This window comes from Mycolicibacterium pallens, from assembly GCF_019456675.1.
Classification (GTDB): Bacteria; Actinomycetota; Actinomycetes; order Mycobacteriales; family Mycobacteriaceae; genus Mycobacterium; species Mycobacterium crocinum.
This window is the reverse complement of record NZ_CP080333.1, coordinates 5581562-5639232: the sequence shown is the minus strand read 5'-3', so window position 1 is coordinate 5639232 and position 57671 is coordinate 5581562. Positions and strand designations below refer to the sequence as shown.

The 57671-nt window shown below is 62.8% G+C and carries 56 protein-coding genes and 1 pseudogene (2 of these 57 running past the window's edge); 56 read left to right on the top strand and 1 reads right to left on the bottom strand.

Annotated elements, in window-relative coordinates; all coding sequences use genetic code 11:
* The 8 genes from hcaB (K0O64_RS27615) to K0O64_RS27580 form a co-directional block, all read left to right on the top strand.
* Nucleotides 1-349, top strand: the 3' portion of a protein-coding gene (hcaB, locus tag K0O64_RS27615; protein ID WP_011891556.1) for a 3-(cis-5,6-dihydroxycyclohexa-1,3-dien-1-yl)propanoate dehydrogenase. 455 nt of this gene lie to the left of the window's left edge; the window shows 349 of its 804 coding nt (coding positions 456-804); its start codon lies beyond the left edge, outside the window; its stop codon occupies nucleotides 347-349.
* A 28-nt stretch (nucleotides 350-377) separates the two neighbouring features.
* Nucleotides 378-578, top strand: a complete 201-nt coding sequence (locus K0O64_RS27610; RefSeq protein WP_013470352.1) for a ferredoxin — start codon at nucleotides 378-380, stop codon at nucleotides 576-578.
* Complete coding sequence (locus K0O64_RS27605; protein ID WP_071948722.1) at nucleotides 575-1816, top strand: NAD(P)/FAD-dependent oxidoreductase; 1242 nt, start codon at nucleotides 575-577, stop codon at nucleotides 1814-1816. Before K0O64_RS27610 ends, K0O64_RS27605 begins: the two co-directional genes overlap by 4 nt.
* A gap of 577 nt (nucleotides 1817-2393) precedes the next feature.
* On the top strand, nucleotides 2394-3479 hold the full coding sequence (locus tag K0O64_RS27600) for a cupin domain-containing protein (RefSeq protein WP_096313048.1): 1086 nt from the start codon (nucleotides 2394-2396) through the stop codon (nucleotides 3477-3479).
* Nucleotides 3480-3503: 24 nt separating this feature from the next.
* Nucleotides 3504-4502, top strand: coding sequence for a dihydrodipicolinate synthase family protein (locus tag K0O64_RS27595; RefSeq protein ID WP_011559036.1), 999 nt, complete (start codon nucleotides 3504-3506; stop codon nucleotides 4500-4502).
* A gap of 18 nt (nucleotides 4503-4520) precedes the next feature.
* The gene (locus tag K0O64_RS27590; RefSeq protein ID WP_096312500.1) at nucleotides 4521-5411 is read left to right on the top strand and encodes a VOC family protein; all 891 of its coding nucleotides are present in this window, start codon (nucleotides 4521-4523) and stop codon (nucleotides 5409-5411) included.
* A gap of 45 nt (nucleotides 5412-5456) precedes the next feature.
* Complete coding sequence (locus K0O64_RS27585) at nucleotides 5457-5843, top strand: SCP2 sterol-binding domain-containing protein (protein WP_011559038.1); 387 nt, start codon at nucleotides 5457-5459, stop codon at nucleotides 5841-5843.
* A gap of 315 nt (nucleotides 5844-6158) precedes the next feature.
* On the top strand, nucleotides 6159-7037 hold the full coding sequence (locus tag K0O64_RS27580; RefSeq protein WP_230986014.1) for a dihydrodipicolinate synthase family protein: 879 nt from the start codon (nucleotides 6159-6161) through the stop codon (nucleotides 7035-7037).
* 800 nt (nucleotides 7038-7837) lie between these two features.
* On the opposite strand, the pseudogene K0O64_RS27575 reads toward K0O64_RS27580, so the two are convergent.
* Nucleotides 7838-9164, bottom strand: a pseudogene (locus K0O64_RS27575) (IS256 family transposase).
* A gap of 302 nt (nucleotides 9165-9466) precedes the next feature.
* Here K0O64_RS27575 and K0O64_RS27570 point away from each other — a divergent pair.
* The 48 genes from K0O64_RS27570 to K0O64_RS27335 all read left to right on the top strand — a co-directional run.
* Complete coding sequence (locus K0O64_RS27570) at nucleotides 9467-9976, top strand: aromatic-ring-hydroxylating dioxygenase subunit beta (protein WP_011777800.1); 510 nt, start codon at nucleotides 9467-9469, stop codon at nucleotides 9974-9976.
* Between the two features lie 122 nt (nucleotides 9977-10098).
* On the top strand, nucleotides 10099-11871 hold the full coding sequence (locus tag K0O64_RS27565; RefSeq protein WP_220045873.1) for an FAD-binding protein: 1773 nt from the start codon (nucleotides 10099-10101) through the stop codon (nucleotides 11869-11871).
* Nucleotides 11868-12158, top strand: a complete 291-nt coding sequence (locus K0O64_RS27560) for a 4Fe-4S dicluster domain-containing protein (RefSeq protein WP_011767827.1) — start codon at nucleotides 11868-11870, stop codon at nucleotides 12156-12158. Before K0O64_RS27565 ends, K0O64_RS27560 begins: the two co-directional genes overlap by 4 nt.
* 195 nt (nucleotides 12159-12353) lie before the next feature.
* The gene (locus K0O64_RS27555) at nucleotides 12354-13814 is read left to right on the top strand and encodes an aldehyde dehydrogenase family protein (protein ID WP_011891543.1); all 1461 of its coding nucleotides are present in this window, start codon (nucleotides 12354-12356) and stop codon (nucleotides 13812-13814) included.
* A 557-nt stretch (nucleotides 13815-14371) separates the two neighbouring features.
* Nucleotides 14372-14881 carry an aromatic-ring-hydroxylating dioxygenase subunit beta gene (locus K0O64_RS27550; RefSeq protein WP_011777802.1) on the top strand — a complete coding sequence of 170 codons (510 nt, stop codon included), beginning with the start codon at nucleotides 14372-14374 and terminating at the stop codon, nucleotides 14879-14881.
* A gap of 62 nt (nucleotides 14882-14943) precedes the next feature.
* Complete coding sequence (locus K0O64_RS27545; RefSeq protein ID WP_096312497.1) at nucleotides 14944-16320, top strand: aromatic ring-hydroxylating dioxygenase subunit alpha; 1377 nt, start codon at nucleotides 14944-14946, stop codon at nucleotides 16318-16320.
* A 19-nt stretch (nucleotides 16321-16339) separates the two neighbouring features.
* On the top strand, nucleotides 16340-17167 hold the full coding sequence (locus tag K0O64_RS27540) for an SDR family NAD(P)-dependent oxidoreductase (RefSeq protein WP_011767831.1): 828 nt from the start codon (nucleotides 16340-16342) through the stop codon (nucleotides 17165-17167).
* A gap of 57 nt (nucleotides 17168-17224) precedes the next feature.
* The gene (locus K0O64_RS27535; RefSeq protein WP_011767832.1) at nucleotides 17225-18250 is read left to right on the top strand and encodes a 2,3-butanediol dehydrogenase; all 1026 of its coding nucleotides are present in this window, start codon (nucleotides 17225-17227) and stop codon (nucleotides 18248-18250) included.
* A complete protein-coding gene (locus tag K0O64_RS27530) occupies nucleotides 18247-19350 on the top strand; it encodes a beta propeller repeat protein (RefSeq protein WP_225933555.1) in 1104 nt (367 codons plus the stop codon). The genes K0O64_RS27535 and K0O64_RS27530 overlap by 4 nt, the downstream gene beginning before the upstream one ends.
* Nucleotides 19347-20528, top strand: a complete 1182-nt coding sequence (locus K0O64_RS27525; protein ID WP_011855459.1) for an aromatic ring-hydroxylating oxygenase subunit alpha — start codon at nucleotides 19347-19349, stop codon at nucleotides 20526-20528. Before K0O64_RS27530 ends, K0O64_RS27525 begins: the two co-directional genes overlap by 4 nt.
* Complete coding sequence (locus K0O64_RS27520; protein ID WP_011891540.1) at nucleotides 20522-21019, top strand: aromatic-ring-hydroxylating dioxygenase subunit beta; 498 nt, start codon at nucleotides 20522-20524, stop codon at nucleotides 21017-21019. The genes K0O64_RS27525 and K0O64_RS27520 overlap by 7 nt, the downstream gene beginning before the upstream one ends.
* 46 nt (nucleotides 21020-21065) lie before the next feature.
* Nucleotides 21066-21446 (top strand): SCP2 sterol-binding domain-containing protein, encoded by a 381-nt coding sequence (locus K0O64_RS27515; protein ID WP_225933554.1) that lies wholly within the window; start codon nucleotides 21066-21068, stop codon nucleotides 21444-21446.
* 2 nt (nucleotides 21447-21448) lie between these two features.
* The gene (locus tag K0O64_RS27510) at nucleotides 21449-21946 is read left to right on the top strand and encodes a dioxygenase family protein (RefSeq protein ID WP_096312496.1); all 498 of its coding nucleotides are present in this window, start codon (nucleotides 21449-21451) and stop codon (nucleotides 21944-21946) included.
* Nucleotides 21947-22097: 151 nt separating this feature from the next.
* On the top strand, nucleotides 22098-22907 hold the full coding sequence (locus K0O64_RS27505; protein ID WP_096312495.1) for an MlaE family ABC transporter permease: 810 nt from the start codon (nucleotides 22098-22100) through the stop codon (nucleotides 22905-22907).
* Nucleotides 22904-23761 carry an ABC transporter permease gene (locus K0O64_RS27500; RefSeq protein ID WP_071948736.1) on the top strand — a complete coding sequence of 286 codons (858 nt, stop codon included), beginning with the start codon at nucleotides 22904-22906 and terminating at the stop codon, nucleotides 23759-23761. Before K0O64_RS27505 ends, K0O64_RS27500 begins: the two co-directional genes overlap by 4 nt.
* Nucleotides 23762-23765: 4 nt before the next feature.
* The gene (locus K0O64_RS27495; RefSeq protein ID WP_071948737.1) at nucleotides 23766-25109 is read left to right on the top strand and encodes an MCE family protein; all 1344 of its coding nucleotides are present in this window, start codon (nucleotides 23766-23768) and stop codon (nucleotides 25107-25109) included.
* 57 nt (nucleotides 25110-25166) lie between these two features.
* A complete protein-coding gene (locus tag K0O64_RS27490) occupies nucleotides 25167-26195 on the top strand; it encodes a virulence factor Mce family protein (protein ID WP_096312494.1) in 1029 nt (342 codons plus the stop codon).
* On the top strand, nucleotides 26192-27520 hold the full coding sequence (locus K0O64_RS27485; protein WP_036348765.1) for an MCE family protein: 1329 nt from the start codon (nucleotides 26192-26194) through the stop codon (nucleotides 27518-27520). Before K0O64_RS27490 ends, K0O64_RS27485 begins: the two co-directional genes overlap by 4 nt.
* On the top strand, nucleotides 27517-28866 hold the full coding sequence (locus K0O64_RS27480) for an MCE family protein (protein ID WP_036348768.1): 1350 nt from the start codon (nucleotides 27517-27519) through the stop codon (nucleotides 28864-28866). The genes K0O64_RS27485 and K0O64_RS27480 overlap by 4 nt, the downstream gene beginning before the upstream one ends.
* Nucleotides 28863-30002: an MCE family protein gene (locus K0O64_RS27475; protein ID WP_036348772.1), complete on the top strand. Its 1140-nt coding sequence runs from the start codon at nucleotides 28863-28865 to the stop codon at nucleotides 30000-30002. The genes K0O64_RS27480 and K0O64_RS27475 overlap by 4 nt, the downstream gene beginning before the upstream one ends.
* Complete coding sequence (locus tag K0O64_RS27470) at nucleotides 30002-31462, top strand: MCE family protein (protein WP_036348775.1); 1461 nt, start codon at nucleotides 30002-30004, stop codon at nucleotides 31460-31462. The genes K0O64_RS27475 and K0O64_RS27470 overlap by 1 nt, the downstream gene beginning before the upstream one ends.
* On the top strand, nucleotides 31459-32136 hold the full coding sequence (locus K0O64_RS27465; protein WP_036348778.1) for an Rv1363c family protein: 678 nt from the start codon (nucleotides 31459-31461) through the stop codon (nucleotides 32134-32136). The genes K0O64_RS27470 and K0O64_RS27465 overlap by 4 nt, the downstream gene beginning before the upstream one ends.
* Complete coding sequence (locus tag K0O64_RS27460; protein WP_081845412.1) at nucleotides 32133-32717, top strand: hypothetical protein; 585 nt, start codon at nucleotides 32133-32135, stop codon at nucleotides 32715-32717. Before K0O64_RS27465 ends, K0O64_RS27460 begins: the two co-directional genes overlap by 4 nt.
* Nucleotides 32718-32796: 79 nt before the next feature.
* Nucleotides 32797-33921 carry an epoxide hydrolase family protein gene (locus tag K0O64_RS27455; protein ID WP_164520249.1) on the top strand — a complete coding sequence of 375 codons (1125 nt, stop codon included), beginning with the start codon at nucleotides 32797-32799 and terminating at the stop codon, nucleotides 33919-33921.
* A 162-nt stretch (nucleotides 33922-34083) separates the two neighbouring features.
* Nucleotides 34084-35517 carry an aldehyde dehydrogenase family protein gene (locus K0O64_RS27450; RefSeq protein ID WP_011559069.1) on the top strand — a complete coding sequence of 478 codons (1434 nt, stop codon included), beginning with the start codon at nucleotides 34084-34086 and terminating at the stop codon, nucleotides 35515-35517.
* A gap of 315 nt (nucleotides 35518-35832) precedes the next feature.
* Entirely contained in the window at nucleotides 35833-37293 is a 1461-nt protein-coding gene (locus K0O64_RS27445; RefSeq protein WP_220045872.1) for an MFS transporter, read from the top strand.
* Nucleotides 37283-37711, top strand: a complete 429-nt coding sequence (locus K0O64_RS27440; RefSeq protein WP_164520155.1) for a MarR family winged helix-turn-helix transcriptional regulator — start codon at nucleotides 37283-37285, stop codon at nucleotides 37709-37711. Before K0O64_RS27445 ends, K0O64_RS27440 begins: the two co-directional genes overlap by 11 nt.
* A 346-nt stretch (nucleotides 37712-38057) precedes the next feature.
* Complete coding sequence (locus K0O64_RS27435; protein ID WP_096312491.1) at nucleotides 38058-39392, top strand: Rieske 2Fe-2S domain-containing protein; 1335 nt, start codon at nucleotides 38058-38060, stop codon at nucleotides 39390-39392.
* The gene (locus tag K0O64_RS27430) at nucleotides 39389-39931 is read left to right on the top strand and encodes an aromatic-ring-hydroxylating dioxygenase subunit beta (protein ID WP_011559073.1); all 543 of its coding nucleotides are present in this window, start codon (nucleotides 39389-39391) and stop codon (nucleotides 39929-39931) included. The genes K0O64_RS27435 and K0O64_RS27430 overlap by 4 nt, the downstream gene beginning before the upstream one ends.
* A gap of 106 nt (nucleotides 39932-40037) precedes the next feature.
* Nucleotides 40038-41069 (top strand): 2,3-butanediol dehydrogenase, encoded by a 1032-nt coding sequence (locus tag K0O64_RS27425; protein ID WP_071948748.1) that lies wholly within the window; start codon nucleotides 40038-40040, stop codon nucleotides 41067-41069.
* 54 nt (nucleotides 41070-41123) lie between these two features.
* Nucleotides 41124-42377 (top strand): CaiB/BaiF CoA transferase family protein, encoded by a 1254-nt coding sequence (locus K0O64_RS27420; RefSeq protein WP_071948749.1) that lies wholly within the window; start codon nucleotides 41124-41126, stop codon nucleotides 42375-42377.
* Nucleotides 42374-43540 carry a thiolase C-terminal domain-containing protein gene (locus K0O64_RS27415; RefSeq protein ID WP_071948750.1) on the top strand — a complete coding sequence of 389 codons (1167 nt, stop codon included), beginning with the start codon at nucleotides 42374-42376 and terminating at the stop codon, nucleotides 43538-43540. The genes K0O64_RS27420 and K0O64_RS27415 overlap by 4 nt, the downstream gene beginning before the upstream one ends.
* A 36-nt stretch (nucleotides 43541-43576) precedes the next feature.
* Nucleotides 43577-44035, top strand: a complete 459-nt coding sequence (locus K0O64_RS30205) for a Zn-ribbon domain-containing OB-fold protein (protein WP_011559077.1) — start codon at nucleotides 43577-43579, stop codon at nucleotides 44033-44035.
* Complete coding sequence (locus tag K0O64_RS27405) at nucleotides 44022-45068, top strand: FAS1-like dehydratase domain-containing protein (protein WP_071948751.1); 1047 nt, start codon at nucleotides 44022-44024, stop codon at nucleotides 45066-45068. Before K0O64_RS30205 ends, K0O64_RS27405 begins: the two co-directional genes overlap by 14 nt.
* A 30-nt stretch (nucleotides 45069-45098) precedes the next feature.
* Nucleotides 45099-45296: a ferredoxin gene (locus K0O64_RS27400; protein ID WP_011562965.1), complete on the top strand. Its 198-nt coding sequence runs from the start codon at nucleotides 45099-45101 to the stop codon at nucleotides 45294-45296.
* Between the two features lie 247 nt (nucleotides 45297-45543).
* A complete protein-coding gene (locus tag K0O64_RS27395; protein WP_011559079.1) occupies nucleotides 45544-46959 on the top strand; it encodes an aromatic ring-hydroxylating oxygenase subunit alpha in 1416 nt (471 codons plus the stop codon).
* Nucleotides 46956-47510 carry a 3-phenylpropionate/cinnamic acid dioxygenase subunit beta gene (locus K0O64_RS27390; RefSeq protein WP_011559080.1) on the top strand — a complete coding sequence of 185 codons (555 nt, stop codon included), beginning with the start codon at nucleotides 46956-46958 and terminating at the stop codon, nucleotides 47508-47510. The genes K0O64_RS27395 and K0O64_RS27390 overlap by 4 nt, the downstream gene beginning before the upstream one ends.
* Nucleotides 47511-47609: 99 nt before the next feature.
* Nucleotides 47610-48053: a cupin domain-containing protein gene (locus K0O64_RS27385; RefSeq protein WP_011559081.1), complete on the top strand. Its 444-nt coding sequence runs from the start codon at nucleotides 47610-47612 to the stop codon at nucleotides 48051-48053.
* An 89-nt stretch (nucleotides 48054-48142) separates the two neighbouring features.
* A complete protein-coding gene (locus K0O64_RS27380; RefSeq protein ID WP_011559082.1) occupies nucleotides 48143-49021 on the top strand; it encodes an NAD(P)-dependent oxidoreductase in 879 nt (292 codons plus the stop codon).
* A gap of 165 nt (nucleotides 49022-49186) precedes the next feature.
* Nucleotides 49187-49705, top strand: coding sequence for a MarR family winged helix-turn-helix transcriptional regulator (locus K0O64_RS27375; RefSeq protein ID WP_036348802.1), 519 nt, complete (start codon nucleotides 49187-49189; stop codon nucleotides 49703-49705).
* A 451-nt stretch (nucleotides 49706-50156) separates the two neighbouring features.
* Nucleotides 50157-51056: an alpha/beta fold hydrolase gene (locus tag K0O64_RS27370; RefSeq protein ID WP_011559084.1), complete on the top strand. Its 900-nt coding sequence runs from the start codon at nucleotides 50157-50159 to the stop codon at nucleotides 51054-51056.
* The gene (locus K0O64_RS27365; protein ID WP_220045871.1) at nucleotides 51056-52372 is read left to right on the top strand and encodes an aromatic ring-hydroxylating oxygenase subunit alpha; all 1317 of its coding nucleotides are present in this window, start codon (nucleotides 51056-51058) and stop codon (nucleotides 52370-52372) included. The genes K0O64_RS27370 and K0O64_RS27365 overlap by 1 nt, the downstream gene beginning before the upstream one ends.
* A 2-nt stretch (nucleotides 52373-52374) precedes the next feature.
* A complete protein-coding gene (locus K0O64_RS27360; protein WP_071948753.1) occupies nucleotides 52375-52887 on the top strand; it encodes an aromatic-ring-hydroxylating dioxygenase subunit beta in 513 nt (170 codons plus the stop codon).
* A gap of 36 nt (nucleotides 52888-52923) precedes the next feature.
* Entirely contained in the window at nucleotides 52924-54153 is a 1230-nt protein-coding gene (locus tag K0O64_RS27355; protein WP_011559087.1) for a Gfo/Idh/MocA family protein, read from the top strand.
* A 19-nt stretch (nucleotides 54154-54172) separates the two neighbouring features.
* Complete coding sequence (locus K0O64_RS27350) at nucleotides 54173-55126, top strand: DODA-type extradiol aromatic ring-opening family dioxygenase (RefSeq protein ID WP_011891535.1); 954 nt, start codon at nucleotides 54173-54175, stop codon at nucleotides 55124-55126.
* A 533-nt stretch (nucleotides 55127-55659) separates the two neighbouring features.
* Entirely contained in the window at nucleotides 55660-56439 is a 780-nt protein-coding gene (phtC, locus tag K0O64_RS27345) for a 3,4-dihydroxyphthalate decarboxylase (RefSeq protein ID WP_011559089.1), read from the top strand.
* Nucleotides 56440-56675: 236 nt separating this feature from the next.
* A complete protein-coding gene (hcaB, locus tag K0O64_RS27340) occupies nucleotides 56676-57527 on the top strand; it encodes a 3-(cis-5,6-dihydroxycyclohexa-1,3-dien-1-yl)propanoate dehydrogenase (protein WP_013470377.1) in 852 nt (283 codons plus the stop codon).
* Nucleotides 57528-57539: 12 nt separating this feature from the next.
* Nucleotides 57540-57671, top strand: partial view of a VOC family protein gene (locus K0O64_RS27335; protein WP_220045870.1) — the start only. 759 nt of this gene lie beyond the right edge of the window; 132 of the gene's 891 nt are visible here — the first part of the coding sequence; its start codon is at nucleotides 57540-57542; its stop codon lies off the right edge, out of view.

Below are 57671 nucleotides of genomic sequence, written 5' to 3'. Positions count from 1 at the left end.
CGGCGGCCTGCTGTATGTGGCGTCGAAGTTCGCGGTGCGCGGCGTAGTCACTGCACTGGCTCACGAACTCGCGCCGAGGATCCGTGTGAACGGTGTCGCCCCCGGGGGGACGTTGAACACCGACCTGCGCGGACTCGACAGCCTCGACCTTGGCGCCCGCCGTCTGGATGCTGCACCAGATCGGGCCCGCGAATTGGCTGCTCGCACACCGCTGGGCGTGGCCCTATCGGGTGAAGACCACGCGTGGAGTTACGTCTTCCTCGCTTCTCACCGCTCCCGCGGGCTCACCGGCGAAACGATCCATCCCGACGGCGGTTTCAGCCTCGGACCCCCACCCCAGCGGAATTGAACCCGACGAACACAGGGAAGGAAAGCAGATGGGCGGAGTTATAAAGGCTAAGCGCGAGGTATGTCAGGGCTACGCGAACTGTGTCGTTGCGGCCCCGGATTACTTCGACATCGACGATCGGGGACTCGTGGAGGTCCGCAAGACGGAGGTTCCTTCCGCGGACAGGACCCGGGTCGAGGAGGCTGCGCGCAGCTGTCCGGTGGCAGCGTTGGAAGTCGTAGACGAATGACGTCACGGGTCGTCATCGTCGGCAGTTCTGTCGGCGGGGTCCGCACGGCCCAGGCGCTGCGCTCGCAAGGCTACGACGGCGACATCGTCCTGGTGGGCGAGGAAACTGCGCTGCCCTACGACAAACCGCCGCTATCCAAAGCGTTGCTTGCGGGTACGAGTGACATCGCGGCTGCGACGTTACTCACCAGAGACGCTGCCGCCGCCGACGCCATCGAGCTTCTCCTCGGCCGCCGCGCGATCGGAGTGGATGTCGCAGCGTGTCAGGTCGAGTTCGCCGATGATGAGCCCCTGCGTTATGACCACCTGGTGGTGGCCACCGGAGCCAGCGCGCGACCATCCCCGTGGGGCCACGGATCGGGCGTTCATGTGCTCCGCACTCTGGAGGACTGTCTGCGGCTAAGAGCCGACCTCGTTGCCGGTGCCCGCCTCGTGGTGATCGGGGCAGGATTTATTGGGGCCGAGGTCGCGTCAACCGCGCGGTCACTGGGGCTGCAAGTGACGGTTGTCGACCCGGTGCCGGTGCCGATGAGCCGGGTGCTGACCGAAGAGATCGGTGGGTGGTTCGTCGATTTGCACCGAGACCACGGAGTGCACACGCGATTCGGCGTCGGTGTCGAGAATATTGAGGGGGAGCGCGGCAACCTTAAGATCGGCCTCACGGACGGGACCGTCCTAGAAGCCGACACGGTGGTGGTGGGCATCGGCGCCGTTCCGAATGACGGCTGGCTGATGCCGTCGGGACTGGTCGTCGATGACGGCCTGGTCTGCGACGAGTTCTGCCGCGCCGTCACGTCACAAAACATCTACGCAGTCGGCGACGTGTCGCGTTGGTTTCATCGCGCCCGCGGCGTGACGATGCGCATCGAACACTGGACAAACGCGGTCGACCAGGCGTCTTGCGTCGCGCATAATATTTTGTATCCCGATGAATTGCGCTGCTACGAGCCCGTCGAGTACGTCTGGAGCGACCAGTACGACTGGAAGATCCAGTTTTGCGGCCAAACAACTCACCTAGGAGAGCCACTCGTCGTCGGAGATCGATTGTCCGACAATCGATTCACAGCGCTCTACCCCGATCGCGAGCAACGTTTGAGCGGCGCCGCGATCGTGAACTGGCCTCGAGCACTGATCGAGTGCAGGCGTGCACTGAAGGCCGGCAGCGATCTCGAAACTGTGCGGGAGAGGCTCGAAGTGTTGACGAACCCACCCGATACCGCCGCAACGCGATCGCCATAGTCGGGCCACAAGTGGTTGCGCGCCGCATTGCAAGTGGGACTGGTTTCCCACCGAACATGCTCGCTGCGGCTTCGCCGCGTTCTTAGCTCGGAATGTCGCGGCTTTCTACCGCGCGAGGTCCTCGGTGGCCGCGGCGCGGTATTCAGGTTTCGGCCACCGCCCCGGCTCGGTGGACAGGCCGATACCGCGCCTTGGGCGCCGGCATCACGGATGAGTTGCCGCGACCGCATCGCTCCCCTAGACGGAACTCGGCTCGAAACGGAGTGGCCGATCATCGAGGTTCGGGGCTGCGCCGCTGGCGACCGACCCACATCGGTGACCTCTGGGACCCTATCGACAACACAACCTGTCGCAGCCGACACGGCGCCACGAGTCATGAAGAAGACCTCGGAGGTTGTTGAGCGTTCCTAGCTCACTTGGAGGTCTTCTTGTTCTCACCTCGCCACGCCGTCACCAACGGCGATGGTCAGTACGGTGAGGTTAGTACGCGGCACTTCCTGGTGTTGACGCAATCGGCCGGTCCCGATAATCTCTAAGTAACAGAGTAGTGTTCTGCAAAACAGAGAAGGTAGGTCTCATGTCGACCGCTGAGATTTCAGGGCTTCACGAATTCGACGCCGAGCTCGAGGCTGCCAACCTACGTGGACAATGGATCTACGACGAAATGCTGGAGAGCGTCGTCGGCGGGCCCAAGCCTGCGGGTGTTCCCTTTCTGTGGCGATGGCAGGACGTTCACGCGAAGCTTCTGAAGTCGTGCGACGTGATGCCTGAAAGTTTGACGGCGCGACGCAATCTCTCGTTCATCAACCCGGATGCCCGAGGAACCACGCACACCATCAACATGGGTATGCAGATGCTCAAGCCCGGCGAGATTGCCTATGCGCACCGCCACACCATGGCGGCGCTCCGGTTCGCTATTCAAGGCGGCCCCGGCCTGGTGACTGTGGTGGATGGCGAGCCTTGTCAAATGGATACCTACGACCTGGTTCTGACCCCTCGCTGGACGTGGCATGACCATGAGAACGCCACCTCGGAGAACGTCGTTTGGCTCGACGTGCTGGATATCGGCCTAGTGCTCGGGCTGAATGTGCCCTTCTATGAGCCCTATGGCGAGATGCGCCAACCTCAACGCGAGGACCCGGGGGAGCATCTCGCTGACCGCGGTGGGATGCTGCGCCCGGCGTGGGAGCAGGTCAAGGCGGCGAACTTCCCGTACCGCTATCCTTGGCGTGACGTCGAGCGGCAGCTCCAGCGGATGGCGGGCCTTGCGGGCAGTCCTTACGACGGCGTAGTCCTGCGTTATGCGAACCCCGTTACCGGCGGATCGACTATGCCAACGCTGGATTGCTGGGTGCAGTTGCTGCGGCCGGGCCAGCGGACCGAGGCCCATCGCCACACGTCGAGTGCCGTGTATTTCGTCGTGCGCGGTGAGGGAACTACGGTTGTCGACGGGGTCGAACTCGACTGGGGGCCCCACGACAGCTTCGTGGTGCCTAACTGGAGCACCCATCACTTCGTCAACCGGTCGACGGAAGATGCCGTGCTGTTCTCGGTCAACGACATCCCTACATTGAAGGCTCTCGATCTCTACTACGAAGAGCCCGAGCTGTCTTTGGGGACGCAGCCATTTCCGCCGGTCCCCGCTAACCTCCGAGCCCGCTGACGATTCACGAGAGAGGCAGTGCACGTGCGTGACACGAAGTTGACCGTCGATGACATCACCGGTGTCGTCGGCATTATCCCTACGCCCTCCATCCCGACGGCCGACCAACCGGGCACCGCGTTCTCCGTGGACCTCGATGAGGCGGCGAAGCTCGCCGACGCGATGGTCCGTGGCGGAGTGGATGTGCTTATGACCACAGGCACCTTCGGCGAGTGTGCCTCGCTGACGTGGGACGAGTTGCAGAGCTTTGTCGCCACCGTGGTCGACGCCGTCGCGGGACGTATCCCGGTTTTCGCCGGAGCGACGACGCTCAATACCCGCGATACGATCACGAGGGGTCGCCGGCTCGGCGAGCTCGGCGCCGATGGCCTGTTCGTGGGTCGTCCGATGTGGCTGCCCCTGGATGACGCCGGCATCGTGCGCTTCTACCGGGATGTGGCCGAGGCAGTGCCGAACATGGCATTGGTGGTCTACGACAACCCCGGCGCCTTCAAGGGAAAGATCGGGACGCCCGCCTACGAGGCACTCAGCCAGATACCCCAGGTCGTCGCTGCCAAGCATCTCGGGCTGCTCAGTGGCTCCGCCTTCCTTTCCGACCTCCGCGCGGTAAGCGGTCGCGTGCGGCTACTGCCGCTTGAGACTGACTGGTACTACTTTGCGCGGCTCTTCCCAGAAGAGGTCACCGCCTGCTGGTCGGGCAATGTGGCCTGCGGCCCTGCGCCAGTAACGCACTTGCGCGACCTAATCAGAGCCGGCCGCTGGGACGACTGCCAAGCGCTCACCGACGAACTGGAGGGGGCTCTTGAGACGCTGTACCCGGGCGGCAACTTCGCCGAATTCCTCAAGTACAGCATCCAGATCGACAACGCCCAATTCCAGGCGGCCGGTTTTATGCGCACGGGGCCCACCCGACCGCCGTACACCGAAGTGCCGGAGTCCTATTTGGCTGGCGGGCGCGAGGCCGGCAAGAACTGGGCCGCACTCCAGCAGCGCTATGCGTCACTTGCCGTCTCGAACCACTGAATCGCCTGAGGACAGCACATGTTGGTGAAAGCGTTGGGTTATGTGGGTGTGGAGTCTCCGGATGCGAAGGAGTGGTTGGCGTTCGGTCCGGAGGTTTTGGGGATGGAGGCGGTTGAGGCGTCCAGTGGGTCGGTCCTGTTGCGGATCGACGACGCCGATCATCGTTTGGCTGTGCATCACGGAGAGCGCAACCGGATGCTGTATGCGGGCTGGGATGTGGGCAGCGAGGATGCGCTTGAGGCTGCCGGGGAGTTGCTGCACAAGCGGGGTATTGGGTTTGAGGTGGGAACCGAGGAGGACTGCGCGGCCCGCGGGGTGTTGGGCTTTGTGACGCTGTCGGATCCTTCGGGGTTGCGTCATGAGTTGTTTTACGGTCAGAAGGTGGTGCCGGGTTCCTTCCGGCCCGGTCGTGCGATGTCGGGGTTCGTCACCGGTGCGCAGGGGTTGGGTCATGTGGTGTTGGCGACGCCGGACCTTGCGCAGGCCGACCGGTTTTTGCGGGGGGTGTTGGGGTTTAAGAAGAGCGATGAGGTTTACACCTTCATGGATCTGTGGTTCTACCACTGCAACCCGCGCCATCACAGCATCGCGTTGACTCGGATGCCGGGTGTGCGGGGACTGCACCACGTGATGGTCGAGGTGCAAAGTTTTGATGACGTGGGGATGGCTTATGACCTGTGCATGTCGCGCAACATTCCGCTGAGCATGACGTTGGGGCGCCATGTCAACGATCGGATGGTGTCGTTTTACGTGCGCACACCGAGCGGGTTTGACATCGAGTACGGCTGGGATGCGGTGACCGTCGACGAGGAAACCTGGACAGTCGCTCAGTACGACCGACCCAGTGTGTGGGGCCACCAGATGGTCGCCCAAACACCGCCAGGCGCACTCGAAGCCGCAACAACATGAACGGCTCGACGGCCGAGACGACGAAAACGATCATATGGAGGTGAAATGGCGATCCAGTTCCTAACCGACGACTGGGCGACTGCGGTGACCGACGCGGCCAATGCCGACGAGAGGTTCCGCATTGCAGCGAAGGGACATGACGTGGTGCTCCGCGTATCCGTGTCGCAGAGCCCGGCCAGCGATGACTACTACATGCATTTCTCTGACGGGTCACTCATCGTCGGTATCGGATCCCCGCCACGCACGCCCGACGTGGAGGCCGAGCTCAGCTACGAAACGAACGTCGAGCTGTCTCGGGGTGCGCTCAACGGCCAGACCGCGACCATGACCGGGCAGATGAAAGCCGTCGGCAACATGATGAAGATGATGTCGATCGGAAAAGCCCAGGATCGGCTCGCAGAACTCGAGAGCGGCTTAGACATCGACTACTAGCACTTATCGCGGCGCCTAGAGTTGACTTCGCGCCGAGGGACACAATGCCACGAACGGGAGTGCATCGGCACCTACCATCGGCTCAAGTCCCACCCTGGACGGTCCCGCGCGACCATACCGCCAATAAAAGCAATTCCGAAGATCATCAAACCAGATTGGACACGGCTCATGACAACACGTAGCAGCGAACTCGTTCCCAGCGACATGAAGGGGTTGTGGGGATTCGTGCCAGCCTGCTCGACGCCGGACGCCGCCGATGTCAACGCGGTCGACACGATCGACACCGATGCGCTCGCGTCTCTGGTTGATCGACTGGTGCGTGATGGTGTCGACGGCATCGTGACGACCGGCAGCGCCGGCGAGTCGCACACCCTTTCCGACGACGAATACCGCACGCTCATCACGACAGTCGTGGAGACGGTAAACGCCCGGGTTCCGGTGTTCGTTGGTGCCAGCACGCTCAACACGCGCGACTCGATCCGACGCGCCCGCGTCATCGCCGACCTCGGGGCGGACGGCATTATGAGCGGACCGCCGATGTACTTGCCGCAGACTGCCGAGAACGCGGTCCAGTACTACAAAGACCTCGCCGAGGCCGTTCCGGAGCTGGCGATCATGATCTACCAGAACCCGCACGCGTTCCGCATCACATTGCCGCCCGGTGCATTCAGGGAGCTGGCCCAGATTCGCAATATCGTTGCGCTCAAGCAGACCTCGATGGACATCTTCAATGTGATCGGCGCCATCAAAGCGGTCAAGGAAAAGATGTCGGTCCTCGTCTTGGACCAATTGATGTACCCCGCAATGATGTTCGGTGCTGCCGGAGCGTGGAGCATCGACGTATGCATGGGCCCTTGGCCCGCGCTTTCGCTGCGCGATGCATGCCAGCGTGGCGACTGGACAGAGGCCGCGACCATCGCCGACCAGATGCAGGCGCCATTTCGAACGCTGGGCCTGACCATGGAGGAATTCCAAGCCATGCAGTCCGCCTGGTGGAAGATCGCAATCGACACTGCGGGCTATGGGCGTGCTGGGGCTGCTCGGCCGCCCTTCGTTCACATACCGCAGACCGTCGTCGACTCCGCGCACCGCTACGGTGAACGCTGGGCAGGACTTGCGGAGCGCTACCACCGGTCAAGGGAAGCCGCTGGGCTGCCGCCTGCCGCGGCGAACGTCGCCGCCGCCTCGTCATAGACGCCGGGGAAGAACCGTCAGGGCGACCTGCTGACCACTCCCCCCACCTAGGCGTCTAGGTCTGTAGCCAACGTCGCCAGCCCACTCAGCAGCGACTGAACTTCGGAAAGGACTGCCAAGCCGAGCAATGCGACGGCGGCGAGGTTGAACAATGCCGCCTGCTCGCGACCACCGATCTGATGGGCTTCTCCAAGAGCCCGTTGCGCGATGATAGGTCAGCCAGTCAGGATTGCGATCGAGAGCCGCGTCAAGATAGGAAGTCGCACCCGAGCCAACGCGTCGCCGAGCATCCAGATTGTGTGCACCACAAGCGTTTTCGCTGCCGTGGCCACGGCGAGCATGTCACAAGTCACAAGCGCCACGGGCGGTCTGCCAGGGACCATGCCGGCGATCACTTGGAGATGCCCGAACCCATAGGCGCGACAATCGTCATCGCCTGCCGACCCGGGCGATCGGGGGAGTGGAGTCGGCTAACGCCCGCCACCCGGGTGTTCGTCGGACAATAGCGGCAACGACCGCCGCGAGTGCTCTTGTTCCCGCGCCCCGCGGCCGAATGTTCATAACAGGGCACCGACAGCACGACGACATCGCCACAGACCTCGGCCATTGCGGGGCTGGCGGCCCCGGCGCAAAGGCAAGTCGGTCAAAGAGATCAACACGTCCAGTCGCGATCTTGCGTGCACTGCCGCAGCCTGCCGAACGCCTCGTAAATGCCTGATTCGCCAGGACTTAGCGTCATCTCGTCTACATAAGGTGACGCGGCAGGTCCGTCAGATTAACGGTGTAAGCGGCATCTTCGGTTAGGTGGTTTCGCTGCCCGGCATGCGGTCGGCGAAGGTGATCGCGAAGGCGTTCAGGGCTGGTTTCCAGCGTATGGTCCATCGCTTCTGTCCGGTCCCGGTCGGGTCCAGCGACCGGGTGACCAAGTATAGGCACTTCAGCGCCGCCTGCTCGGTGGGAGAATGACCGCGGGCCCGCACGGCGCGGCGGTAGCGGGCGTTCAACGATTCAGTAGCATTGGTCGAACAGATCACCTTCCTTGTCTCGGTGTCGTAGTCCAGGAACGGAATGAACTCACTCCACGCGTTGCGCCACAATCGAATCGCCGCCGGGTAGCGGTTACCCCACTCGGCTCTCGAATGCGTCCAGCGCTGCCGCTGCAGCCTCGGCGTTGACCGCGGTGTAGATCGGCCGCAACGCCTTGGCAATGGCGTCGCGGTGCTGGCGCCCGGCATAGCGGAACGTCCCACGGATCAAATGGATGACACACGTCTGGACCACAGTGTCGGGGAACACCGCGCCCACCGACTGCGGTAAGCCTTTGAGCCCGTCGCAGACCAGGAAGAAAATGTCGGCCACCCCGCGGTTCTTCAGCTCGGTGAGTACCGCCAGCCAGTATTTGGCTGACTCGCCCTCGCCCTCGCCCTCGCCGGCCCACATGCCCAGCACGTCACGATGCCCGGCCAGGTCCACCCCGATCGCGGCGTAGATGGGCCTGGGGCCGACCTGGCCGTCGCGGATCTTGACGTGCAGGGCGTCGATGAACACCGCGGCGTACACGCGTTCCAGCGGGCCGGTGTGCCACACGGTCATCTCCTCGACCACGCGGTCGGTGATCCGACTGATCGTGTCCTTGGACACCGACGCGCCGTAGATGTCGGCGAAATGGGCGCTGATCTCGCCGGTGGTCAGCCCGCGGGCATACAGCGACAACACCACCTCGTCGACATCGGTCAGGCGACGTTGGCGCTTCTGGACGATCTGGGGTTCGAAGCTGCCGGCGCGGTCGCGCGGCACCTCGATCTCGATCTGCCCGCCCGCATCGGTCAGTACGGTCTTGGCCCGGGTTCCGTTGCGGGAGTTGCCCGAGCCATACCCAGCCGGATCGTGACGGTCATAGCCCAGGTGCTCGGACAGTTCCTAATCCAGAGCGGTCTCGATGACCGTCTTGGTCATCGCCTTGAGCAACCCGCCCGGACCGGTCAGCGATACGCCGGCCTCGCGTACCAACTCCCGGGCAACCTCGAGCTCGTCGACCTCACCGCTATCCGGGACATCAATGGCCGCCACGGCGGCCTCATCATCGGGATTCTGCGATGGCTCCACAGCCACGACAGTTTCGGTCATCACGCGACCTTTCCGGCCCCGACACACCGGGGCCGATCAGGCCGTTTACACCGTTACCGCGACAGTCCCGACGCGCCAGGCGCCCGGGCATTGCGCATCCGATGGAGGCGCCACATGAGCTCGCGTCCAGATTCGGTTGTGCAGCATCATCATTAGTTGCGCGCCGTTTTGGCCGTGGTTCATTCGGAGATGTTGTCTTGACGGGCCGGTGTGACGTATCTAGCATTCTCTACAGCGGAGGACGCATCTGTTCAGCAGAATATCGAGTCAGTGTTGATGGTCTGGTCGAGGAGTTCGGTGTGATGAACGCGGTTGCGGTCGATCGAGATACCCGTGAGGCTGTCGAGGCGTTCATGTTCCGGGAGGCGGAGCTACTCGATGGGGGGCAGTTCCGAGAATGGTTGGGTCTGCTCGACCCCGACATCCGGTATGTGGTTCCGGTGCGCACCACCCGTGAGGATTCCGCGGGTTGGGTGGGCGCGATCGCGCACTGGAACGACGACTACACGGGCTTGGAGATGCGGGTCCTCCGCGGCGAGACGGATTTCTCGTGGGCCGAGTCACCTCGGTCGCGGACCCGGCACTTCGTGTCCAACATCCGCACGACTGCCGGACCGGAGGCTGATGAGTTGACCGTGCGCTCAAATCTCTTGTTCTTCCGCAGCCGCGGAGACAGCGGCCGGTGGGAGTTGCTCTCGGCCGAACGCGTCGACGTGTTGCGCCGCACCGACGATTCGCTGCGGCTCGCTCGGCGCGAGGTGTTACTCGATCACTCGACGTTGCCTATCGACAACCTGTCGGTAGTCCTGTAGGGCCAGCTCCGTTCACCACCTCCGCGTGGATATCTCCGATTCCAGAAAGGGTCCAACCATATGACCACCGAAACAACCGAGACGGACTTGATCGAGATGTTGGTGAAGGCGTGACTGGCGTTATGGGTGACCTGGATGTGTCGGTCCAAGAATGCGACGTCTTGGTAGTGGGTGGGGGAATTGGCGGAGTGCGGGCAGCACTACGGGCCGCGGAGTTGGGGTCGTCGGTGATTCTGGTGGAGAAAGCGGTGGTGTCTCGGGCAGGGCCGATGACGTATGTCCACAGCCAATACGCCCCTGATCACCGGGTGCAGGGTGAGGAGATGACGGAGTGGGCGCGCGAGTTCGTGGTGGGCAGCAATTATTTGGCCGATCAGGATTGGGTGCAGCAGTACATAGCCGAGGCCTATGACAGGGTTAACGAGCAGATCGAGTGGGGTGTGCCCTATTCCACTCATGAGGATGGGTCGCTGAAGTATGTGACGGTCCGCGGCCACAACCTTGGCACGACGCTGGGTGTGGATGGTCGCGTGTGTATGGAGATCCTCAAGGAGAGGATGAAAGCGGCGGGGGTGCGACTGTTCGAGCGGGTCGATGTGATTGATCTGCTGACCACCGACGGGTGTCGGCCCACCGCTGGTGCGGTGTGTGGTGCGGTGGGGGTAAACGTTGTCACTGGCCAGTGTCATGTCTTTACGGCGGGCAGCGTCATCCTCAACACCGGCCCCTGGTATCCCAAGCTGCATTACGCGTTCGCCGACCATTGCAGCGGGGAGGGGCATGTGGCGGCGTGGCGAGTGGGTGCCGAGTTCGCCGGCATGGAGTTCGGCCAGTTCGCCGCCTGGAGTTACTTCAATCGGTCATTCTTCACACCGGGTCAAGCCAAGATTCAGGGTATCGGCGGCAAGTTCTGCAACGTGGCGGGCGAGTACTTCATGGACCGCTATGACCCGATCTGGGGGGATAAGGGCGGGCTGTTCACCATCGCGCGCGCGATCATGACCGAGATGGTGGAGGGCCGGGGGCCGTGTTATCTCGACTTGCGTCACGTACCCCAAGCGGATCTAGAGGTGCTGTATGAAGTGTCTCCGACGGTGCGGCGCGCCTTTACCGAGTTTGAGGTCGATCCCTCCACTGACCTGCTGGAGGTGACCCCGTTCATCGTGCTCGGCACGAGCAGCACCAGCGGTCCCACGATCGACCTGGACGGAGCCACCACAGTGCCCGGCCTGTACGCGGCCGGGTATGGCACGGCGTGTCCGCATTTGATGTCGGGAATTTCTGGCAGCGGGATCTCGAGCTTCTCCGCTGTTGCGGGGTACCGGGCGGGCACTGCGGCGGCGGCGCGCGGCGGTCACGCGGTAGCGCGCAGTGTGTGGGAGAACCAGGCACAGGAGAGCTTCGCGGAGTATTTCGCGCCGATGCGTCGGCTGCGGCAGGTCCGGCCGGTGGATGTGTGGAAAGCCATCGGCGAGGCGACGGCCAATCCGGCATTCGCATTGTTTAAGTCGGAGGCACGGATCGATTCAGCGCTCGCTGAGCTGTACCGGATCCGGGATCGGGTACTGCGTTACGTTTTCGCGCCGGACTATCAAGAACTTAAGAAGGCGCATGAGGTGCGCGCATACCTGACGTTGGCGATCATCACCTGTGAGGCGATGAAGCGGCGCACCGAAAGTCGCGGGGAGCTGTTTCGTATCGACTACCCCTACGCGGACAACGATGAGTGGCTGAAGTGGCTGCTCGTGCGCCGGGGCAGCGGCGGTGAATTCGATCTGCAGTTCAGCGAACGCGACCTGCCGATCCAGTCGTGGCCGGTGCAGGCCCCGCCCGGCCGCCATCCAAGTCCATATACCGTGCCGCAAGGCTACCGTGAGGAGGCGGCGGTTCAGTGATCGAAAGCATCGACGAAACAACGTGCGACGGGTGCAACGTCTGCATCGACAGCTGCCCAACCGGGGTGATCCGGCTGGTGGAGGGCGACGAACCGTGGTCCACGACCAAGTGGCGAGCCAAGATCATCTACCCCAACGACTGTCATTCCTGTCGGTTGTGCGCAATCGATTGCCACGTGGACGCGATCGTTGTCAGCCACGCACTGGTGATCCCCGACCCCTTCCTCCCGGGCGTAGAGCCCCTCGACGGCAGCCGCGACGCTCCGCCCGACGAAAAGAAAACTTGATGTCCATCGGAATAGCGCGAGTCGGGCGTGTTCGGTGTCGGCAAGGTCCCGGCTGCGGGGTCAGGCGATGATGGCCGCCCGATGCGGCCGGCGCCGGATTCGGCACTTATCTGGCGGTCGCCGGGCGATCCTTCGATGACCCAGACATGGCTCCTACAAATCCACCGTTCCCCGCAGGAAAGTTAGGACTTCGGCATGATCAACGCAAACCTCATCATCAACGGACGTGAGGAAACATCCGACCGGACGATCGACGTCGTCAGCCCGGCTGATATCCGGGTACTGCTCGGTTCGGTCCCAGACGCCGCACCCGGGCAGGTCGACGAAGCGGTCGCAGCGGCCGCAATGGCGTTCCCAGAATGGTCATCGCGGCCCCTGGAAGAACGCCAGGGAGCACTACTTGCCGCCGCAGGCACGATCCACGACATGATCGAGGAATATGCGCCGATCCTGAGCCGGGAGAACGGAAAGATCCTCGAAGAGTCGCACGTCGACCTCGAATTCGCGTCGGGCATTTGCGGCTACACCGCAGGCATTTCGGCTGAAATCCTTGCAGACCAACAGATTCGCGACACCGGGGGCACGACCCTCATCCGCCGCCGCCCAATCGGGCCGGTGGCCGCCATCACGCCGTGGAACTTCCCGGTGGTCCTGGCATTCATGAAGCTGGCGCCCGCGCTCGTCGCCGGCAACACAGTCGTCTTAAAGCCGGCGGCAAACTCCCCGTTGGTTCTCGCCGAAGTCGTCCGAGCCCTCCAACAGCACTTCCCTCCGGGCGTGCTCAACATGGTCACCGGAGGCGACGCGGTCGGAGAAGCACTCGTCGCTCACCCGAGAATTCGCAAGATTGGTTTCACCGGCGGCATCGATACCGGGCGCAAAGTTATGGCCGCGGCCGCGCGCGACATCAAGCGGGTGACGCTCGAGCTGGGCGGAAACGACCCCGCGATCCTCCTCGACGACGTCGACCTCTCGCCCGAGACTATGCGGCAGATCGTAAAAGGCGCGTTCGGGACCACCGGCCAGGTGTGCTTCGGTCTCAAACGTATCTACGTGCCGACCCGCATCCACGACCGCTTCGTGGAAGCGTTCTCAGCCGCCGTGGATGAAATCGTCGTCGGGCCCGGCGACGACCCCCGAGTCACCATGGGGCCGCTGAACAACGCTCAGCAGAAGAACCTCGTCGAGAAGATCGTGGACGACGCGCGCTCGAGCGGCGCGACCGTCACCACCCTCGGCCAGCGGCTCGATTCGGCGGCCTGGGACCACGGCCACTTCATGATGCCCAGCGTGGTCACTGCGGCTGATCCCCGCCTCGCAATCGTCGAAGAGGAACAGTTCGGCCCGGTAGTGCCCGTGCTGAAATACGACGAACTCGACGACGTGATCCGGCTCGTGAATCAATCGCAATACGGGCTTGCCGCCTCGATCTGGACGTCAGATGAAGAGCGGGCGTTCCTGCTCGGCCGTCGGTTCGACACCGGCTCCGTCTTCATCAACAGCCACACCTTCACCTCCCTCGACCCCCGCGCACCCTTCGGCGGGGCGAAAGCGAGCGGCTTGGGACGCGAATTCTCTCCAGCCAGCCTGGATTCCTACACCGAATTACAAACAATCAGCCGTCGCATCGGGCCGCCAGGCCCTCCGCTGTCCTGAGTCCGGCGGGGAGCCTGACCAACACATAAGCGTCACGGTCGTAGATCAGCGACGACGACGCGGCGGGTATCGATGCATAGGGATAACTCCGCCGACGGTGTGAAGGCGTGGCGGCGCGTGCTTCGGCAGGGATGCCCCCATTAATGATCCATTCCGGCCCAACGTTCGCGGCGATTCGACCCTCCTAACGTAGAGACCGCCAATAGACGTGCGTGTGCTGCCACGCCTCGACGAGGAACACACCGGCAGCGCTCTCACCGACTGTGCGCACATTGCAAGGGCCGCCGCCGCTGTCAAGCCGCTGGCAAGGCGACGACGACCGAGCGATGCCTCTGGTCGTCGTCTATGGGTTCGCTGGCTGTCGACGACGTGTGCCGTGGGGCTGGTTCTGGGAGCGCCGTGGGGCTTGCTGTGGGAGCCGTTTTGGTCATGGTCCATTCGGAGATGTTGTCTTGACGGCCCGGTGAGACGTAGCTTACATTCTCTACAGCGGAGGATGCATCTGTTCAGCAGAATAGAGAGTGAGTGTTGATGGTCTGGTCGAGGAGTTCGGTGTGATGAACGCGGTTGCGGTCGATCGGGATACCCGTGAGGCTGTCGAGGAGTTCATGTTCCGGGAGGCGGAGCTACTCGATGGGGGGCAGTTCCGGGAATGGTTGGGTCTGCTCGACCCTGACATCCGGTATGTGGTTCCGGTGCGCACCACCCGTGAGGATTCCGCGGGTTGGGTGGGCGCGATCGCGCATTGGAACGACGACTACACGGGCTTGGAGATGCGGGTCCTCCGGGGCGAGACGGATTTCTCGTGGGCGGAGTCACCTCGGTCGCGGACCCGGCACTTCGTGTCCAACATCCGCACGGTTGCCGGACCGGAGGCTGATGAGTTGACCGTGCGCTCAAATCTCTTGTTCTTCCGCAGCCGCGGAGATAGCGGCCGGTGGGAGTTGCTCTCGGCCGAACGCGTCGACGTGTTGCGCCGGACCGACGATTCGCTGCGGCTCGCTCGGCGCGAGGTGCTGCTCGACCACTCGACGTTGCCTATCGACAACCTGTCGGTAGTCCTGTAGGGCCAGCTCCCCTCACCGCCTTCCTCCTTGGCTATCGCCTACTCCAGAAAGGGTCTGACCACATGACCACCGAAACAACCGAAACCACCGGCACAGCTGACGCGACCGATCCCTACCTGCGGCGCGCGCTGCGCGACGTAGCGGACGGGCTCAAGGTCGGGCGCTTACCGGCCCGCGTCGTCAGCGATCCCGCGCTACACACGATCGAGATGGAGCGGATCTTCGGGCGCGCCTGGGTGTTTCTCGGACACGAGTCGGAGTTGGCCAAGTCCGGCGACTTCGTCGTGCGGCACATCGGGGCCGATTCGGTGATCGTTTGCCGGGACAACTCCGGCCGCATCCAGGCGCTGTCCAATTCTTGTCGCCACCGTGGTGCGCTCGTGTGCCGCGCTGAGATGGGAAACACCGCGCACTTCCAATGCCCGTACCACGGCTGGGTGTACAGCAACACCGGAGAGCTCGTCGGCGTGCCGGCGATGAGTGAGGCCTATCCCGGCGGCTTCGACAAGTCGCAGTGGGGATTACGTCACATCCCCCATGTCGACTCGTACGCCGGATTCATCTTCGGCAGCGTCGATCCGAAGGCGCCGAGCCTGACCGACTACCTCGGCGACACGACGTTCTACCTCGACCTCATTGCGAAGAAGACAGCGGGCGGTCTGGAGGTGATAGGGGCACCGCATCGATGGGTGATGTCAGCGAACTGGAAGACAGCCGCCGACAATTTTGTCGGCGACTCCTACCACACCCTCTTTGCTCACCGCTCGATGGTCGAGCTAGGCATGGCGCCCGGTGACCCAAACTTCGCGAGCGCACCAGCGGAAATCTCGCTGCAGAACGGCCACGGCGTCGGCGTACTCGGCTTTCCGCCCACGCTCGCCGATTTTCCCGAGTACGAGGGATACCCCGACGAAGTCGTCGACCAGATGGCGACGTCCTACCCGTCGCCGGTACACAAGGACCTGATGCGACGCTCATCCTTTATTCACGGCACCGTGTTCCCGAATTTGTCGTTCATCAACGTGACCCTCGCGCAGGACCACATGTCGCCCCCTACCCCCTTCATCACGTTCCGGGTATGGCATCCGCTCTCCCATGATCGGATGGAGATCCTCTCCTGGTTCCTGGTCGAACGCGATGCTCCGGAATGGTTGCGCGATGCGTCCCAGGCGTCCTACGTCAACAACTTCGGCCCAGGTGGGGTTTTCGAACAGGACGACGCCGAGGCATGGAAGGCCATCACCGAATCTGTCCAGGGCCCGTTCGCCGGTGAAGGCCTGCTGAACTACGAAATGGGCATGGACTTGACTCCGCTCACCGACTGGCCAGGGCCGGGAGAGGCCCTCCCGAGCGGGTACGCCGAGCAGAATCAGCGGCGGTTTTGGGGGAGATGGCTGGAATACATGGGTCAGCCTCCCGCATTCGGCGGGCGTGCTTGATGAAGCTTCTGCCCAGGCTATGCGCGAAGTGCGCCCGTTCACCAATCGGCGCCGCGTGAGTGCCGTGAAGGCGGGGGACCGCCGGGTCGCAATTGTCACTGCCGCCGCCGCGGGAATCGGTAAGGCGATCGCCCTGCGGTGGTGCCGCGAAGGTGGGTGCTGTGTCATGGCCGACACCGACGGCGAGGGCCTCGATGCGGCCGTGCATGAATTGGCCGAGTCCGGCGCGGCGGTTTGCGGCGTCGCCGGCGACGTTTGCCTCAGCGATGTTGCCAACAGTGTCGTCGAACGGGCGCTGACCGAGTTCGGGCGGCTCGACACACTGTTCAACGTCGTCGGCGGGAGCCTGGCTCGCAACGTGGAGGAGATCAGCGAGGAGCAGTGGCGCAGCCAGATCGACATGAACCTCGGCAGTGTCTTTCAGATGTCCAAACCCGTCATCCCACTCCTGCGCCAGGGTGGCGGCGGGTCGATCGTCAACGTCGCGTCGACGGCCGGGATCCTCGCCGAGAACAGGTGCTCCGCCTACAGCGCAAGCAAAGGCGGGGTCGTGCTGCTCACGAAGAACATGGCCCTCGACTTCGCCCGCGACAACATCCGCGTGAACGCGATCGCCCCCGGGGGCACCCGCACGCCGAGGATCGAACGGTTCCTGGCCGAGCACCCCGAACACGCCTCGATGATGGTGGACCTCTGCGCGATGCAGCGTTTCGCAGGACCAGACGAGATCGCGGCGCCGGCTGTGTTTCTTGCCTCGCCCGAGGCGTCCTACATCACCGGTGCCGTACTGCCGGTCGACGGAGGCATGACCGCCGGCGTCACTTTCCGGGCGTTCGAGGCGGTATGAGCATGATCCCCAACCGCTGGAATCTACACCGGACCCACGAAAGCACCGCGAGCTGAGATGGAAGCGATCGTTCTCAACGGCACCAACGACGTCGGTCTGACGTCGGTGCCAGACCCGGCGCCGCAGGACGGTGAGGTCATCATCGAAGTGGCGGCGACAGGGCTGTGTGGAACTGACCTCCACGAGTATGTCGCGGGGCCCACCTTCTCGCAGCCGCCGGTGGTGCTCGGTCACGAGGTCTCGGGCCGGATCGTGGAGGTCGGAGCGGGCGTCGACCAATCCCGCATCGGGCAGGGCGCCGCGGTGATCCCGATGGATTTCTGCGGGAGCTGCCACTACTGCCACCGGTCGCTCTACCACTTGTGCCAGCGCCCAGGATGGATCGGCTTCACCCGAAACGGAGGCCTCGCGAACTACGTCGCAGTGCCCTCTCGGCTCGCAGTCCGAGTGCCGGACGTGGTGGACCTCGAGGAGGCGGCGCTGACCGAGCCGACGGCGGTGGCGTTCCACGCGGTGCGGCGAGCGGAACTGCTCCTCGGCGAAACGGTGATGGTCCTCGGTGCCGGGGCACTCGGGCTCACCGTGATCCAGTGCGCACGCGCGGCCGGAGCTGCGCGAATCTTCGTCACGGAACCAAGCGGCGTGCGGGCCAGCCTGGCGCGCGACCTCGGCGCCACGTTGGTGCTCGATCCGCATGACCCCGGGACCACCGCGTGCATCCTGGAGGAGACCCGCGGTGTAGGGGTGGACGTGGTCTTCCATGTGGCGGGCAGCGCGGAGGCGTTCACACAGGGCCTGGACTGCCTCCGTAAACAGGGCCGTTTCATGGAGATGTCGTCGTGGGCCGGCGCGGCCTCGCTCGATGTCAACCGCCATCTGCTCAAGGAGATTCAGCTCCGGATGGTTTTCGGTTACGACATGTTCGACGATTTCCCGGCCGTTCTCGCCCTGATCGCCGACGGAAAACTCGCGCTCGCGCCGCAAATCACCGCTCGAGTCCCGCTGGACCGCGCCGTCAAGGAGGGATTGGGCGGGCTATTGGAGGGCCGGGAGGGTCTGGTCAAGGTGCTGGTGAAGCCGTGAGTGAGGGAGACTTGATGGTCGTCGCCGCGACAAGCCGCGGTGTGTTCACCGTGTCCGGCGACGGCAAGGCCCGGGCCTGGCCCGAGTTGCCGGGGCAGGTCATGGCCATGGCTGTCCAGGACGAGCGCGTCGCCGTCGCCGTCCACAAGCACGGCGTGTTTCTCGCCACCGCGGGCGCAGACCACTGGACTGACCTCGGCGATGGCCTCGCCCACCGCGACGTGCGCGCGCTGGCGTTCGATCCGCACACGCCCAACGCGCTCTACGCCGGAACAGAACCAGCGCACTTGCTGCGGTGGCAAGACGGGATCTGGGCCGAGTGTGGAAACGTCCTCGGCGTACCCGAAGCGAAAAGGTGGAGCTTCCCCATCCGCCCGGGAATCGCGCACGTCCGTACCATCGCCGTGCACCCACTAGAAGCTGACGTCGTCTACGTCGGCATTGAAGTTGGATCCCTCCTGATCACCCGGGACCGGGGACAGACGTGGGAGGAGATCGATGGCCTCGGTCACGACATCCACCGCGTGGTCCTGCACCCGGAAGCTCCCGACCGGCTCATCGTCACCACCGGCCAAGACACCAAGCCTTACCGCGGCGGCAAGGGCATTTACCGCAGCACCGACCGCGGATCGAGCTGGGTGCAGTCCAACAACGGACTTGGCGAGCGCAACTACACCGAAGACGCGATCGTGGTGCATCCCGCCGACCCCGACGTGGTGTTCCTCGCCGCGGCCGACGGCATCCCACCGAAGTGGGCTGCAGTGCGCCGGCTGGTGATGGGCGCGATCAACGGCAACGTCTATTTCTTGTCGCCGTCCAAACTGCGCCGACGCCGCGGCGCCGACGTGGGATTCTTCCGCAGCAACGACGGTGGCGCCTCCTGGGTACGGCTGAATAGCGAGGACGACCGCGGCCTGTTCGACATGGTCTGGGCGCTGGAAGGCGAGCTCACTGAAGGCGGCGAGCTGCTGCTGTACCACGGCACCACGGCGGGTGGGCTTTACGTGTCGGAAGACGAGGGCCACACCTGGAAGTGCCTGGCCGACGGCCTGGGCGCGATCACCCACATCGCGACGCCGAAGAAGGGAACAGCGCAGTGAAGCTTGGACCGACGATGGAGTTCGACCACATACAGCCGGCGATCCGGAAACGGTTCACCTCTGCAGCGGACATCCCCAAAGAGGTGTTCAGCGACCCCGACGTCTACCGGGAAGAGCTCACCCGCATCTTCTATGGCCCCTACTGGCATCCGATCGCGCACCGGGCCGAGCTGGCCGAGCGCAACGCCTTCCGGACGAGATGGCTGGCCGACGTGCCGCTGCTGATGGTGCGGGACGGCGATGACCGCATCCGCGTGTTCGTCAACTCCTGCGCCCATCGGGGAACGCTACTGGAACAGCGCCGGTGCGGGGTGGCGGAGCGATTCGAGTGTCCGTATCACCGGTGGATCTTCAACAATGACGGCCGTTTCGCCGGCGCGCCCCGCCGCATGCAGTTTCGCCCGGACTTTCGCGAGGAGGACTACGGCCTCCGGGAGCTGCACGTAGTCGAGGCGTGGGGTTTGATCTTCGTCAGCATGGCTGCGCAGCCGCCGCCGTTCGACGATTATCTCGGCGATAGCGCGGATCCGTTGCGCGACTGCATGGTCGATGACGGGGACTTGACGTTGCTGGGCTACCAGACGGTGGTGTTTCAGAGTAATTGGAAAACCTACATCGACAACGATCCCTATCACGCGCCGCTGCTGCACAGCGCATTCAAACTGCTCAACTGGCAGGGCGGCAGCGGAAACGTGCTGGTCAGCAAGCCCTATGGGCACATGTCGATTCTGTACGATGCGCAACCCTACGTGGACAACGGTTTCCTGGCTGACCCGAGTGTGGTCACGCGGATGGGGGATGACAGCCGAGCCCGCGTGATTGCGTTACGGCCGGTTACCGGGATCGTGCGTCACGTCGACACAATCAACATCCGGTACGCCCGCCCGCTGGGGGTTGATCGTACCGAGGTGCGATACACGTTCTTCGGCCATGCCAGTGACTCCGAGGACTTCGCACGCCACCGAGTCCGCCAGTCGTCAAATCTGCTGGGGCCGAGCGGCTTCATCAGTATCGAGGACGCCGCCGTCTACAACCGCGTGCAGGCGACCGCGCGTGACGGCGGCTATCAGCGCTTTGTCGCCGGGGTCGGCCGACCATTATCGGAGTCGTCGCAGAACGACGAGGTCGCCAATACCGGCTGGTGGGCGCACTACCAGGAGGTGATGGAGTTTTGCTGACATCGAGCGTCGAAGATCGGCGGGCACGTGCCGCGTACCTGGTGGACGAACTGCTGGGAGCCTACGCCCGCGCAGTCGACGATCAAGACTTCACCGCGTGGCTTGCCCTGTTCGCGACGGAATGTGCCTACGAGGTGCGCGCGATGGAGAACGTCCGTGAGGGGCTGCCGCTGGCGTACATGATGGACGATTGCCGAGAACGGCTGGCCGACCGCGCGAAGATGATCCAGGAGGTCTGGGCGGGCACGGTCGAACCCTACGACACCCGCCACTTTCAGCAGCGTACGGCGATGCGTGAGCTCGGCGAAGACCGCTGGGAGGTACGGTCCAACGTCCTCGTCACCTACACCGGCGCCTCCGGCGAGCCGGGGATTCTGGTCAGCGGCTACAGCGAAGACGTCGTCGTCCTTGACGATGAAACCGCGCTGTTTCAGCAGAAATTCGTGGTGGTGGACAACACTCCGCCGCGCTATCTGGTGTACCCCGTTTGACTCGTCGACCGAAGGAGTGGATTAGATAATGACTGCCGTTGCGTTGATGTCGCCCGAGTGGGCACGCGCGTACCGCGACCTGTGGAACGACTCGGCCGAGATCCGGCAGGGTGCCAAAGAATTGAGCATGCTGATCGAATGGCGAGTACAGGACGCCAACGACCAGGTCTCACAGTTGGAGATCACCGATGGTGAGGCCATCTACGGCGGGGTGCAGATCGAAGGGCGAAAGCCTGACTTCGTTCTGACTGCAACCGCGAGCGTCTGGCACCGGGTCGCGGACGGCGAGCTTGGCGTAGCGAACGCCATCGCGACGCGCAAGATCAAATTCGTGGGCCCGGTCAAGGTGGCGATGGCGAACATGGCGGTGCTCGGCGCCGGACTCCGCCTCCTAGGTCAGGTCGACGGACTCGTCTGGGGAGACTGAACATGGCAGCTACTTCGCGGTGGCATTGCGACCGGCCGGTCGGCGCATCCGGGGCCATTCAGTTACACGGGGTGATCACCGGTGAAGATGGTCGACCAGTTCCTGACGCCTTGATCGAGACCTGGCATTCCGCGGGCGACGACAACGCGGTGGCGAAGACTGGACTGCGGCGGAGCGGCCGGAATGGTACTCGCCCGACTTGCGTCATCACCGACCAACAGGGTCGTTACTGCGTGAATATGGTGCCGCCTCAAGCACCTGAGCACGGATCAGCGCCGTTCATCGCGGTATCAGTAGAAGCCCGGGGGTGTCTCGATCGGCTGATCACCCGCGCCTACCTTCCAGGGTGCCATCTCGCCAAAGACTCCCTGCTGCGCCGCCTGCCCGCCGAGCAGCGGCAAGCCCTCATCGCAACCCGCGACGACATCGGACTTCGTTTCGACATCACACTGCGGCCAGCAATTTGCGTGACGGCTGAAACCTCTGATGAGGCGCGCTAGGGAGCAGTGACTTGAACGTTTTCGGGCGAAGCGGCCTCGCCGTACCGGCTGTCATGGACGCATTCTGGCGATGCTGTGGGCGTCGGCGTGGCCGCTGCGAGGCGGACTCCGGTCCCGGAGGCGGACTTCAGCACAGTAATGGGGTCTTCGAGTGAAACGCTTCTCCCTCCGCAACACGGTCGAAGCCTTCCCGGCAGCGGCTGACGTCAAAGCGCTGAAACCACTCAGCATTATTGGCGGGCTCTACGCGATGACGCTGGACATGTTCGTGGCGATGGTCAAACCACCCTTCCCGTGGCGCGAGTTTCTGCTCCAAACATGGTTCGTGGCGCGGGTGTCCATGGTCCCCGCGCTGACATTGTCGATTCCCCTCGTTGTGCTGACGTCATTCACCTTCAACACGTTGCTTCTCGAATTCGGTGCCGCCGACTTCTCGGGGACCGGCGCAGCATTGGGCGCGGTCAACCAGATCGGCCCCTTCGTGACCGTCCTCGTCGTCGCGGGTGCCGGCGCTTCGGCGATATGCGCCGATCTCGGGTCGCGCACGATCCGTGAGGAAGTCGATGCGATGCGGGTCCTCGGCCTTGACCCGATCCATTCCCTGGTTGTCCCCAGGGTGCTGGCGACGACCACGGTCGCGGTCCTGCTGTCATCTGTGGTGACCGTGACCGGCCTCCTAGGCGCTTTCTATTTTTCGGTCTACTTCCAGCACGTGACACCAGGGTCGTTCGTCGCGAGCATGACGCTGATCACCGGCCTCAGCGATGTCTTGGTCTCTTTAGTCAAGGCCACGTTATTCGGTTTCGTGGCCGGTCTGATTGCCTGCTACCAGGGCTTGCGTGTGCAAAAAGGCGCGGCCGGCGTCGGTAATGCGGTCAACGAGACGGTTGTGATCGCGTTCTTGTTGCTGTTCGTCGTCAACGCCATCGTCACGGCGGTCGGGTTCGAGGTTACGAAGTGAGCGCGAGCGTCGTGTTACGACACAGACGTCCTCGTATCGCTCGCGCGCTGAGCGGGTCGAGGGCCAGGTGGAAGGATCTCGGCGATCAGGCCCGTTTTTACGCTCAGTCGATCGGCTCAATCGGGCAGGCGGTGAGCATCTACCGGGCTGAATTGTTGCGCCAGATCGCCGCGATCGGTCTCGGCGCGGGCTCCTTGGCGGTGGTGGGTGGCACCGTGGCGGTGGTTGCCTTCCTCAACTTGTCGACGAGCGGCGCCTTGGCAAGTCAGGCCTACAACCAGATGTCTCAGGTCGGTGTGGAAGCGTTGGCGGGTTTTACCTCTGCCTTCGTCAACGTTCGGTTGGTCACTCCGGCCAGCTCGGCTTTCGCGTTCGCTGCGACGATTGGTGCCGGTACCACCGCGCAGCTGGGCGCGATGAAGATCAACGAGGAGGTCGACGCGCTGGCGGTGATGGGCATCCGTCCGATCGCCTACCTAGCGTCAACCCGTGTGGTCGCCGGCATGATCGTGGTAGTTCCGCTGTATTGCGTGGCTTTGTTGATGTCGTTCTTCTCGGTGCGTGTCATCACCACCGTGTTTTACGGGCAGGGCTCCGGAGTATTCGACCACTACTTCGACACCTTTCTCGATCCGCAGGCCGTGCTCTTCTCGTTCGGCGTCACGGTCGCCGAAGTTCTGGTGATCATGCTGATCCACACGTATTACGGCCTCAACGCCACGGGCGGACCCGCGGGCGTGGGCGAGGCGGTCGGACGTGCCACCCGGACATCGCTGATCGCGTCGCAAATGGTGATTCTCCTGGTCACCCTGGCCCTCTACGGCCAGACCGGCAACTTCAACTTCGCGGGGTGACGCGGTGACACAGGGAACAGGCGCTCGTCGGATCTCCTCCGAGTGGTGGGCGGTGTTCCTGGTCGTGGGCATCGTCGTGGCGGTGGTGCTGAGTCTGAGCATGTTCAGCGGCACATTCACCCCGACAGTGCCGGTGACATTGACGGCGGACCGATCGGGCCTCGTGCTGGAGCCCAACTCGCGGGTCAAGATGCGCGGTGTGCAAGTCGGCCACGTCAGCTCGATTAGTGGCGGAGATTTCACGCGCATCCAGCTGGACATCGACCCGGCGCAGATCCAGTACATCCCAGCCAACGTCGAGGCGCGCATCCAGTCCATCTCCCTGTTCGGTGCGAAGTTCGTCGATCTTGTCTACCCGCCCGATCCCAGCCCGCAGCGGCTGTCCGCGGGAGCAGTGCTGCGATCGCAGAACGTCGCCACCGAGGTCAACACCGTGTTTCAGAACGTGGTGGAGCTGATCAAACAGATCGACCCGTTCAAGCTCAACGCCGTGCTCAGTGCGCTCGCCGAGGGGGTCAGGGGACAAGGTGACAGGATCGGTGAGGCGATCACCGCGAGCAATGACGTTCTGCTGGAGTTGAATCCACGAACCGACACGATGCGCGAGGACTTCCGCGCGATCAAAGGTGTCAGCGACACCTACAGCGCCGCGGCAAAGAACATCATCGACACCCTGGCCGCCGGGACCACGACGAGCGTGACGGTCAGCACGCATGCCCAGCAACTCGACGCGCTGCTCCTCAACGTCGTGGGGCTGTCGCGCAGCGGAGTGGGCCTGCTGGGCCCCAGCAAAGACAATCTGGTGAAAGCGGTCAACCTGCTGGAACCCACGGCGAACTTGCTGATGAAGTACAACCCCGAGATCACCTGCTTGTTCGTCGGCGCCAAGACGACCCTCGACAACGGTTATGCCGACATGCTCGGCGGAAATGGCAAATCGCTCATCATGGACGCTGAGCTGTTGCCGGGATACGACCCGTACCGATATCCGGACAACCTGCCGATCGACGCCGCCAAGGGCGGGGAAGGCGGCAAGCCCGGGTGCGGCTCGCTGCCGGACGTCGCCAAGAACTTCCCGGTGAGACAGCTGATCGCCAACACCGGCTTCGGCACCGGACTGGATTGGCGGCCCAATCCCGGCATCGGATTCCCCGGGTACGCCAACTACTTCCCGGATACTCGGGCGGTCCCTGAACCGCCGAGTATCCGCTACCCAGGCGGCCCGGCGCCCGGTCCCGTGCCCTACCCCGGTGCACCGCCCTACGGCGCGCCTCAGTACGGCCCCGATGGAACGCCCCTCTATCCCGGGGTGCCGCCAGCGCCGTCACCGGGACCCACACCACCGTGACCGCCGGCCACGCACATCGTCGGCGCATACCCGCAAACGTCGGAGGGAAGCACCGCCGTGATAAATAAGGTGTCAGCCGTCGTGTGGCGCCTCGGGATCTTCGTGGTCGTGTGCGCGCTCGGCGCATTCGCACTCATCGCCGTCTTCGCGCAGCTGCGCTTCGAGCGCGAGCAGACCTACGCCGCTGTGTTCACCAACGTCAGTGGACTGAAGAGCCAAGACTTCGTTCGCATCGCCGGTGTGGAAGTCGGCAAGGTCAAAAACCTCACCGTCCGAGACGATTCCACCGTGCAGGTCGAGTTCGGGGCCGACGACTCCGTGGTACTCACCGACGGCAGCAGGGCTGTCATCAAGTACGACAACCTGATCGGGGACCGCTACCTGGCGATCGAGGAAGGCGCGGGCGGAACCAAGAAACTGCGGCCCGGCGACACGATCCCGTTGAGTCGCACCGCGCCGGCACTGGATCTTGACGCCGTGATCGGCGGGTTCCGGCCACTGTTCCGCGCGCTGGACCCCGCCCAGGTGAACGCGCTCACCGGCCAACTCATCGCAGCCTTTCAGGGTCAAGGCGCCACGATCGGTTCCATCTTGTCTCAGACCGCAGCGCTGACGAACACGCTTGCCGACCGGGACCAGCTGATCGGTCAAACCATCGTCAACTTGAACTCCGTGCTCGGATCGCTGGGCGAGCACAGCGAGCAATTCGGCAAGGCCATCGACTCGCTGTCGCAGCTCGTGCACGGATTGCAAGCCCGCAAGCAGGACATCAGCAACGGAGTGGCCTACGCCAACGAGGCTGCCCGCTCGGTGGCCGACCTCCTCGCACAAGCACGACCACCGTTGCAGAAAGCGGTCCACGAGACCGATCGCACCGCGACCGCGGTGCTCGCAGATCGCGACTATTTCGACAACCTCCTCAAGACATTGCCCGACTCCTACCGTGTGCTGCTGCGCCAGGGGCTCTACGGCAACTACTTCGCCTTCTACCTGTGCGATCTGCTGCTGAAGGTGAATGGAAAGGGCGGACAACCCGTGTACATCAAGTTGGCGGGACAAGACAGCGGCAGGTGCACACCCAAATGAAGACCTTCGGCGAGCGCAACTTCATCGTCATGGGGGCCATCGGGGTTGTGGCCACCGCCGCCCTGGTTCTCGGCGCGCTCAACTACCACAAGCTGCCGTTCGTCTCCTCCGGGAAGACCTATTCGGCGTATTTCGACGAGGCTGGCGGACTGACCACCGGCGCCCCGGTGCGGGTATCGGGGGCTCCCGCCGGCCAAGTGCAGAGCATCACCCTCGACGGGCAGTGGGTACTGGTCACGTTCACGGTGGCCGAAGGCATCCGGTTGGGCGACCGTAGCGAGGCTGCGATCAGGACGACCAGTGTTCTCGGCAACAAGGTCCTCGACCTCACCACCCGCGGCGCCGGGACGCTCTCCGGCACCATCCCCGTCGAGCGGACCACCTCGCCGTATCAATTGCCGGACGCCATCGGGGACCTCACGACCACCATCAGCGGTCTCGACACCGACCAGCTGTCCACATCGCTGACGGTGCTGTCCCAGACCCTCCAAGACACCCCCGATGACCTGCGGCTCGCCGTCGCGGGTGTCGCCCGATTCGCGGAAACGCTCAACCAGCGCGATGCCCGGTTGCGCGAACTCCTCGCGAACGCCGCCAAGGCGACCACCGTCCTGGGCGAACGCACTAATGACATCGTGCGCCTGATCTCCGACACCAACGCGTTGTTGGCGCAGCTGCGCACCCAAAGCGCGGCGCTGGACGAGATCTCGACGAACATCTCGCTGCTCAGTCGGCAGATCGCCGGGTTCATCGCGGAAAACAAGACGACGCTCAAACCCGCACTCGACAAACTCAACGGGGTTCTCACGATCCTCGACAACCGGAAGGTGGAGATCCAAGAGTCCATCAAAGGACTGGCGGCGTACGCGATGCAGTTCGGCGAGACCGTCGCAGCCGGCCCCTTCTTCAACGCCTACCTCGCCAACCTGGTCCCCGGACAGTTCATTCAACCGTTCGTCGATGCCGCGTTCTCGGATCTCGGTCTGGATCCCAACGTGCTCCTACCTTCCCAGCGCACCGACCCCCAGGTGGGCCAGCCCGGCACCCCGGCACTGCCGATTCCCTATCCGCGGACCGGCCAGGGTGGCGAACCGAAATTGACTCTGCCCGATGCGATCACCGGAAACCCGGGCGATCCTCGGTACCCCTACCGCGAGCCGGCACCGGCCCCTCCGCCAGGTGGGCCCCCACCGGGTCCGCCGGCACCGCCGGCACTCGATCGGCAAGCCCCACAGCCGCCGACGCCAAGCCCCTTCTTCGTGCCGGCACCCGATGAAGTCGCGCCCGGACCGGCTGATTCCTCGATCCCCCAAGGCAGACGATGACGAACTCTCGGACCAAGCTCGGACTGGCGATCGTTTTGGTGAGCCTCATCGTGGGCGGGTCGATTGCGGCGGTGCGTGTGGCACGCGAGGTCGATCGTGTTCACGTCGTCGCCTACTTCGAAAACAGCAACGGGGTGTTCGTCGGCGACGATGTCCGCATCAAGGGCGTTCGGGTAGGCGGGATCGACTCCATCGAACCGCAGCCCACACGAGTCAAGATCGCCTTCTGGTTCGACGCCAAGTACAAGGTGCCCGCCGATGCCAAAGCGGTCATCCTGTCGCCGACGCTGGTGACCTCCCGCGCCATTCAATTGACTCCCCGCTACACCGGTGGCCCGGCGCTGCAGGACAACGCCGTCATCCCCCGGGACCGCACCGCGGTTCCAGTGGAGTTCGACGAATTCCGCCAACAGCTCGAACGGCTAACGACATTGCTGCAGCCCACCGAGCCCGGCGGGGTCAGCACGCTGGGCGCCCTGGTCAACACCGCGGCCGACAACTTGCGCGGCCAAGGCCCAGCAATCCGCGAGGCGATCATCAGGTTGTCCCAGTCGGTGTCTGCGCTCGCCGACCACAGCCCGGACATCTTCAGCAGCGTCAAGAATCTTGCGACACTCGTCTCAGCACTTCAGGACAGCACCCTTCTGATACGCCAGCTGAATCAGAACCTCGCGTCGGTCACCGGGCTGCTGACCAACAACCCCACCGAAGTCGGCGACGCCGTCAAGGACCTCAATGGCGTAATCGGTGACCTGACGGCCTTCGTCTCCGCAAACCGCGACGCGCTCGGTACCACATCGGACAAATTGACGTCAGTCTCACAGGCACTGACGGGCAGCATCGACGACATCAAACAGCTGCTGCACATCGCGCCGACGACGTTGTCCAACGCCGCCAACCTCTACAAGCCCGCCCAGGGCACGCTGACCGGAGCTCTCAACGTCGCCAACTTCGCGGATCCGATCACCTTTCTGTGCAGCGCAGTACAGGCCGCGTCGCGACTGAACAACGAACAATCGGCGAAATTATGTGTCCAGTACTTGGCACCGATCATCAAGAACCGCCAGTACAACTTCCCCCCGATCGGTATCAACCCCTTCGTCCAGGCCAGCGCCCGGCCGAATGAAGTCACCTACAGTGAGGACTGGATGCGCCCGGACTACGTTCCGCCGCAGACTTCACCGGCGCCGGACACATCGCCGCCGGGCCACAGCCCGCCGCCACCCCTCGACGAGCCGGCGCAACCAGCCGAAGGCACGCTGCCGGTTCCCGGCCCGTCGGCTCAGCAGACCGATCCCGCCGCCGGGCTGCCCGGCATGCTCATTCCACCCGGGGCCGGCTCGTGACGAGGACGCGCTGCGCCCGCGGCGTCGCGGTGATGGTGATCGCGCTGACGATCGCCGCGCTGTCGGGATGCGGTTTTCGCGGCCTGAACTCCTTTCGGCTGCCGGGAACGCAGGGCCACGGGCAGGGCTCCTACACGATCCAGGCCGAAATGCCCGACGTCGAAAACCTTCAACCGAACTCGCGTGTCCGCGTGGGCGACGTCAACGTGGGCACGGTCACGAAGATCGAGCGTCGAGGATGGCATGCGCTGCTCACGCTCACACTCAACGGCGACGTCGAGCTTCCTGCCAACTCGACCGTGTCGTTGGGTCAAACCAGCCTGCTGGGCTCACTGCACGTCGAGTTGGCACCCCCCACCGATGTTCGCCCGGCGGGAAAGCTTCGGGCCGGTTCGCTGATCCCGCTGACATCTGCTGGGGCCTACCCGTCCACCGAACAGACCCTGGCGTCGGTATCACTTCTGCTCAACGGCGGCGGAGTGGGGCAGGTACAGGACATCACCACAGCACTCACCTCCGCGTTGGGAGGCCGCGAGCAGGACTTCCGCAGCCTGCTCTCACAGCTGGACATCTTCACCGCCAACATCAACGGCCAAATCGAGGACATCATCGCGGCCACCGAAAGCCTCAACCATCTGGTCGCGCAGTTCGCGGCACAAAAACCAGTCATCGACAAGGCCCTGGAAACGATTCCCGACGCGCTGGCGGTAATCAACGCCGAACGCGACAAGCTCGTTGAGGCGGTTGACCAACTCGGCAAATTCAGCGCGCTGGCCGCGGACTCGGTTAACCAGTCCAAAGAGTCGTTGATCCAGATCCTTAACGACCTGGGACCGGTATTGGAATCACTCGCGAACGCCGGTCCTGCGCTGACCCGTTCACTGAACCTGTTCACCACGGTTCCCTTCGTGAAGGACAACCTGACCAATTGGTGGCGCGGTGACTACGCCAACATCACCACCATCGTGGACTTGACATTGAGTCGTATCGACGCGGCGCTGTTCACCGGCACCCGGTTCGAGGGCAAACTCACCGAACTGGAACTGCAATGGGGCCGCACGATCGGGCAACTGCCTAGCCCCTACACCGCGCGAAATCCGCTGATCGCCCCCTACCGGTTGGACCAAGGACCGTAATGTATCTGAGTAAGCGAGTCCGGTTGCAGCTGGCCGCCTTTGGGGTGGTGACACTGTTGGCCGGTGGAACCATGGCCTTCTACTACCTCCGGCTGCCGAGCCTGCTATTCGGTATCGGCCGCTACCAAGTCACAATGAAGCTGCCGGACGCAGCGAGCCTGTACGACAACGCCAACGTCACGTATCGGGGCACTACGGTGGGTCGGGTCACCGACGTCCGCCTGACTGACACCGGAGTCGACGCCGTGCTGTCGCTGCAGTCGGACATCAAGATCCCGGCGGACCTCGACGCCCAGGTGCACAGCCAGACTGCGGTCGGCGAGTTGTTCGTCGAACTCCTACCGCGAAGCGGCGACGGCGCACCGCTGAAGAACGGCGACGTGATACCAGCCGGCCGCACCTCGGTCCCTCCCGACATCAACGCACTGCTGCGGGCTGTCAACACCGGTATCGAGGCGATCCCGCGCGACAACCTCAAAACGGTGATCGACGAGTCCTATACGGCGTTCGGTGGCTTGGGCCCCGAGCTTTCACGGCTGACGCGGGGGGCCACAACGCTGGCCATCGATGCGCGCAACAACCTGCCTGCGCTGACCACCCTCATCGATGAGTCCAAACCGGTCTTGGACACCCAGACCGAAACCTCCGACTCCATCCACACCTGGGCGGCCAACCTCGCTCAAATCACCAATCAGCTACAGCTCCAGGATGATTCGGTAAAGGGCTTACTGGTCAACGGGCCCGCCGCCGCAGACCAGGTACGTCAGCTGGTCGACCGCGTACAGCCCACCCTGCCCATCCTGCTGACCAATCTGGTCAGCCTCGGCCAAGTGGCGCTCACCTATCAACCCAACCTCGAGCAGATCCTCGCCCTGTATCCGATCGAGATCGCCGGCCTCCAGGGTGCCGCACTGGCCAACCGAAACACCAAACAGGACTACAAGGGCGTGTTCCTGTCCTTCAACCTGAACCTCAATGTGCCCCCGCCATGCAGAACGGGATACCTGCCCGCCCAACAGCAACGCGCAATGTCTGAGGTCGATTACCCACCGAAACCGGCCGGGGACTTGTACTGCCGGATACCACAGGATTCCGGCCTCACGAACGTTCGCGGCGCCCGCAACCTGCCCTGTGAAACACGACCGGGAAAGCGGGCGCCGACGGTGAAGATGTGCGAAAGCGACGAAAACTACGTACCTCTCAACGACGGCGCCAACTGGAAAGGCGACCCGAACGCGACGCTGTCCGGTCAGCCAGTTCCGCAGCCGCCGCCAGGAACGCCGCCGCCCACCTCGGTACCGGTGACCGCCCCGATTGCGGTCGCCGAGTACGACCCGAGCACCGGCATTTACATCGGACCGGATGGCAAACAGTACCGGCAAGCGGATCTGGCTCGGAACGCTGCCGGGCAGCACACCTGGCAGGACATGCTGCTTCCGCCAAAGGACGGTGAACCGTGACAACGCATACCACCGGGGATACCGACGAACCCGTCCGCGACGACCACACACCGCCCTCGCCTGCCCCTGATGACACCGTCGATATCGCCCCCGAAATGGGCGCTGACAGGACGGACGCCAGCGGCGGCGACCCGTCCGAAGGTGTCGACGACGAACAGTCGCGGGTCACCACGCGCGCCTGGCGAAGCCCAATGCCGCCGCAGCGACTGGGGCTCGTGATGGGGTTGGTAGCGGTCGTGACGTTGGCCGCACTGACCGGTTGGCTGGGCTACCGGGCCTACCAAGCGCATCAGGCCTTCGAACAGCGCCAGCTGTTCGTGCAGGTCGGACGTCAAGGCGCACTGAATCTGACCACGATCGACTGGCAGCACGCAGACGCCGATGTGAAGCGCATTCTCGACTCAGCCACAGGCAAGTTCTACGACGAGTTCGCCCAGCGCTCACAACCATTCATCGATGTGGTCAACAAGGTGAAGTCGAAATCGGAGGGCACCATCACCGAGGCCGGCTTGGAGTCGCAGTCCCGTGACACGGCCCAGGTGCTGGTCGCTGTCAACGTGAAGACCACTGTCGGCGAGGGGCCAGAACGAGAACCCCGAACATGGCGAATGCGCGTCACGGTGCAGAAAGTCGGCAACGACGCGAAGGTCTCTGACGTGGAGTTCGTGGCATGACGAACTCACCAGGGAAAGTCGAGTGCGACGATCAGGCTGTCGGCGTCGCCCCAGAATGCGAGCACGCGCGCGATGGCGCCACACCAGACAGACGTCGCGGCAACATCGTGCGCGTGCTCGGATTCTGGGTGTTGCCGGCTGTCGCCCTGCTGTTGGCGCTCGGCGCGGGCTACTTCAAGTACCAGGAAGCGACCGCCGCTGATGCCGACCGCGCTCGGGTGCAAACCGCTCAGATCGCAACCGAAGCGACGGTCGCGATGCTCTCCTACACACCTGACACGGCAACCGCGAAGCTGAAGGCTGCGCGCGAGGGACTGACAGGGCCGTTTCGCGATTCATACACCTCGTTGACTGATGATGTCGTGATTCCTGGAGCACAGCAGAAACGAATCTCGGCCACCGCCAAGGTGACTGGTGCCGCCTCCGTCTCCGCCAGTGAAAACCATGCCGTAGTGCTGGTGTTCGTCGACCAAACCACCGTAGTGGGCAATGACGCGCCGACAGATACTGACTCCGTCGTTCGGGTGACCCTCGACAGAATCGGAAACCGTTGGCTGATATCGGGTTTCGAGCCGATATGAGCAGTATTCCAGACACGGCCGCGGCTGCCCGCGAGCCGCAGGTAGCGTGTGAGGAGCAGCCTTGAGTGCCCGACCCGCAGTGAGACCGTTTCGCATCGACGTTGCCGATGAAGTTCTCGATGATCTGCGAACGCGTTTGTCACAGACCCGTTGGCCGGAAGCTGAATGCGTAGCGGACTGGAGCCAGGGCATCCCGTTGGGTTACACCCGGGAACTGGCCGAATACTGGGCGAGCGGATACGACTGGCGGTCGCGTGAAGCCGCGCTCAACCGATTCGCTCAGTTCATCACCGAAATCGATGGCTTGGACATCCATTTCATCCACCAGCGATCCCCGCACCAAGACGCTTTCCCGCTGCTCATCACCCACGGCTGGCCCGGCTCAATCGTCGAGTTTCACAAAGTGATTGAGCCGCTGACCAATCCGACTGCCCACGGGGGACAGGTCGAGGACGCCTTCCACGTCGTCTGTCCGTCGCTTCCCGGATACGGCTTCTCCGGCAAGCCCATCCGCCACGGGTGGGGTGTGGACAAGATCGCGCAGGCATGGGAGACGCTCATGCTGCGCCTCGGCTACGCGCGCTACGGCGCCCAAGGCGGCGATTGGGGCGCAGCCGTCACCACCCAGATGGGCCGCCACCGCGGCCACTGCGCCGCCATCCATCTGAACATGCCGATCGCTTATCCTCCGGCGGGGGACATCGCCGATTCGTCGGAGGAAGAGCGGGAGGCGCTGGCCGCATTGACGCACCACCAGCGTTGGGGCACGGGCTATTCCGAGCAGCAGTCCACCCGGCCACAGACGCTCGGCTACGGACTGGCCGATTCGCCGGTCGGCCAGATGGCCTGGATCGTCGAGAAATTCGCAGCGTGGATGGACTGCGACGGCCATCCCGAGAACGTGCTCAGCCGCGATGAGCTCCTCGACAACGTCATGATGTACTGGGCTACCAATAGTGGCTCCTCCTCGGCCCGGTTGTACTGGGAGAGCTTCAAGACCCTGGACGCGACAACTCGTGTGGAATTGCCCACTGGTATTGCTGCCTTCCCCAAGGAGGTCCTGCGCGCACCGCGAAGTTGGTGCGAACCGATCTACAACATCACCCATTGGACGACCATGCCGCGCGGCGGGCACTTCGCCGCTCTGGAACAACCGAGGCTCTTCGTCGACGACATCCGCGCATTCTTCGAATCCGTGCGGTGATGCGGCCAGCCGGCAGGCAACGAAGCTTTGGGAGCACGCTTTCGATGAGCTAAACTTTCTGTATTGCGGAGATATTATCTGCTAGCAAGAGGATGCCCGCTGACAAGCACGTGTCAACTATCAAGGAGGCGATGAGTGGTAGACGACCCACGGAGTGCAGTCATGAGAACGTGGACGCTCCCGCTAGGTGACGCAACTTTGCAGGGCCAAAGCGTCTACGACGTGGAGGATCCGTGTACCGGCGACGTGCTGACCCAGGTGCCCGACTGCAGCAGTGAGGATGTCGACAGGGTGGTGGCGACTGCACATGCCGCTCAACGCGATTGGGCGCTGCGGACGCCTCGCCAGCGCGGCACCGCGCTGCGGGCTTTGGCGACACTCATGCGCGATCACTCTGAAGAGCTCGCGCTGCTCGACGCAATTGACGGCGGCTTTCCACTGCCTGCGATGCGCGACGACGTCACGTGGGCGGCCGACGTGCTCGAGCTGATGGCAGACGACGCGCTCGACCTCGGCGGACGGACTATCCCGCTCTCGGCGAACCTGCACTACACGCTGCAGCAGCCCTACGGCGTAGTCGCTCGAATCGTCCCCTTCAATCATCCCGTCCTATTTGCAGGATCCAAGATCGCCGCTCCGCTGATGGCGGGGAACGCCGTGGTGCTCAAAGCTCCCGATCAAACACCGTTGTCGGCCATCCGGCTCGCCGAGCTCGCCAGGGAGGTCCTGCCCGAAGGCCTATTCGGGGTGGTAACCGGGCACGGGGCAACTGCCGGCGCCGCGTTGGTTGCCCATCCACTAGTCCGGCGAATCGGCTTCATCGGCTCCCCGGGCACGGGCCGACATATCCAGCGCTTGGCGGCCGAGCACGGCGTCAAATACGTCACGCTGGAACTCGGCGGCAAGAACCCGATGATCGTCATGCCCGACGCCGACCTCGAGGCGGCTGCCAAAAGCGCCGTGGTAGGGATGAACTTCACCACCACCGCGGGCCAATCATGCGGATCAACAAGCAGACTGCTGCTGCACGAAGCGATCGCTGACGAGGTGATTGATCTGGTCGTCGATCAGGTCGCTGCCATCAAGGTAGGCGACCCGCTCGTTGACGGCACGGACATGGGACCCGTCATCGACCAAGCGCAATACTCAAAGTCGTTGCGGGCCATCGAGTCAGGACGGGCGGGCGGCGCCAGCGTACTTACCGGTGGAGGACGCGCGCAGGGTGTTGGTAGCAAAGGCTGGTATGTCGCCCCGACCGTATTGGCTGGAGTGGCACCACAAGCCGATGTCGCCCGCGACGAGATCTTCGGGCCCGTTCTTTCGGTGCTGACCGTCCGTGACGAAGCCGAGGCTGTCGAAGTTGCCAACAGCGTCGAGTTCGGGTTGACCGCCGCGGTGTGGACCAACGACGTAAGCCAAGCCCACCGCATGGCTGCGGGACTTGATGCCGGCTACGTCTGGATAAACGGCAGTGCACGCCATTACTGGGGGTTGCCCTTCGGCGGTTGGAAATCGTCAGGTGTTGGATCCGAAGAGTCCACGGAGGAACTGTTGTCCTACACCCAAGTCAAGGCAGTAACCGTCACCTTGGACTGAACTGCGTCGATGCGCTGGAAGGCGTCGACTGCGGACGGTGACCTTTCTCGCAGTCGAAATCCTGTGGGAGAACTGCTATTTGACGTAGGGCGTCAGTCGGCCGTGCATCGGCGCCCCAGACGATAAGCGACCGATTAGAAAATCGACTCGGGACACGGCATCGCGCCGTTGCGGGTATGTGACACGCGGCTGTTTCCCCCGGAACCCCTCCGATGCCCGCGGCGGCGGCTATGTCCGGCGTCGGGTCGGGCAGCACGCAATCGACTGGTACACGCCGACTTGCGCTAGCATCAGTTGTAGTTTCAAAATAGTTGTGTGAATGAAACTGTTGTCGAACGACTGAGCCGCCGGCACAAGGCCTTCGTCCTGGCGTCCTGCTGCCTGAGCGTGCTCATTGTGTCGATCGACGTGACCATCGTCAACGTTGCAATCCCGAGCATCCGCGCCGACCTTTCGGCGTCGCCTTCGCAAATGCAGTGGGTCATTGACATCTACACCTTGATGGTGGCCTCGCTATTGCTGCTCTCGGGTGCCATGGCCGACCGATTCGGTCGGCGGCGTACGTTGCAGATCGGGTTGACAATCTTTGCGTCGGCCTCCCTACTGTGCAGCGTGGCTCCCAACGTCGAAACGCTGATCGGCGCCCGCTTCCTGCAGGCGATCGGCGGTTCGATGCTCACTCCTGCTGGGTTGTCGATCGTCACGCAGGTGTTCACCGGCAGAGTGGAGCGCGCGCGCGTCATCGGCATATGGGGGGGCGTCGTAGGCATCTCGATGGCCTTGGGTCCGATCATGGGCGGAATACTTCTCGAGTATGTTGACTGGCGAGCAGTGTTCTGGATCAACGTGCCGATCTGCGCGCTTGCGGTGCTGTTGACCGCGATCTTCGTTCCCGAATCCAAGTCGGTCACCATGCGCCACGTCGACCTGATCGGCTTGGTCCTGGGCATGGCCTTCCTGTTCGGACTGGTGTTCGTGCTCATCGAAGGGCCAGGGATGGGCTGGACCGACACCCGCGTCGTCGTTAGCTGTTGCCTCGCAGCGCTGGCCTTCGCGACATTCCTGCGCTACGAGTCACGCCGCCTCGACCCGTTCGTCGAGCTCCGATTCTTCCGCAGCATCCCGTTTGCTTCGGCGACGGCCATCGCGGTGTGCGCATTCGCTGCATGGGGCGCGTTCCTGTTCATGATGTCAATCTATTTGCAAGGGGAGCGCGGGCTTTCAGCGGTGAATACCGGGCTGATGTTTCTGCCCGTGGCCGTCGGCGCATTCATCTTCTCGCCCTTGTCTGGCCGGCTGGTGGGGCGATTTGGTGCCAGACCGTCGCTGATGATCGCCGGCGCATTGATCGTCGCCGCGACTCTCATGTTCGCGCAGATGAGCGACGCTACCCCGCAATGGCAAATGCTGGTCGCCTTTGCGGTTTTCGGCGTCGGTACTTCGATGGTGAACGCACCGGTCACAACCGCGGCCGTCAGCGGTATGCCGACCGACCGCGCCGGTGCGGCGGCGGCTATCACATCCACGAGCCGACAGGTGGGCGTCGCCATCGGTGTGGCCATATGCGGCCCGGTCGCTGGTGCGGCATTGGGCGACACCAACGTCGATTTCGCGGTCTCCGCCCAGCCCCTATGGCTAGTGTTCGCTGGAGTTGGTGTGCTGATCTTCACGCTCGGTGTCTACTCGACGTCGAAGCGCGCGCTGCGCTCAGCAGAGCATCTGGCGCCGCTGATCGCAGGAACCGATCCGCGACGGGAGGCTGCCGATGTCGCGTAATCCGGAAGCGGACGAGGTCTGGCGCGCGATGACCGCACTGGTCACCGACAACCGCGACAGTTGGAGGCGAGCGACCGTCGACCAGACGGGCCTACCTTTCAGTCGCATCCGGATCCTGCTCCGGCTGTCCCGCGGTTCGATGACCGTCAAAGAGGTCGCGCACGCCGTGACAATCGATCCCCCGGCGGCCACGGTGTCCGTCAACGATCTGGAGGACCGCGGCCTAGTCATGCGTCAGACTATTCCCACCAACCGGCGGTACAAAGTGGTATCACTGACCGACGCCGGCTGGTCGATGGTGGCCACCATCAATGCGGTCGACGACCCGGCTCCCGAAGCGCTTGCGGCACTTGAGGGTAATGAACTGAGGGCGCTGCGCGATGCGATAGCAAGAGTCAGCGCCGCCGCCAAACACTGAATGAAAGCCGCGGCCGGATCGCTCAACGAACGACTCTCAGTCCGGCCTAGCGAACGGCAACATGCCAGGGTCGCTGTGGGGTCTGCAGAAGTCGGGTCAGATGGCGGGATTGGTGGACCAAGGGCCGCGAGTGTCGAGAAGAACCCTGTTCGGTTGGAGTCCTGGGTGGCAGACGTCGGTCTGCGAGGGGATGCCGGCTGATACCGCCGTTACCGCGGTGGCCTAAATAATAGCTTGCAAACAGTTATCATCCTATGTAAGCTTCCGTGTGGTGTAGCCCACATGAGTGCTCGCGTTCTACGGGCACAAATCACAAATCGATAGGAAGGTGCGCCCGGTGGATTCGATGGCGCCTGATGCGACGACAATGCGAACATTAGAGAATGCGCGCGGCTCCATCCTAAAGGGTCGCCTCCCTGCGTCTCTCATCGCTAATGCAGCGCTTTACGAGCTTGAATTGAAGCGAGTATTTGGTAGGACCTGGCAGTTTCTCTGCCACGAAGACGAGATCCCCAATGCGGGTGACTATGTAGTGCGCTACATCGCTGATAACTCAATTATTGTCGCGCGGCAGCAGGATATGACGATTCGGGCGATGTCGAACTCGTGTCGGCACCGCGGCACGCTGCTTTGCCGAACCGAGTCTGGGAATGAGTCGGCGTTCCAGTGTCCGTACCACGGTTGGACCTATCGAAACAACGGTGATCTCATCGCGATACCTGCGCAGCAGGCAGTGTACGGTGCTGCGTTCGACAAGAGTCGGCTAGGGTTGCGCGCTCTGCCGATGCTGGACTCGTACGCGGGCCTTGTCTTCGGGTGTGTGTCGGATGAGGCGCCGGGACTGGATGAGTACCTCGGGGACATGCGCTGGTATCTCGACTTGATGATGAAGAAGAGCCCGACCGGCCTTGAGGCGTGGGGTGCCCCGCAGCGTTGGGTGATTGACGCGAACTGGAAGACCGGCGCCGATAACTTTGTTGGGGACGGCTATCACACGGTCATGACGCACCGTTCGATGTGTGAGCTGGGGTTGTTACCGCCCGATAATGTGGCCGTTTCGCCGGCCCACGTCAGCCTATCGGGCGGGCACGGGGCGGGCGTTCTAGGCGCACCACCCGGCATACCCGCACCGCCGTACATGGGCTATCCGGAGGAAGTCGTCTCCGGTCTCAGCGAGGGTTACGGCGATGACGTCCATGGCGAGTTGCTGAAACGGACGATGTTCATTCATGGCAATGTGTTCCCGAACTTGTCCTTCTTGAACGCCTTCATCGCCAAGGACGGGGAGTCTATGCCGGTGCCCATTCTGACCTTGCGGCAATGGCGTCCCTTGGACGCAGCGCGTATGGAGGTGTGGTCGTGGTTCTTCGTGGAGCGCAACGCGCCCGAAGAGTTCAAGCAGCAGTCGTTTGAGACTTATGTTCGGACGTTCGGGGTCGGGGGTGTCTTCGAGCAGGATGACGCCGAGATATTCCAGGCTATTACCAAGGGAACACGCGGCGAGTTGGCTGGTGGTGTGGAGCTGAACCTGGAGATGGGACTGGACAATCTGGCTCCTGATCCAACGTGGCTGGGCCCGGGACGACCGTTGGCCAGTGGCTACGCCGAACAGAATCAGCGCGAGTACTGGAAGCAGTACTTCGACTATCTGGCCACACCGAGAAGGGATGAGAACGTATGACGACAACGGTGCCGCAGGATCCACCTCAGGCTGCGAGGGTTTCGCGCGACGTGCGCGAGGAAATCGAAGACTTCCTTTTCGACGAGGCCGATCTGTTGGATCGCGATGAGTTCGAAGAGTGGCTGGAATTGCTGGCACCGAATGTGCACTATTTCGCGCGCGTCCGTCAGACGCTTCGCAGAGCAGGTGGCCCGGGGTTCTCTGAGCGCTCTATGCACCTGAGTGATAACTACACGAGTCTGAAGATGCGTATTCAGCGGCACCGAACGTCGTCGGATTGGGCTGAGGATCCTCCGTCGCGGATCCGGCACTACATCACCAATGTCAGGGTCAGGTCTGGTGAGGACGGCGATGAGTACCGTGTGACGTCGAATGCGTTGCTGGTGCGCACACGCGGGGACGAAGCCAAGGCGGAGACAGTTTCTGCCGAGCGCCGAGACATTATTCGTCGCGACGAGACGGGTTTGAAACTGGTCCAGCGCGAGATCCTGCTGGATCACACCACGTTGCCCACGCACAACCTGTCATTCTGGATCTAAGGTGCCGGTGAGCTTGACATCATTACGGCGGCGCCTCCGCCGAAACTCCGGCCCACGAACGTTGTGGCCGAGCGAATTTGGGTCTGTCCTTAAGGTAGGCCGGTAGGTGCGCGCAGCTATTTATCACGGTCGCGAAGACGTGCGGATTGAAGAGCTTCCCGACCCGAGTCCACGTGCGGGCGAAGTGGTCATCGAGGTGGCCCGAGCGGGGATCTGCGGCACAGACCTGCATGAGTACATCGCCGGTCCGATGCATGCTGCGCCAGGGGTCGTCATTGGACACGAATATTCCGGGACGGTGGTCGGCGTCGGGTCCGGCGTGCGCGAGTTCACCGAAGGTGACCGAGTCTGCGGCGTCGGCGTTTTCGGCTGCGGTGAATGCGGCTTCTGCAAACAGGGCGCTGAAGCACTCTGCGGAGCAGTCGGTTTCATCGGCTTCGCTGTCAACGGAGCGCTTGCCCGCTACGCGTCGTTGCCGACGAAGGCGTTGTTTCGCATCCCGGATGAGATCAGTCTCGCCGAGGCTGCCGTCGTTGAACCGATCGCGTCGGCGTACCACGCTGTCCGCCGTAGCGGGTTGGCAGCGGGTGGGACCGTCTTCATCGCCGGCGCTGGCCCGATCGGCCTCGCCCTGGTGCAGTTCTCACTTGCCCAAGGTGCGACTCAGGTCATCGTCAGTGAGGTTTCGGCGACGCGCCGCGTTGCCGCTCACCGGGTCGGGGCTACGCGCGTAATCGATCCTCTGGCGGAGGATGCAGTTGAGGTGGTTCGGACGTTGACGAACGGAAACGGCGTCGACATCTCCTTCGACGCTGCGGGCGTACAACCCGCGCTTGATGCGGCGTTGGGCGTTCTGCGCCCCCGCGGTCGATTGATGGTCGTGGCGATTTGGGAGGCCCCGGCCGGTATCGACATCAATCGAAGCGTCATGCGCGAAGCCAATATTGGCTTTTCATTTTGTTACGAAGCGCAAAGGCAGGTCCCGGCGATTCTTGACTTACTAGCTACGGGGGCGATCAGCCTCGGTGAACTGATCACCGACGAGATCCCGTTGGATGCCGTGGTCAGTCAGGGTCTCGAGGAATTGCGCGTCAACCGCGATGCACACGTAAAAATTCTGATCGACCCATCGGCATAGCTGCGACCGGTATCGCACGCAGTAGATGTCACACCGCCGCACCAAAGGAGTTAAGTGTCCGCGAATATGGAGAGTCTGTTCGACGGTCTGACGATCCTCGAGCTGGGGCACGTGATCGCGGCGCCTTTCGCTGCGTCGCTGATCGGCGACTTCGGAGCACAGGTCATCAAGATCGAAGACCCCGGCTCGGGGGACATGTTGCGTAGGTCCGGTCCGCGTAAAGACGGAGTGCCCCTCTGGTGGAAGTCCGCGGCCCGGAACAAGTCAAGCGTCGCTGTCGATCTGCGGCTCGCCGAAGGGCAAGCGCTGGTGCGCAAAATGGTCGAACGCGCCGACGTGGTGATCGAAAACTTCCGCCCGGGAACGCTTGAGCGCTGGGGACTGGGATGGGAGGAGCTGCACGCAGCGAACCCGCGGCTGATCATGTTGCGGATTTCCGGGTACGGCCAGATCGGCCCGGAGAGCGCAAAGCCGGGATATGGACGCGTCGGCGAGGCCATGAGCGGAGCGGTACACATCACCGGGCATCCTGACCGGCCACCGACGCATTTCGGTTTCTCCCTCGGCGATGTCACGACAGGAATCATGGGTGCATTCGCTGTTGCCGGAGCACTGTTCAAACGCGAAGCGATCGGGGATCGCTTCGATGGGGAATGTATCGACCTGGCTCTCTACGAATCACTGTTCCGTGGTATCGACTGGCAGGTCATCCTTTATGACCAGTTGAACTTTGTTGCCGAGCGTCAGGGCAATCAGTTCCAGGTCAGCCCGTCACCGGTGTCAGACACGTATCTCAGTGGCGATGGGGTGTGGTACACCGTGGCGACCGGCACCGTTCGGTCAGTGCAGAGCCTGCTCGAACTGCTGGGCGGCACGACTCTGCGTAACGATCCGAAGTACGCGACACAGGAACTGCAGATGTTGCACCGCGAGGAGCTCGGCGAGATGGTTCGCCAGTGGTTCGCCGAAAACAACTCCGATATCGTCGAAAAGGCCTGCGCGAGCTCCGGTGTCGTGGCTGCGCGGATCTTCACGCCGGCAGAGATGTTCTCCAGTCCCACGTTCGCGGCTCGCCAGAGCCTGGTCGAGGTCGCCGACCAGGAATTGGGTCCGGTCCGTGTCACCGGGGTGGTACCAAGGCTGACGAACTTTCCCGGATCCGTGCGCAGCACCGGGCCCCGTCTCGGGATCCACGGCCAAGAGGTGCTGACCGAGTGGCTCGGCATGGCCGACTCGGAGTACGAGGCGCTGGTATCGAGTGGCGTCGTCGGGGCGGTCGACGTTGACGGAGAGGTTCCCGGGCATTGAGTTCGCTGCGCGACAAGGCCTGCATCGTCGGCGTTGGTCATACGGCCTACCGTCGTGATGGCACTGAGTCGGCAACGGACCTTGGCCTGCAACTCGAAGCGGCCCATGCCGCGATCGTGGATGCCGGGCTGTCGGCTGGCGAGATCGATGGGCTCATCTGCCCGATCAACGGTGGCACGGCCGAAGATTTCATCGCGAATCTCGGCCTGACGCATGTTCGTTACGCGGTGACTTCCCATACCGGAGGCGCGGCAAGTGTGGCGGCCCTGGCAACTGCGGCGATGGCGGTTTGGTCGGGCGTCGCGCGGCATGTCCTCATTCCCGCGGGCTGGTGTGGGTACTCAGGTCCGCGTGCCCGCGGGATGGCATCGAGCGCGGACATGGCGATAGGCAAGGTTGTCCGGGACTATTACGCGCCACAGGGCGCGGTGTCGGCCGTGCACCAGTATGCGCTCGTGGCCGACCGCTACGTCCGCAAGTATGACGTGCCGCCTGAAGCGATGGGGGCGGTGGCAGTCGCGTTTCGTGCTAACGCGCAGCTCAACTCGAATGCGGTGATGTGCGGCCGTGAGCTGACGATGCAGGACTACCTCGACGCTCCACCGATCAGTACGCCGTTTCGTTTGTTCGATTGCAGTCTGGAGACCGACGGCGCAGCGGCGGTGGTGGTATCAGCGGCCGATCGTGCGGCTGACAGCCCGCACCGGCCGGTGTTTGTGATGAGTGTGGCCGAAGGTCGCCCATTTCCCGTCGATGAGTTCGCCAACAGGGCCGACCCATTGGAGATTGGGCTTGCCGAGGCGGCGCCGCGCGCATTTGCCGACGCTGGTGTCGCCCCGTCTGACATCGATCTGCTCGAGGTTTACGACAGTTTCACTGTCAACGTGTTGCGGCAGATCGAATCGGCCGGATTCTGCAAGCCGGGCGAAGCAGCGGATTTCGTTCTCGACGGATGTATCGCCGCTGACGGTTCGTTGCCCACGAATCTCAACGGCGGTTTGTTATCCGAAGCCCACGTGCAAGGCATGAACAATCTGGTCGAGGCGGTGCGGCAGCTGCGCGGTGGTTTACCGCAGCGGCAGGTCCACAATGCGGAGTTGGCGGTAGTGACCGGTATGGGCGGCGGATGGGGTTCAGGTGCTCTCGCGATATTGCGTCGGTGACAGCGTTGTGACTGGCCGGTTCACAAGGGGACCGATGTGAGGCGAACGGGACCGGATGTCGCAGCACCGCCGTTGCCATCCCTGGAAGGTCTCACGGCCCAGTTCTATGAGCATTGCCGACGTGAAGAGCTGTCGTTTCAGCGGTGTTCAAGGTGCGATCGCTGGCGTCACGTTCCTCGCCTGACGTGTGCTGGCTGCGGCAGTAACTCCTGGTCTTGGCAGAGGTCGTCGGGCAGGGGAGTGGTATTCAGCCACACGGTTATTCACCGCGCGCTGCATCCCGGGTTCGACGAGGCCGTCCCGTTCGTGTGCGCCGTTGTCGAAATGGATGAGGGTGTGCGGATGGTGGCACGGATAGTGGACCTAGTTGCCGACGGGACGGCGATGCTGGTTGATGCGGCCGTCGAGGTTGTCTATGTGCACGCCGCCGATGATGTTGTGCTGCCGGCATTTCGGCTGCCCGCTGCGGAAGTGCGGGGCAATGGCCGCCGCTGACGAGTTGCGCGATCGTGTCGGTGAGAAGATCCACTTTCGAGGCGCCGACTCGGTGACGCAGAACGACATCCGCCGCAAACTGGAGGTTTTCACCTTTTCCTGTCCGCTGCATGACGACGAGGCGGCAGCGAAGGCGCACGGCTACCTCGGCGTTGTGGCCCCGGTGACGATGACCCCGCTGTGGGGGCTGCCGCCGTATTGGGCACCCGGACAGCCCAGTCCCTATCTGGTCGACGGGCAGGAGATGACGGGCAACATCACCGACACGCTGGCTCTGCCGTTCAGCCGATCGGTCAACGTCAGCAGCGAGTGGCAGTACCACACACCGCTATACCTCGGGGACAGGTTGCAGGGGACTACGACGATCATCTCGGTAGAGCAGAAGCGCACCCGGGTAGGTACCGGAATCTTCCTGCAATACGAGTCGGAGTACGTGAAGGTTTCGGGAGAACTGGTCGCGCGCAACCGAAATACCGTCTTCAACTACGACCCAGACGACGCCTCCAGGCCTGAGCCCGGCACTTCGGCCCGCGCCCAGCAGGGCGACCGAGGTCCCCGCACGCGCTCAGTGGACGATGCCGATACCAGTGTCGACTGGAACACGCCACTTCAGTTCGACGACGTTACGGTCGGTGCGCAAGTGCGCGGACCGGCTCTGGCCCTGACTTACCAGCGCATGGTGATGAACATTGCCGCGGATCGCATGTTTTCCGGGATACACCACAGCGCCGCGGCCGCTCATGCCGCGGGGCTTGCCGACATCATCTTCAATACTCGTGGCCTGGAAACTCTTTTCGAGACCGGGCTTCGTCGATGGATGGGCCTTCGCGGCAGGTTGGTGCAGCTGGGTCCGTTCAAGATGAGTGCCTCAGTTCACCCGGGCGACGTCGTGCAGGCGCGATGGACGGTGACCGGCAAGCATGCCCAGGCAGGCGCAGACGTCGTAGATCTCGAATTCGGTGTCTTCGCCGGGGATCGGCAAGCGGCGCAAGGGATTGCCGCCATTCATCTCAACGGCAAAAAGCAATGCTGATCAGAGTTCTGTAGGAGAAGGAGGGTTCCGATGAGTGTCATCAAGGCGGACGTGGAGGTCTGCCAGGGCTACGCGAACTGTGTCGTTGCAGCGGCCGACGTCTTCGACATCGGTGATGCGGGAACTGTTGTCATTCTTGATGACACGGTAGCCGAGAGCGATGAGGCGCGGATTGTCACTGCGATTCGCAGTTGTCCCGTCTCGGCTCTACGTCTCGCAACGGTGTGAGTGAGACGGCCGTGAACGGCGCAAGTATCAGGGGGTCGGATGCATGGTGGAGACGAGTCGGATCGTCGAATGTCCTTGAGTCTCAACCGACATGAGTTCTCGTGTATTGCATCCTCAATCAGGATCTGGCTCCACTTCCACTTCGACGCGTGAGATCGGTGCCCGGCAGACGCGGTGACGGTTTGTGGTGATTTGAGTTACGGCTGTCTCGGGGTGATTCGGGCATTACAGCAAGGGAAAGGTACCGATGACGTTAAAAATGAGTACTTCAGGCGGTTCGGACACGACCGCTCGTAGTCTCGTCGATGTCGATCGCGGGGAGATCAGTCGCGAAATCTTCACCGATGCTTCGATTTTCAACCGTGAGTTGGAGTATTTGTTTCCGCGGAGCTGGTTGTTTGTGGGTCATGCCTCGCAGGTCTCTGCGCCGGGTCAGTTCTTCTCGTCGAGGATGGGCTCGGATCCGGTGTTGTTGACCCGTGACGCTCAGGGTGGTGTGAATGTCTTGCTCAATTCGTGCCGACATCGGGGTATGGCGGTGTGTCGCTACGACGAGGGTCGCGCGCTGCAGTTCACCTGTCCCTATCATGGCTGGTCGTACTCGATGGACGGTTCGCTGGTGTCCACCCCGGGGGATTTGCACGGTGTGCCGCAGCAGGGCATGGCCTACGGCAACGGCCTTGACAAAGCGGCCTGGGGACTTGTCAGGGCTGCCAAGGTGCACAATTACAAGGGCCTGGTATTCGCGTGCTGGGATCCATCAGCCCCGGAGTTCGATGAATACGTTGGGGACTTTCATCATTGGCTGGATAACCTGTCTGATGCTTTTGATGGTACGGAAGGTGGTACCGAGGTGTTCCGTGGGGTGCAGAAGTGGCGCATCAAATCAAATTGGAAATTCGTCTCAGAGAATTTCTTGGGCGATACCTATCACGGGGCGACGACCCATGCCTCGGTTGAACAGGTGGGCATCGGGCCGGGTGGCAGAAATTCACGACGTCACGGTGAACGACAGGATCAGGGTGGTTTTTCGAAGGGCCGTGTGAAGACGTCGTTTCGGATGGGCCATGGCGCGTCGGACAATCTGGCGTATGAGATTCCCTATCCTGAGTTCGCCGAAGAACCGGCCTTGAGTGAGTACTTCTCCCAGGCGTGGGCGGTCCGCAAGGAGCGACTGCAGGCGCAGGGCAGACAGCTCGGTGGTCGTGGCCCAGCGACGATGTTCCCCAATATGTCGTTCTCCGCCGGTTTTCCGCGGACGATCCTGGTGTCACACCCGATCAGCCCCACCGAAACCGAAGTGTGGCGGTGGTACCTCATCGACAAGAACGCACCCGATGATGTACGTGACTGGCTGCGCCGCTATTACATGCGCTACTCGGGTCCTGGAGGGATGACGGAGCAAGACGATATGGAGAACTGGAATTACGCGACGCAGGCCAGCCAGGGCGTGATAGCCCGGCGCTATCCCTACAACTATCAGCAGGGTCTCGATATGGAAACTCCCAGTGCGCTCGACCAGGCTGTGCATTCTCACCACCCCATCGCAGGCGAGGTGAATGCACGCGCCTTTTACCGGCGATGGGCCGAGTTCACCGACAACCTCTCGTGGCCTCAACTCATCGAACTTGCCAAATCCGACGAGAGAGCCGCACGGTCGTGAGTGCAACGGGCGGTGAAATTTCCACGAGGCAGGATGCGGTAGAGAAGTTGCTGCTTCAGGCCGAAATCGCCGATTTCCTCTATCGGGAAGCCGACCTGCTCGACGAACGACGTTACTCCGAATGGCTCGGTCTGCTCACCGACGACTACGAGTACTCCGTTCCACTGCGGGCGAACGTCGCCTACGACGACCTCGCGCAGCTGGAGCAGACTCAGGAAGGTCACGACATCTGCTGGTTCGACGAGAAAAAGGAGACCGTCGCTTTGCGGGTGGAGCAGCTGATGACTGGCCTGCACTGGGCCGAAGAACCCGTCTCGCGAGTGTCACACCTGGTTACCAACGTGCGTATTGAAGGAGTAGACGGCGCGGAAGTCGATGTGAGTTGCCGGTTCCTGGTGTATCGAAACCGGGTCGCCGATGAGACTGATTTGCTGGTCGGCCGGCGCAAGGACCGGTTGCGCCGCGTCGCCGGTGACTGGCAACTGTGCCGTCGCCGGCTACTCCTCGACCAAACGGTCTTACTCGCTAAGAACCTGTCGATCATTCTATGAAGCCGGACCATGTCCTTGAACCCTTGACCTTCAGCACGGCAAAATATATTCTTCTCTAAACCCATTTGATGGGCAGCGACCGATGAGGGGGCAGCTGGATTGTCTACTTCGCTCCAACCGAAGCGGCGTGCCGATGACGTGACCGCCCTGCGTGTGATGACAGAGGAAATGCGCCCGCTTCTCGTCGGCGACGGGTACCAGATGTTCGATGTGCGCGCTCCGCAATCATCGGGCCCACCGCCGCACCAGCATCCCTGGGATGAAAGCTATGTCGTGCTGGAGGGCGAACTGTGGGTAAGCCGCGGCGGCGAAGAAGCGACCCTGCAGGTGGGTGAGGCGATTCGAGTGCCGGCTGGCGTCGTGCACGCCTATCGCGTTCTCTCTGACGGCGCCCGGTGGATCACGACTTCGTCTTGCCCGGGCGGCGCGCTGGATTTCTTTTCAGACGTGGACGAAACGTCGAACGGTCCGGGTGACGTGAAGGCCCTCATTGAGGCGGCCAAGCGAAACAGTGTCCGATTCGCCGATCCGGCGCTGGGATAGCCGTCTGTTGAGCCACCATGCCGCAGATGCCGGCATTCGCCGACTGTGTCGGTAGTCGGTTTACGGCCTGACATTCGGTGGTCGGTGTCATGAGGCGGGTCGGCGTGATCGGCTTGGGCGGCATGGGTTCCGCGCTGGCGGCGTCACTTCTTGCGACGGACCATTACGTAGTCTGTTTCGACATTCGGCCCGACGTATTACGCCCAATTGTCGAGCTAGGCGCCGAGGCTGCTGCGGACGCGCGTGAGTTGGCCGGCGCATGTGATGTCGTTTTGACGTTCCTCCCGGGGCCGAGTCAGGTGCTGGAGGTGGCGCTCGGGTCGGAGCGAGGTGTCCTGGCCGGCCTTGCCGACGGGGCCGCCCTGCTGGATATGTCGACCTGTAATCCCGAGGTCGCAGCAATCATCGGTCAGGCCTACGACGCGGCTGGGAGGCGTTTTGTCGATTGCCCCGTCAGCCGAAAGGCGCCGAACATGACCGTTCTGGTCGGAGGCCCAAGCGGGGTGCTCGGCCCTGATGCCGATGTCCTCGCCGCCGTCTCGCGCACCTTGGTGTACTGCGGCCATCGAGGTGCGGGATATGCCACCAAGCTTCTCAACCAGCACATCAAGTACAGCTGGTACCTCGCTTCGGCGGAAGCCCTCTTAATCGCTGAGGCGATGGGATTGAATGCCGGCGAGGTAGCCGACGCGATCGCGGAGTGCAGCGGGGGGGACTCGGGTCTCACCACGGCGGCGGCGTACTTCCGCCACGACACCGAGTCAGTTAGGAACCGCGCCCCCGCTAGCACCATTACGAAAGACTCCGCGCTCGCGGAACGAATGGCGACGAACGCCGGTATCCGCAGCAGGACGCTTGAGCCCGTCGTGGACTTCTTCCAAAGTGTTGCGGCCTCGGAGTTTCGCGACCGTGCCTACCCCGAAAGCACAGAACTTCTTCAACGAATCCGGTCGATGCCTCCGAAGTGAACCCCTACGTCTTGAGTGCGACCCCCGTCACGCTGTATAGCTAACTGAATTGTAAACGGGCCGAATATCGGTGAGCGGAAAGAAAGACCACCGACCATTTGCCGGTATGATCACCACCCGGTGGAGATGTCTGCCGAACCGCTGATCAACGTTGCAAGGGACTTCATGAGTACCGAGAAGTTGACGATGGCCGAACAGGTCGCGGCCAAGACCCGCGAAGCCGGACCCGATCACGACCCCTCTTCGTTGGCGCTCCCGCTTGCGCTCTACCGTGCTGTGACCGCCTTCGGTCGGGTCGCCGTCGATGAGTTGACGCCGGTAGACCTCTCGATGAGCCAGTTCAACGTTCTGACCGTCCTGAAGCGCGCCGACGGGCCGATGACGATGGGCGCACTGGCCGATTCTATTTCCGTACGCCAAGCCAGCCTGACGAGCGTGGTGGACACGCTGACCAAGGCAGGTTTTGTCACACGCAAGGTGAATCCCCGCGATCGGCGCTCGGTTGTGGTCGCGATATCGAAGAAGGGCGATCAGTTCATGACCGAGTTTCTGCCCGGTCATTACGACTTTCTGCAGAGACTCTTTGCCGGTATCAACCCGCGACACAGGCAGCAGCTGCTTGCACGACTGAACGAACTAATAGATTGCTTGGAGAACTACCCGAGCGGCCAGCGCACCTCCTGATCGGTCCCCGGGTATAGGACGGTCGACGCCGCTACGGTGCTGACGTCCACTCACCGGTCCTCGCATGGCATCCACGGCTCCAACTGAGGGGTCTATCGGGTGCACTCAGGTAGTGAGTACTCCCGAGAAGAACGTTCGCTCGTCGGCTAGGTTGCGTCCGACCTTGGTGAAACGCGGCAGTCCGCGTGGCGCTCAGGGTTTGTCGCGAGGTGCGAATGACATTGCGGCACAGAAGAATTATTGATACGACGCTGCACGACCGCAGCGAAGAACTGTGTCGATGTGATGGTCGACAGCTTGCGTCGGCAGCCGCACCGCTGCGCCCGCGTGACGTGGGCATCGTCTCCCCTTCGAGAGTCCCATTTACACAGAAGCCTAAATTTCTACCTTGCAGATATTCGGGAAGTATGATAAAAACTGGGTACTGTACTAGCTGAGGGGACGTCGAAGGTTGCTCAAAGACGCTTCAATTTGTGTGAGCTTGCTTGGAGCGGAAACACGCTTCGTAGATGTCGACGGCGTCCGAACCAGGACAATTCAGGCAGGGGAAGGTCCGGACCTCATTCTCATGCACGGGGGAGGCGGTCACGCCGAAGCCTTCGCCCGCAACGTGACGGCGCTGTCGCGTCATTTCCGAGTGCATGCGCTGGACCTGTTGGGTCACGGTCTCACCAGTGGTTGTGAGGTCGCCCCGAAGCGTAAGGACTATGTCAGTCACCTACTCGGATACATGGACCAGGAAGGCATCGACCGAGCCCACCTGGTGGGCGAGTCGTTAGGAGGTTGGATCGCGGCGTGGACTGCGTTGGAACATCCCGACCGTGTCGACCGATTGATCTACGTGTGCGGCGCGCGGTTGACGCTAGAGGTCGGCGCCGATGCCGAGGCTCGCACCGCTGCCGGGCGCGCAGAGCTTGCCCGGGTCACCCGGCAATTCCTGGCTGACCCGAGTCCGGCGAATGTGCGGGAGAGGATGGCCTGGCTTTTCCACCACCCTGACCGCGACCTGACCGATGAACTGGTGGCGCTGCGGTGGGCACTTTACCAGAGCGAAGAATCGCGGTCGGCACTGACGAACGCGACGGCGCCGCCCTCAGCGGCGACTGCTGAGGACAATCTCACGGCTGAGCGATTGACCAGCTTGACCAGGCCCACGCTCGTGCTGTGGACGAGTCACAATCCCTCGGCGACGGTGGAATTCGGACGGCGGGCAGCCGAGCTAATTCCCGGCGCTGAATTCGCATTGATGGAGGATTGTGGCCATTGGCCGCAGTGGGAACGGCCGGAAGAGTTCAACCAAATCCTCACCAATTATCTTCAAGGTGATCGCGAGTCCCGAGGGCAACGTTGATGGAGACAATCGGTTCCAAAACCGGCCCGGCGCTGCCGATAGACTCCTCGGCCTTCTACGACGAGGCGGTGTACCAGCGGGAACTCGACTCTATCTTCAAGCGGTCGTGGCTCTTCGTCGGCCACGAGTCCATGATCCCCAAGCCCGGTGACTTCCGCACAACCTATATGGCCGACGATGCGGTGATCGTGTGCCGGGACAAGGAATCTCGTGTTCGTGTGCTGCTGAACAAATGCCGGCACCGGGGCAATAAAGTCTGTCAGTTCGACAAGGGCAACGCGAACATCTTTCACTGCAGCTATCACGGCTGGAGTTACGACACTGCCGGACGGCTGCGCAGTGTTCCGCTAGCCGAGAGCGCCTACGGGCCGCAGTTCGATAAGGCCAGCATGGGCCTCGTCTCCCCCCGGGTAGCTACCTACAAAGGACTTATCTTCGCGTGCTGGGATCAGTCGGCGCCGCCGCTGGAAGAATATCTGGGGGAGGGCCTGCTGTGGTACCTCGACAACTTTCTACTCGACTGTGACCCCAACGGCCTGCAGGTCGTTCCCGGCCTGCACCGCTACCTCATGCCCGTCAACTGGAAGTTGTTGGCCGAGAACTTCGGCGGCGACCAGTATCACTTCGCTGCCACTCACGGATCGGTTTCCGCACTGTCGAAAGCTGGGCAGACTGCCCGCATCAACTTTTCGATAGACGAGGGGCAGCACTACAGCGTGGTTCTCGACGGCTGCGCGCCCCATGGGTTGCTGCAACTGGCAGTCGGTAAGAATTTTTATCAGGACGATCTCGCCCAAGCCGAAACGCTGGGTACCGAAGCAGTCGACTGGCTAACCGAGCGGCAGCGCCTGCAAGACGAGCGGTTGGCGACATCCCCCGTGCAGCCCTACAGCTTTCACGTAGCCAATATCTTCCCAAACTTCAGCATGATTGGCATGGGCACGGCTTTTTACGGTCGGGCATTCATCATGTGGCAGCCTCGGGGACCGCGGTTGACCGAGGTTTGGGAGTGGTGTTTGGTGGAAAGCTCCGCGCCCCGTGCTGTCAAGGAACGCATGGTCTTCGTCTTGAGTCAGCGGCAATCGGCGGCCGGTCTCGTGACGCCCGATGATCACGAAAACTTCGAACGATTGTCTGACGCCCTTGACACCGGAGTCGCCCGGGATGTGCCGTTCAACTACTCACTCGGCGAGGACGTCGAACCAATGGAGTCGCTGGTTGCGGAGTTACCCGGCAATGTCAGGCCGCAGATCAGCGAAGCCTACCAGCGCGAGTTCTATCGGCACTGGCACCGAACTATGACGGAGCCGGCCTAGTCATGGAGACCAGCCAGTTGGACGTGGAACTGCGGCTGCGAATAAACGAATTCTATGCGCGGGAGACCATGCTTCTCGATGATGGGCGGCTGGACGAGTGGCTGGGCTTATTGGCGCCGGATGTCAGATACACGATGCCATTCCCAGAGTCCAGCACGCATCCGGTCGACGATGATGACGGCCTACCGCCGTTTCTGTTGTTCAACGACGACTACGAATCGCTGAAGCTGAGAATTGCCCGGCTGGCTACTGGGCTCGCCCCCGGGGAAACTCCACGCACGATCACTCAGCGCTTAGTCAGCGACATCCTGGTCACCGATGTATCCGATCAAGAGCTGAGCGTCCGATCCAGCGTCATGGTGTTTCTCGTACGCCACGAACGCCACGAGAGCTTCTTCATCGGCAAACGACAAGACGTTCTACGCCGAGACGAAGACTCGGGCCTGCTGCTGGCCGCCCGGGGCATCACCCTGGCTCATAGCGTTCTTCCACGAGCGATTTCGATCTTCTTCTAATGCCCAGTCGTTCACTAGCTCTCAGATAGGTCGCACATGACAGATGTCGCGTCACGCGAGCTCGGCCTAGGATTTCTCGGAATCGGTCAGGCTGTCGCCCGAATCTTCCAGCAGTACCCAGACATGTCGACGCTGCCGTATCGGGTTGTGGCGGCAGCCGATACCCGATCACACTCGCTCGCCCGCTTCGCCACCGAGTTCTCCGGCCAGACCTACACGAACGCAGAGCAACTGTGTGCCGATCCAAGCGTGGACGTCGTCTACATCGCCACCCCTCCCGAGCTGCATCGGGAGCATGCGCTAATGGCCGCACGTCACGGAAAACACATGGTCGTCGAAAAGCCGTTGGCCATGTCGGTCGACGATTGCACTGCAATGGTTGAGGCGGCCCAGGCAGCGGGCGTGCAGCTGATGGCCGGCCACACACACAGCTTTGATGCGCCGGTGCGAGCGATGGCCGAACTTGTAGCCAGTGGCGAACTCGGCGAGTTGCTCATGGTCAACACCTGGAATTTCAACGACTTCAACCGGCGACCGTGGCCGACTTCGGAATTGCGCTCGACCAGCGGGCCAGTTCTCAACCAGGGGCCCCACCAGGTCGATATCGTGCGGCAGATAGTCGGCGGTGTGGCCAGAACAGTGCGTGCGTCGACAATATGGGACGACGTCCGGGAATGCGTCGGGGGATACACCTGTCATCTCGGATTCGAATCAGGAGCTTCCGCCACGCTCGTCTATGACGCGCGAGCGTTCTTCGATGTCGCGGAGTTGCACTCGTGGGTGGCAGAAGACGGCGGCCGCCGCAGCCCCCAAGCCAACCAGCGAGTAGCCAATAACTTCGCTGCGCTCAGTCAGAACCCTGACCAACTTGAAGTCGCACTGGAAGCTCAGAAGGAACAGGGCCGCTACGGTGCTGCGACGACGACCGAAGAGTCACAGGAGCTGTGGGGTTACTCCGCCCCCGGAGAGATCATCCACCACCCCTACTTCGGCCTGACCGTGGTGTCCTGCGAACGCGGCGCGATCAGGCAGTCGCCCGACGGGCTGGTGGTGTACGGGCAAAACGGATTGCAGGAAATACCGGTCGCGCGCACCATGCGGGGCAGGGCCGCAGAGTTGGCTGAACTACACCGGGCGATCACTGAGGACCGCCCTGTTCAGCACGACGGTCGCTGGGGGCGCGCGACGCTAGAAGTATGTTTCGCCATCCTGCAGTCGGCCTACGAAGATCGCGAAGTCGTTCTCTCCCACCAGGTATCGCTGTGACTCCAGAGGAGGAGAAATCGTGGGTGAGATTGTAGCGGGTTACGCGTCGTCGCATGCCTTCACTTTCATCCCGCCTCCCAGGTGGGAAGGCTTCCGCACAAAGAACAGGAAGAACTACACAGTGCGACGTGGTAAGACCCCACCTCGCCTGAGGAAAGACGAAGAACCATTCGACGACGCTGCGGCGCGTTACGCGCACATCGAGAACGGGCTTCAAAGGCTGCGTGACAGCATCAGACAAGACCGACTGGATTGCCTGATCATCATCGGCGATGACCAAAACGAAAACTTCGACGGTTCGGCACTGCCCCAGATAGCCATCCACACAGGAGATGGGTTCACAGTGTCTGACCGCTTCTTGCCAGAGGCGCGGTTTTGGAAAAGTTCGCCCGAGCTCAGTAAGGACTTGAGTGAGCACACCGTCGAGGCGGGGTTCGACGTCGCCACCGTCGTCGATTTCCGTGAGACCACCTTGCACTCACACGCCCATGGCGAGATTGTGGCCAATATCCTTGGAGACCACCAAATCCCAGTGGTGTTGGTATTCCTCAATGCCGTTCACGTGCCGTCGTTGTCGCCTAAACGGTGCTTCGCGCTCGGCCGCGCGATTGCCGACGCCGTGCGGTCACGCCGCCCTGCAGACGAGAGGATAGGTGTCTACGCGTCCGGTGGACTTTCACACTTCACTGCCGGCTATCCGTGGGCTGCCTACGATGGGCCGCGCGTTCACGGCTCAATCGACGACGAATTCGATCGCCGCACCCTGAAGTGCCTCGCTACCGGAAACGGCTACGAGCTGAGCAAACTGACCAGCGAAGACCTGCTCAACTCTGGCAACATCGAGCTGAGATCGTGGATATGTGCTGTCGGCGCAGTCGGCGGCAACACGCCATGGGCCAGCGTCTATGAGCCCATTCCCCGCGCCCTGATGGGAATGGCCGTCGCCTGGACGAACTGCGAAGTCACTGTTTAGCGCGTCGAAGGTGAGGCACGCGAAATTTGATTCGGCGGGTGTGGGTTATCCGCAGATCTACTCGACGTTTGCACTGAGAACCCCCACGGTCGAAGGAAGATGTCGTCGGCCGTGACCCTGGGACGAGGGCATGTCTGCCCACCCTCTGGCCCAGTCAACCGGCAGAACCGTGGGCCGCCGAGACGCCGCTCGCGAAAGGGTATGTGTCCCAATGTCGTTGTTGCGCCGCCTGCGCGGACTGTCGGCGACAATAGGCCCACACCGAAACCAGAGTCTCTGTTTTACAGAGTAGATCTCTGTTATACAGTAAGGCTATTGGGTGTAGCGCCTAACTGCGTGGAAGTGATGGCTCGTGGTTAACGATGCCTTCTGCTTCGGGACCTCAACAGCCCAAGCCCTATAGGAACGGTTAAGGAGGCGAACCGGATGGCCATCTGCGCTGCCAGCACCACCCATCGCAGTTTGGGTAAGGCATCCGCGGACTTCGCTGTCGTCGTCAAGGACGGCGTCGACACCGAAACCCCGAGTTGGCGATGAGCTCCACCCCTTCGGGTGCAGGGCTAGACACTGAACGACACGCCATCGCGCTGGCCTGTCGCGTCCTGGCGGCGCGCGACTTGGCGCCAGGCATCCTCGGCCACATCAGCCTGCGCGTCGACCGAGATCGACTGCTGATCCGATGTCGTGGTCCGCGCGAGCGAGGGCTCGCGTTCACCAGCGCAGAGGACATCCGGATGGTCACGTTGGACGGTACAGCGGGCGGCAAAGGAGAACTCGACGATGGTTACCAGCCGCCGAACGAGTTGCCACTGCACACCGAAGTGCTCCGCACCCGCCGCGATGTCAATGCTGTGGTTCATGCGCACCCCGAGGCGGTAGTCGCCGCCGATCTCGCCGGTCTGGCTGTCCGACCGATCGTCGGAGCGTTTGACATACCCGGTTTTCGGCTCGCCGCGGCTGGCGTGCCGGTCTATCGGCGAGGCGTATTGGTGCGCAATCGGCAACTAGCCCAGGAAATGGTTGCTGCTATGGCAGACCGGCCGGTGGTCGTTCTCCGGGCCCACGGCCTCACCAGTGCTGCGGACACCGTCGAGCGGGCCGTACTACAGGCCATCAGCGTCGACACGATCTCGCGTTTGTCGCTCCAGATCGCTTCTGCGGGTGGCACTCTGGCTGATTTGCCCGACGCTGATGCAGCAGAGCTGCCTGATCTCGGTAACGCTTTCAACGAGACCATCGCGTGGCGTCACGAGTTGGCGCGCCTCGAAACCCATGGTTTGTCGTGTCACCCATCGGAGAAAAGGTCCTCATAGGCACATCCGGGCACGCGCTCATGTCCATTGCCGCGGGTGGTCTGGGACGCGGCTTCCGATCCCATCGGACCATTGGCGTAGACATCCCCCGCACTCTCCTCGCCCGAGCATCGAGACCCGCGTGAATCGGAGCTTCGACAGCGCTGCGCGGATAGACCCCCCATTCAGCGGCGAGGACACTGGCGGGCAGATGCAGAGCAACAAGAGCATTGCGCATCACCGGAGGGACGATAGTTTTGAGTTGGTTGACCGGGCAAGTCGCCCTGGTGACCGGCGGGGCAGCCGGAATCGGTTTGGCCGTGGTCGAGCGTTTCTTGGCCGAGGGCGCATGCGTGGGCGTCCTGGATCGCTCGGAAGGCGACCTGGCTACCATCGGCAACGCCGACGGCAGGCTCATCGCGGTAACAGGTGACGTGACGTCGTATGCAGACAACGTCATGGCGGTGCGCGAAACGGTCGATGCGTTCGGAAAGCTCGACGTCTTCGTCGGCAACGCTGGGATCTTCGATTACTTTGCCCCTTTGGTGGGTTTCGACGGAGCCGACCTCAGCAGCGCCTTCGATGAGATCTTCGCGGTCAATGTAAAGGGCTACCTCCTTGGTGCCAGGGCCGCCGTTCCTGAACTCCTCAAAAGCGATGGCCCGAGCATGATCTTCACCGTCTCCAACTCTGGCTTCTATGCCGCCGGTGGCGGCCCGCTGTACACCGCTTCCAAGCACGCGGTCGTTGGCGTAGTGCGTGAACTGGCCTACGAGTTGGCGCCGAAGATCAGGGTGAATGGCGTCGCTCCAGGCGGCACGGTAACGGGCCTGCGTGGAATCGAGGACCTCGGCCAGGGTCAGGACGTGTTGTCATCGGTGCCCGGCATCGCCGACATTATGAGTACTACAAACCCATTGCAGTACGCGCAGCAGCCCGCCGATCACGCCGGCCTGTATCTGCTACTCGCGTCTGCAGACAACTCGCGAGCGGTGACCGGCGTCGTCATCAACAGCGACGGCGGCTTGGGCGTGCGGGGCCTCAACCAGCCGTCCGGAGGGACGGAACTTGCCACCGGCGCGATGCGCATCGACGTCGGGTCAACATAGGAGGTTTTACACATGTTGGTGAAAGCGTTGGGTTATGTGGGTGTGGAGTCTCCGGATGCGAAGGAGTGGTTGGCGTTCGGTCCGGAGGTTTTGGGGATGGAGGCGGTTGAGGCGTCCAGTGGGTCGGTCCTGTTGCGGATCGAC

Excerpts from the sequence above, each read along its gene's own strand:
- K0O64_RS27540 (WP_011767831.1), top strand. The coding sequence starts at position 16,340 with ATGCGCGAAGTGCGCCCGTTCACCAATCGGCGCCGCGTGAGTGCCGTG.
- K0O64_RS27470 (WP_036348775.1), top strand. The coding sequence starts at position 30,002 with ATGTATCTGAGTAAGCGAGTCCGGTTGCAGCTGGCCGCCTTTGGGGTG.
- K0O64_RS27585 (WP_011559038.1), top strand. The coding sequence starts at position 5,457 with ATGGCGATCCAGTTCCTAACCGACGACTGGGCGACTGCGGTGACCGAC.
- K0O64_RS27550 (WP_011777802.1), top strand. The coding sequence starts at position 14,372 with ATGAACGCGGTTGCGGTCGATCGGGATACCCGTGAGGCTGTCGAGGAG.
- K0O64_RS27590 (WP_096312500.1), top strand. The coding sequence starts at position 4,521 with ATGTTGGTGAAAGCGTTGGGTTATGTGGGTGTGGAGTCTCCGGATGCG.
- K0O64_RS27555 (WP_011891543.1), top strand. The coding sequence starts at position 12,354 with ATGATCAACGCAAACCTCATCATCAACGGACGTGAGGAAACATCCGAC.
- phtC (WP_011559089.1), top strand. The coding sequence starts at position 55,660 with ATGAGCTCCACCCCTTCGGGTGCAGGGCTAGACACTGAACGACACGCC.
- K0O64_RS27440 (WP_164520155.1), top strand. The coding sequence starts at position 37,283 with ATGTCGCGTAATCCGGAAGCGGACGAGGTCTGGCGCGCGATGACCGCA.
- K0O64_RS27430 (WP_011559073.1), top strand. The coding sequence starts at position 39,389 with ATGACGACAACGGTGCCGCAGGATCCACCTCAGGCTGCGAGGGTTTCG.
- K0O64_RS27570 (WP_011777800.1), top strand. The coding sequence starts at position 9,467 with ATGAACGCGGTTGCGGTCGATCGAGATACCCGTGAGGCTGTCGAGGCG.
- K0O64_RS27605 (WP_071948722.1), top strand. The coding sequence starts at position 575 with ATGACGTCACGGGTCGTCATCGTCGGCAGTTCTGTCGGCGGGGTCCGC.
- K0O64_RS27515 (WP_225933554.1), top strand. The coding sequence starts at position 21,066 with ATGTCGCCCGAGTGGGCACGCGCGTACCGCGACCTGTGGAACGACTCG.
- K0O64_RS27360 (WP_071948753.1), top strand. The coding sequence starts at position 52,375 with ATGGAGACCAGCCAGTTGGACGTGGAACTGCGGCTGCGAATAAACGAA.
- K0O64_RS27355 (WP_011559087.1), top strand. The coding sequence starts at position 52,924 with ATGACAGATGTCGCGTCACGCGAGCTCGGCCTAGGATTTCTCGGAATC.
- K0O64_RS27405 (WP_071948751.1), top strand. The coding sequence starts at position 44,022 with ATGGCCGCCGCTGACGAGTTGCGCGATCGTGTCGGTGAGAAGATCCAC.
- K0O64_RS27545 (WP_096312497.1), top strand. The coding sequence starts at position 14,944 with ATGACCACCGAAACAACCGAAACCACCGGCACAGCTGACGCGACCGAT.
- K0O64_RS27600 (WP_096313048.1), top strand. The coding sequence starts at position 2,394 with ATGTCGACCGCTGAGATTTCAGGGCTTCACGAATTCGACGCCGAGCTC.
- K0O64_RS27365 (WP_220045871.1), top strand. The coding sequence starts at position 51,056 with ATGGAGACAATCGGTTCCAAAACCGGCCCGGCGCTGCCGATAGACTCC.
- K0O64_RS27535 (WP_011767832.1), top strand. The coding sequence starts at position 17,225 with ATGGAAGCGATCGTTCTCAACGGCACCAACGACGTCGGTCTGACGTCG.
- K0O64_RS27395 (WP_011559079.1), top strand. The coding sequence starts at position 45,544 with ATGACGTTAAAAATGAGTACTTCAGGCGGTTCGGACACGACCGCTCGT.
- K0O64_RS27480 (WP_036348768.1), top strand. The coding sequence starts at position 27,517 with ATGACGAACTCTCGGACCAAGCTCGGACTGGCGATCGTTTTGGTGAGC.
- K0O64_RS27450 (WP_011559069.1), top strand. The coding sequence starts at position 34,084 with ATGAGAACGTGGACGCTCCCGCTAGGTGACGCAACTTTGCAGGGCCAA.
- K0O64_RS27435 (WP_096312491.1), top strand. The coding sequence starts at position 38,058 with ATGGCGCCTGATGCGACGACAATGCGAACATTAGAGAATGCGCGCGGC.
- K0O64_RS27375 (WP_036348802.1), top strand. The coding sequence starts at position 49,187 with ATGAGTACCGAGAAGTTGACGATGGCCGAACAGGTCGCGGCCAAGACC.
- K0O64_RS27400 (WP_011562965.1), top strand. The coding sequence starts at position 45,099 with ATGAGTGTCATCAAGGCGGACGTGGAGGTCTGCCAGGGCTACGCGAAC.
- K0O64_RS27485 (WP_036348765.1), top strand. The coding sequence starts at position 26,192 with ATGAAGACCTTCGGCGAGCGCAACTTCATCGTCATGGGGGCCATCGGG.
- K0O64_RS27460 (WP_081845412.1), top strand. The coding sequence starts at position 32,133 with ATGACGAACTCACCAGGGAAAGTCGAGTGCGACGATCAGGCTGTCGGC.
- K0O64_RS27510 (WP_096312496.1), top strand. The coding sequence starts at position 21,449 with ATGGCAGCTACTTCGCGGTGGCATTGCGACCGGCCGGTCGGCGCATCC.
- K0O64_RS27565 (WP_220045873.1), top strand. The coding sequence starts at position 10,099 with ATGGGTGACCTGGATGTGTCGGTCCAAGAATGCGACGTCTTGGTAGTG.
- K0O64_RS27380 (WP_011559082.1), top strand. The coding sequence starts at position 48,143 with ATGAGGCGGGTCGGCGTGATCGGCTTGGGCGGCATGGGTTCCGCGCTG.
- K0O64_RS27610 (WP_013470352.1), top strand. The coding sequence starts at position 378 with ATGGGCGGAGTTATAAAGGCTAAGCGCGAGGTATGTCAGGGCTACGCG.